Source organism: Kiloniellales bacterium (assembly GCA_030066685.1).
Lineage (GTDB): Bacteria > Pseudomonadota > Alphaproteobacteria > Kiloniellales > JAKSBE01 > JAKSBE01.
In genome coordinates, this window is record JASJBF010000032.1 from 1 (window position 1) to 55,130 (window position 55,130).

Annotated in this window: 55 protein-coding genes and 2 tRNA genes (1 of these 57 running past the window's edge); 26 read left to right on the plus strand and 31 right to left on the minus strand. The window is 68.1% G+C overall.

Translation table 11 applies throughout. The features are described 5' to 3' along the window. Window positions 1–230: 230 nt before the first annotated feature. Window positions 231–806: a hypothetical protein gene (locus tag QNJ30_18215; GenBank protein ID MDJ0945408.1), complete on the minus strand. Its 576-nt coding sequence runs from the start codon at window positions 804–806 to the stop codon at window positions 231–233. Window positions 807–1,055: 249 nt separating this feature from the next. Between QNJ30_18215 and QNJ30_18220 the strand changes: the two genes are divergently transcribed. After that, complete coding sequence (locus tag QNJ30_18220; protein ID MDJ0945409.1) at window positions 1,056–1,490, plus strand: CBS domain-containing protein; 435 nt, start codon at window positions 1,056–1,058, stop codon at window positions 1,488–1,490. Window positions 1,491–2,013: 523 nt separating this feature from the next. On the opposite strand, the gene QNJ30_18225 is transcribed toward QNJ30_18220, so the two are convergent. After that, window positions 2,014–2,955: a HEAT repeat domain-containing protein gene (locus QNJ30_18225; protein ID MDJ0945410.1), complete on the minus strand. Its 942-nt coding sequence runs from the start codon at window positions 2,953–2,955 to the stop codon at window positions 2,014–2,016. A gap of 233 nt (window positions 2,956–3,188) precedes the next feature. Between QNJ30_18225 and QNJ30_18230 the strand changes: the two genes are divergently transcribed. Continuing rightward, a complete protein-coding gene (locus tag QNJ30_18230; GenBank protein MDJ0945411.1) occupies window positions 3,189–4,394 on the plus strand; it encodes an integrase arm-type DNA-binding domain-containing protein in 1,206 nt (401 codons plus the stop codon). A 336-nt stretch (window positions 4,395–4,730) separates the two neighbouring features. Here the strand turns inward: QNJ30_18230 and QNJ30_18235 are convergent. The 8 genes from QNJ30_18235 to infA form a co-directional block, all read right to left on the minus strand. Further along, window positions 4,731–4,806, minus strand: a tRNA-Phe gene (locus QNJ30_18235). A gap of 27 nt (window positions 4,807–4,833) precedes the next feature. Next, window positions 4,834–5,205, minus strand: coding sequence for a hypothetical protein (locus tag QNJ30_18240; protein MDJ0945412.1), 372 nt, complete (start codon window positions 5,203–5,205; stop codon window positions 4,834–4,836). A 147-nt stretch (window positions 5,206–5,352) separates the two neighbouring features. Then, complete coding sequence (locus tag QNJ30_18245) at window positions 5,353–6,480, minus strand: trypsin-like peptidase domain-containing protein (protein MDJ0945413.1); 1,128 nt, start codon at window positions 6,478–6,480, stop codon at window positions 5,353–5,355. A gap of 7 nt (window positions 6,481–6,487) precedes the next feature. Then, a complete protein-coding gene (locus QNJ30_18250) occupies window positions 6,488–7,420 on the minus strand; it encodes a trypsin-like peptidase domain-containing protein (GenBank protein MDJ0945414.1) in 933 nt (310 codons plus the stop codon). Continuing rightward, window positions 7,420–7,638, minus strand: a complete 219-nt coding sequence (gene yacG, locus QNJ30_18255; protein ID MDJ0945415.1) for a DNA gyrase inhibitor YacG — start codon at window positions 7,636–7,638, stop codon at window positions 7,420–7,422. The genes QNJ30_18250 and yacG overlap by 1 nt, the downstream gene beginning before the upstream one ends. Before the next feature lie 6 nt (window positions 7,639–7,644). After that, entirely contained in the window at window positions 7,645–8,850 is a 1,206-nt protein-coding gene (locus QNJ30_18260) for a ribonuclease E/G (protein ID MDJ0945416.1), read from the minus strand. Then, a complete protein-coding gene (locus QNJ30_18265; GenBank protein MDJ0945417.1) occupies window positions 8,838–9,443 on the minus strand; it encodes a nucleoside triphosphate pyrophosphatase in 606 nt (201 codons plus the stop codon). The genes QNJ30_18260 and QNJ30_18265 overlap by 13 nt, the downstream gene beginning before the upstream one ends. A 14-nt stretch (window positions 9,444–9,457) precedes the next feature. Then, window positions 9,458–9,676 (minus strand): translation initiation factor IF-1, encoded by a 219-nt coding sequence (gene infA / locus QNJ30_18270; GenBank protein ID MDJ0945418.1) that lies wholly within the window; start codon window positions 9,674–9,676, stop codon window positions 9,458–9,460. A 353-nt stretch (window positions 9,677–10,029) separates the two neighbouring features. Here infA and QNJ30_18275 point away from each other — a divergent pair, with 353 nt between their 5' ends. The 3 genes from QNJ30_18275 to QNJ30_18285 all read left to right on the plus strand — a co-directional run bounded on the left by QNJ30_18275 (window position 10,030) and on the right by QNJ30_18285 (window position 11,563). Then, complete coding sequence (locus tag QNJ30_18275) at window positions 10,030–10,347, plus strand: hypothetical protein (protein MDJ0945419.1); 318 nt, start codon at window positions 10,030–10,032, stop codon at window positions 10,345–10,347. Window positions 10,348–10,409: 62 nt separating this feature from the next. Next, on the plus strand, window positions 10,410–11,114 hold the full coding sequence (locus tag QNJ30_18280) for a hypothetical protein (GenBank protein ID MDJ0945420.1): 705 nt from the start codon (window positions 10,410–10,412) through the stop codon (window positions 11,112–11,114). A gap of 62 nt (window positions 11,115–11,176) precedes the next feature. Then, window positions 11,177–11,563 carry a VOC family protein gene (locus QNJ30_18285; protein MDJ0945421.1) on the plus strand — a complete coding sequence of 129 codons (387 nt, stop codon included), beginning with the start codon at window positions 11,177–11,179 and terminating at the stop codon, window positions 11,561–11,563. Between the two features lie 255 nt (window positions 11,564–11,818). On the opposite strand, the gene QNJ30_18290 is transcribed toward QNJ30_18285, so the two are convergent. Both QNJ30_18290 and QNJ30_18295 read right to left on the minus strand, forming a co-directional pair. After that, window positions 11,819–12,109: a hypothetical protein gene (locus tag QNJ30_18290; GenBank protein ID MDJ0945422.1), complete on the minus strand. Its 291-nt coding sequence runs from the start codon at window positions 12,107–12,109 to the stop codon at window positions 11,819–11,821. An 89-nt stretch (window positions 12,110–12,198) separates the two neighbouring features. Then, on the minus strand, window positions 12,199–14,088 hold the full coding sequence (locus QNJ30_18295; GenBank protein MDJ0945423.1) for a sialidase family protein: 1,890 nt from the start codon (window positions 14,086–14,088) through the stop codon (window positions 12,199–12,201). Window positions 14,089–14,867: 779 nt separating this feature from the next. Between QNJ30_18295 and QNJ30_18300 the strand changes: the two genes are divergently transcribed. Both QNJ30_18300 and QNJ30_18305 read left to right on the plus strand, forming a co-directional pair. Next, entirely contained in the window at window positions 14,868–15,461 is a 594-nt protein-coding gene (locus QNJ30_18300) for a GNAT family N-acetyltransferase (protein ID MDJ0945424.1), read from the plus strand. A 96-nt stretch (window positions 15,462–15,557) separates the two neighbouring features. Continuing rightward, window positions 15,558–16,712, plus strand: a complete 1,155-nt coding sequence (locus QNJ30_18305) for a YbfB/YjiJ family MFS transporter (protein ID MDJ0945425.1) — start codon at window positions 15,558–15,560, stop codon at window positions 16,710–16,712. A 19-nt stretch (window positions 16,713–16,731) separates the two neighbouring features. On the opposite strand, the gene QNJ30_18310 is transcribed toward QNJ30_18305, so the two are convergent. The 5 genes from QNJ30_18310 to QNJ30_18330 all read right to left on the minus strand — a co-directional run bounded on the left by QNJ30_18310 (window position 16,732) and on the right by QNJ30_18330 (window position 21,687). After that, window positions 16,732–17,484, minus strand: coding sequence for an Asp/Glu racemase (locus tag QNJ30_18310; protein MDJ0945426.1), 753 nt, complete (start codon window positions 17,482–17,484; stop codon window positions 16,732–16,734). Between the two features lie 18 nt (window positions 17,485–17,502). Then, the gene (locus QNJ30_18315) at window positions 17,503–18,687 is read right to left on the minus strand and encodes a Xaa-Pro peptidase family protein (GenBank protein ID MDJ0945427.1); all 1,185 of its coding nucleotides are present in this window, start codon (window positions 18,685–18,687) and stop codon (window positions 17,503–17,505) included. A 122-nt stretch (window positions 18,688–18,809) separates the two neighbouring features. Then, window positions 18,810–19,679, minus strand: a complete 870-nt coding sequence (locus tag QNJ30_18320; protein MDJ0945428.1) for a CmcJ/NvfI family oxidoreductase — start codon at window positions 19,677–19,679, stop codon at window positions 18,810–18,812. A gap of 121 nt (window positions 19,680–19,800) precedes the next feature. Next, window positions 19,801–20,736, minus strand: coding sequence for a LysR substrate-binding domain-containing protein (locus QNJ30_18325; protein MDJ0945429.1), 936 nt, complete (start codon window positions 20,734–20,736; stop codon window positions 19,801–19,803). Window positions 20,737–21,261: 525 nt separating this feature from the next. Next, window positions 21,262–21,687: a tetratricopeptide repeat protein gene (locus QNJ30_18330; GenBank protein ID MDJ0945430.1), complete on the minus strand. Its 426-nt coding sequence runs from the start codon at window positions 21,685–21,687 to the stop codon at window positions 21,262–21,264. A 276-nt stretch (window positions 21,688–21,963) separates the two neighbouring features. Between QNJ30_18330 and QNJ30_18335 the strand changes: the two genes are divergently transcribed. From QNJ30_18335 to QNJ30_18350, 4 genes are all read left to right on the plus strand, one after another. Continuing rightward, window positions 21,964–22,104 (plus strand): hypothetical protein, encoded by a 141-nt coding sequence (locus QNJ30_18335; protein ID MDJ0945431.1) that lies wholly within the window; start codon window positions 21,964–21,966, stop codon window positions 22,102–22,104. 391 nt (window positions 22,105–22,495) lie between these two features. Next, a complete protein-coding gene (locus QNJ30_18340) occupies window positions 22,496–24,103 on the plus strand; it encodes a hypothetical protein (GenBank protein MDJ0945432.1) in 1,608 nt (535 codons plus the stop codon). Further along, entirely contained in the window at window positions 24,066–25,835 is a 1,770-nt protein-coding gene (locus tag QNJ30_18345) for a hypothetical protein (GenBank protein MDJ0945433.1), read from the plus strand. Before QNJ30_18340 ends, QNJ30_18345 begins: the two co-directional genes overlap by 38 nt. 456 nt (window positions 25,836–26,291) lie before the next feature. Further along, entirely contained in the window at window positions 26,292–27,743 is a 1,452-nt protein-coding gene (locus tag QNJ30_18350) for a hypothetical protein (protein MDJ0945434.1), read from the plus strand. 141 nt (window positions 27,744–27,884) lie between these two features. Here QNJ30_18350 and QNJ30_18355 read toward each other — a convergent pair whose 3' ends face one another. The 7 genes from QNJ30_18355 to QNJ30_18385 all read right to left on the minus strand — a co-directional run bounded on the left by QNJ30_18355 (window position 27,885) and on the right by QNJ30_18385 (window position 35,880). After that, window positions 27,885–28,343: a universal stress protein gene (locus tag QNJ30_18355; GenBank protein MDJ0945435.1), complete on the minus strand. Its 459-nt coding sequence runs from the start codon at window positions 28,341–28,343 to the stop codon at window positions 27,885–27,887. Between the two features lie 32 nt (window positions 28,344–28,375). Continuing rightward, on the minus strand, window positions 28,376–30,316 hold the full coding sequence (locus QNJ30_18360) for a glycine betaine ABC transporter substrate-binding protein (GenBank protein ID MDJ0945436.1): 1,941 nt from the start codon (window positions 30,314–30,316) through the stop codon (window positions 28,376–28,378). Window positions 30,317–30,335: 19 nt separating this feature from the next. Further along, window positions 30,336–31,907: a BCCT family transporter gene (locus QNJ30_18365; GenBank protein ID MDJ0945437.1), complete on the minus strand. Its 1,572-nt coding sequence runs from the start codon at window positions 31,905–31,907 to the stop codon at window positions 30,336–30,338. A 401-nt stretch (window positions 31,908–32,308) separates the two neighbouring features. After that, complete coding sequence (locus QNJ30_18370) at window positions 32,309–32,767, minus strand: YHS domain-containing (seleno)protein (protein ID MDJ0945438.1); 459 nt, start codon at window positions 32,765–32,767, stop codon at window positions 32,309–32,311. Between the two features lie 378 nt (window positions 32,768–33,145). Beyond that, a complete protein-coding gene (locus QNJ30_18375; GenBank protein ID MDJ0945439.1) occupies window positions 33,146–34,177 on the minus strand; it encodes a universal stress protein in 1,032 nt (343 codons plus the stop codon). A gap of 76 nt (window positions 34,178–34,253) precedes the next feature. Continuing rightward, entirely contained in the window at window positions 34,254–35,249 is a 996-nt protein-coding gene (locus QNJ30_18380; protein MDJ0945440.1) for a nickel/cobalt transporter, read from the minus strand. Further along, window positions 35,239–35,880 carry a DUF1007 family protein gene (locus QNJ30_18385; protein MDJ0945441.1) on the minus strand — a complete coding sequence of 214 codons (642 nt, stop codon included), beginning with the start codon at window positions 35,878–35,880 and terminating at the stop codon, window positions 35,239–35,241. Before QNJ30_18385 ends, QNJ30_18380 begins: the two co-directional genes overlap by 11 nt. A 188-nt stretch (window positions 35,881–36,068) precedes the next feature. Here QNJ30_18385 and QNJ30_18390 point away from each other — a divergent pair, with 188 nt between their 5' ends. Continuing rightward, window positions 36,069–36,473, plus strand: coding sequence for a hypothetical protein (locus QNJ30_18390; GenBank protein ID MDJ0945442.1), 405 nt, complete (start codon window positions 36,069–36,071; stop codon window positions 36,471–36,473). Between the two features lie 65 nt (window positions 36,474–36,538). Continuing rightward, on the plus strand, window positions 36,539–37,036 hold the full coding sequence (locus tag QNJ30_18395) for a copper chaperone PCu(A)C (GenBank protein ID MDJ0945443.1): 498 nt from the start codon (window positions 36,539–36,541) through the stop codon (window positions 37,034–37,036). Between the two features lie 60 nt (window positions 37,037–37,096). Here the strand turns inward: QNJ30_18395 and QNJ30_18400 are convergent, their stop codons facing one another. From QNJ30_18400 to hisG, 4 genes are all read right to left on the minus strand, one after another. Next, a complete protein-coding gene (locus QNJ30_18400) occupies window positions 37,097–37,540 on the minus strand; it encodes an arsenate reductase ArsC (protein MDJ0945444.1) in 444 nt (147 codons plus the stop codon). Window positions 37,541–37,546: 6 nt separating this feature from the next. Then, entirely contained in the window at window positions 37,547–38,035 is a 489-nt protein-coding gene (locus tag QNJ30_18405) for a UPF0262 family protein (GenBank protein MDJ0945445.1), read from the minus strand. 123 nt (window positions 38,036–38,158) lie between these two features. Beyond that, window positions 38,159–39,463 carry a histidinol dehydrogenase gene (gene hisD, locus QNJ30_18410; protein ID MDJ0945446.1) on the minus strand — a complete coding sequence of 435 codons (1,305 nt, stop codon included), beginning with the start codon at window positions 39,461–39,463 and terminating at the stop codon, window positions 38,159–38,161. Then, window positions 39,453–40,115 carry an ATP phosphoribosyltransferase gene (hisG, locus tag QNJ30_18415; protein MDJ0945447.1) on the minus strand — a complete coding sequence of 221 codons (663 nt, stop codon included), beginning with the start codon at window positions 40,113–40,115 and terminating at the stop codon, window positions 39,453–39,455. The genes hisD and hisG overlap by 11 nt, the downstream gene beginning before the upstream one ends. A gap of 316 nt (window positions 40,116–40,431) precedes the next feature. Between hisG and napE the strand changes: the two genes are divergently transcribed. The 7 genes from napE (at window position 40,432) to QNJ30_18450 (ending at window position 46,217) form a co-directional block, all read left to right on the plus strand. Further along, on the plus strand, window positions 40,432–40,626 hold the full coding sequence (gene napE / locus QNJ30_18420; protein MDJ0945448.1) for a periplasmic nitrate reductase, NapE protein: 195 nt from the start codon (window positions 40,432–40,434) through the stop codon (window positions 40,624–40,626). Window positions 40,627–40,656: 30 nt separating this feature from the next. Beyond that, window positions 40,657–40,977, plus strand: a complete 321-nt coding sequence (locus tag QNJ30_18425) for a chaperone NapD (GenBank protein MDJ0945449.1) — start codon at window positions 40,657–40,659, stop codon at window positions 40,975–40,977. Beyond that, window positions 40,967–43,483, plus strand: a complete 2,517-nt coding sequence (gene napA, locus QNJ30_18430; GenBank protein MDJ0945450.1) for a periplasmic nitrate reductase subunit alpha — start codon at window positions 40,967–40,969, stop codon at window positions 43,481–43,483. The genes QNJ30_18425 and napA overlap by 11 nt, the downstream gene beginning before the upstream one ends. Beyond that, complete coding sequence (locus QNJ30_18435; GenBank protein ID MDJ0945451.1) at window positions 43,450–43,941, plus strand: nitrate reductase cytochrome c-type subunit; 492 nt, start codon at window positions 43,450–43,452, stop codon at window positions 43,939–43,941. Before napA ends, QNJ30_18435 begins: the two co-directional genes overlap by 34 nt. A gap of 24 nt (window positions 43,942–43,965) precedes the next feature. Further along, on the plus strand, window positions 43,966–44,553 hold the full coding sequence (locus QNJ30_18440; protein MDJ0945452.1) for a cytochrome c3 family protein: 588 nt from the start codon (window positions 43,966–43,968) through the stop codon (window positions 44,551–44,553). Window positions 44,554–44,675: 122 nt separating this feature from the next. Beyond that, the gene (locus tag QNJ30_18445; GenBank protein MDJ0945453.1) at window positions 44,676–45,116 is read left to right on the plus strand and encodes a VOC family protein; all 441 of its coding nucleotides are present in this window, start codon (window positions 44,676–44,678) and stop codon (window positions 45,114–45,116) included. 72 nt (window positions 45,117–45,188) lie between these two features. Then, a complete protein-coding gene (locus QNJ30_18450; GenBank protein ID MDJ0945454.1) occupies window positions 45,189–46,217 on the plus strand; it encodes a DUF4240 domain-containing protein in 1,029 nt (342 codons plus the stop codon). Window positions 46,218–46,809: 592 nt separating this feature from the next. Here QNJ30_18450 and QNJ30_18455 read toward each other — a convergent pair. The 3 genes from QNJ30_18455 to QNJ30_18465 form a co-directional block, all read right to left on the minus strand. Further along, window positions 46,810–47,364 (minus strand): DUF2948 family protein, encoded by a 555-nt coding sequence (locus tag QNJ30_18455; GenBank protein ID MDJ0945455.1) that lies wholly within the window; start codon window positions 47,362–47,364, stop codon window positions 46,810–46,812. 32 nt (window positions 47,365–47,396) lie between these two features. After that, window positions 47,397–48,683, minus strand: a complete 1,287-nt coding sequence (murA, locus tag QNJ30_18460; GenBank protein MDJ0945456.1) for a UDP-N-acetylglucosamine 1-carboxyvinyltransferase — start codon at window positions 48,681–48,683, stop codon at window positions 47,397–47,399. A gap of 141 nt (window positions 48,684–48,824) precedes the next feature. Next, on the minus strand, window positions 48,825–49,046 hold the full coding sequence (locus QNJ30_18465; GenBank protein ID MDJ0945457.1) for a hypothetical protein: 222 nt from the start codon (window positions 49,044–49,046) through the stop codon (window positions 48,825–48,827). Window positions 49,047–49,427: 381 nt separating this feature from the next. Between QNJ30_18465 and QNJ30_18470 the strand changes: the two genes are divergently transcribed. The 6 genes from QNJ30_18470 to QNJ30_18495 all read left to right on the plus strand — a co-directional run. After that, window positions 49,428–50,129 (plus strand): ankyrin repeat domain-containing protein, encoded by a 702-nt coding sequence (locus tag QNJ30_18470; protein MDJ0945458.1) that lies wholly within the window; start codon window positions 49,428–49,430, stop codon window positions 50,127–50,129. 173 nt (window positions 50,130–50,302) lie between these two features. Further along, window positions 50,303–50,377 (plus strand) — tRNA-Thr (locus tag QNJ30_18475). Between the two features lie 345 nt (window positions 50,378–50,722). Next, entirely contained in the window at window positions 50,723–51,418 is a 696-nt protein-coding gene (locus QNJ30_18480; protein ID MDJ0945459.1) for a methyltransferase domain-containing protein, read from the plus strand. 234 nt (window positions 51,419–51,652) lie between these two features. Further along, entirely contained in the window at window positions 51,653–51,898 is a 246-nt protein-coding gene (locus QNJ30_18485; GenBank protein ID MDJ0945460.1) for a hypothetical protein, read from the plus strand. 388 nt (window positions 51,899–52,286) lie between these two features. Next, entirely contained in the window at window positions 52,287–54,134 is a 1,848-nt protein-coding gene (locus QNJ30_18490; GenBank protein ID MDJ0945461.1) for an ABC transporter ATP-binding protein, read from the plus strand. Window positions 54,135–54,472: 338 nt separating this feature from the next. Then, window positions 54,473–55,130 carry the 5' portion of a hypothetical protein gene (locus QNJ30_18495; protein ID MDJ0945462.1) on the plus strand. It continues 191 nt past the right edge of the window, so the window shows 658 of its 849 coding nt (coding positions 1–658); the start codon lies at window positions 54,473–54,475; its stop codon lies beyond the right edge, outside the window.

The window sequence follows — 55,130 nt, forward strand, 5'->3', positions numbered from 1 at the left end:
GCTCGGTGAAGCGGGGCATCCTGGAGTGGATCGCCCAGGCAAAGCGACCGGAGACGCGGGCCAGACGCGTCGAAGAGACTGCGCGCCGAGCCGCGCGGAACGAGCGGGCCAATCAGTGGAAGCCCCGGCGATGAGGGGCGCCGCCGCCTTCGGCGGCCGATCGTGCGCTGAGCTGTTCCTGTGGGTCGGGTTTCACGGCGCGGATTGCCGCGGGCCGCGCCGATACCGATCTAGGCACCGCCGCCGGTCGACTCGGCCGTGCCGTCAGGCTCCACACCGTAGAGCCGGGCCATCAGCCGGTCCGCCCCCGCCAGGCGACGCTCGAGGCGGGCGCGGGTCCGCTCCTGGTCCGGGCTCTCGTCGCGGACCCAGTCCCGGAGAGTCGCCAGGAAGAGGGCGGTGAGGCCGACCTCCTCGAGCTGGCGGCGTCGGCCGCCGGCGTCCAGGCCGGCCGAGTCCCGAAGCCAGTGGATGGTCCGAGACAGGTTGAAGATCATCGGCACCCAGTGGTGCGGATGCGAGGGATAGAGCTTGCCGGAGAGCATCTCGCCGGTGACCCGGCGGTGCGGCTCCAGGGCGTCGAACCAGCGCAGCATCATGAGGCGCAGCCGCTCGCGGGCCGGCAACTCGAAAAAGCCCTCCGGCGGCGGCGCCAGCATCGCGGCCAAGGCCTGGCGGAACCAGGCATCGGCGATGGCGTCGGCGTCCCGGTAGTGGACCAGGACCTCCGACAAGGGCACGCCGAGGTCGGCCGCAAGATCGCGCAACCTCAAGTTGTCCCAACCCTGGTCCTCTGCACGATTCAACGCGGCCTCCAGCATCCGGGACGCGGAGGGCGATTCGGCCTTCGATTTTCGTCGAGACGAGCCCGTAGTCATCTTCAGCCTCCGATTCGACCGGCGACCAGCCTAGCACAGCGCCGGGCCCGCCGACGGCACCGGAACACCGGTACCGTAGCGCCGTTTTGAAAATTCGCTCAAAGAGTGCAATAATCGTTGAAAAACGGGCGCCGGGCGAAGTGCCCGAGATCGGGCGAAGGAAAGTGAGGCAAAGCCATGCTAGTCCGACACATCGTCTCCGTAAGTGGGGCGGGCGTCGCCACCGCACGTCCCGACGCCACCATCGCCGACGCGGCGAAGCTCCTAAAGGAGCGCAATATCGGCGCCCTCGTCGTCACCACCGAAGACGGCCGGCTGGCCGGGATCCTGTCCGAACGGGATCTGGTGCGCGGCCTGCCGGACCACGGCGCCGACCTGCTGGCCTTGAAGGTCAAGGACCGGATGACCGCCGAGGTCACGACCTGCAGCCCGGACGATCGAGTCGACGGCATCATGAAGCTAATGACCGACGGCCGCTTCCGCCACCTGCCGGTGGTGGAGGACGGCAAGCTGGTCGGGATCGTCAGCATCGGCGACGTGGTCAAGAGCCGCCTCGAAGAGCTCGAGTCCGAGACCACGACGCTGCGCCAGTACATCGCGGGCAGCGCCTGAAGGGACCCGGGCCAGGAAGCCCTGCCCGAGCCCGTCGCCCATCGCGGGGCCGGGCTCGTCCCGAATGACCGCATCCGCCCCGGGGCGGTGGAGAAGTCTGTGGACCAAGCCCCGGACTTGCCGGCTAAAGACTTGAAATCACGACTTTGTGTAGATGTTAATAGATTTGGCTTGTCATTTTACAAGCTTTACGACAGGGTATCGGCAACGGGTTGTCGATCGGGGGGATAAAGGGACGCCCTATGATCGATACATTTTTAAATTCCACCATCGTGCTTCTGATGGTCTTCCTCGTGGCCTATCCGTCCGGCATGGCGATTCGCCAGCGCCTCCAGGAAAGGGCCCGGCGTCGGCGCTGAGAGGACGCAGCAGCGCCGCGCCTTGCGGGAGCAGGGAGCCATAGGTCGGATCTCCGAGCGGCGTGGCCTGAGGCCACGCTTCGGGGATGGACTGGGAGTATCGAGCCACTGCCGCCACCGTTGAGTTCGGCCGGCGGGTTTCAGGCAGGTATTGGCGGTCCGGCCTAGCGGTTCGGCGCGATCTGGTCCAGGGCCTTGCCCGCGACCCTTGCGACCTGGGTGCGCTCGTCCTTCTCCAGACGCATGAGCTTGGGAATCGCGGCCTCGGCCGCCGGACCGATCTCGCCCAGGGCGAGCACCGTGGCGACGCCGATCTTCTGATCGTCCTCCTCCAGCAAGCCAAGGAGCGTCGGCACCGCCGACTTGGCGGCACCGCCGAGCTGCCCGATCGCCGTGATGACCTCGGCGCGCCGCGGGCCCATCTTCGGATCGTCGAGAAGCTCCAGAAGGCCGGGAACGGCGGCCGCACCCATCTTGCCGAGTGCGACCACGGCCTGGCCGGAGGCGGAGCCGTGGCGACCGCGAGCGACCTCCATCAGCGCCGGGACGGACTCCGCGGCCCCCTCGCCGATACCGGCGAGCGAGGTGGCCGCCAGGTCGCGGACCTGATCGTTCTGCCCGCCCAGGGCGTCGATCAGTGGCTGCACGGCAGGCTTGCCAATCCAGCTGAGCGCGGTCATGGCCGCCCAGGCGGAGCGCTGCCCCGGCCGCTCCAAGCCCTTGATCAACCCGGGGACCCCGGCCCCGCCGGTCCGCGAGAGCGCCTTGACGATCGAGTCGTAAAGCTCGGCGTCGTTGACGACTTTCGGCGCCTCGGCCTGATCCTGCCCCTTCGCCTTCTTCGCTGGCTTGGCCTGCTGCTCGCTCGGCTTGACCGTCCGGTCGGCGGCATCCAGCAAGGCGCCGACCGCGCTGGCGGCGCGCGGCCCGTGCCGGCCCAGGAGGACCGCAGCTTGTTTCCTGGCCGCCGGGTTGTCGCTCTGCAGCTGCGCGATCAGCTGGCCGACCTCTGGCAGCTTCTCACCCTCGCCACAGCCGCTGAGGCCCAGACCGGCGAGGCAAAGGCAAAGCAGGATCGGCTTCAAGGTAAGCCTGGCAGCACGCATCACACACCCCTTAAGTCTCTGTTCTCCATCCCTCTTGGCCCGGATAGAACTAGCCAATCCTGGTTGCTGAACCGTAAAGACGGAGGGCCTGGCCGAGGCTCCGCCGCCGGCTCCGAGCTTGGCGGGACGGCTGGACAGCCCTTCCCGGCCGGCCCTAGAGTCCTCCCCGACATGCCGATTCGGCCAGCGGGCCGACCTCGGCCATCCAAGGGAAGCGAGGCGCAGCGGCCGTCATGGCGGTCACCCGACTGAGCGAACGCATCGTCGCCGGCCTGACGCCGCCCGAGGCCGGCCGGGCCGACTACTGGGACGACGAGATGCCCGGCTTCGGCCTGCGGGTCTCCGAGAACGGCCGCAAGACCTGGCAGGTCATGTACCGGATCGCTGGCCGCAAGCGCCGGCTGTCCTTGGGCACCTATCCGACGCTCTCCCTGGAACTGGCCCGCGATGCCGCCTTCGACGCCCTGCAGGAGGTCGCCCGCGGCCGGGACCCCTCGCGCAACCGGGCCGCCGTCACCGGCAGCGGCTTCAGCTTCGAGGCCCTGGCCCAGGCCTACCTGGAGCGCTACGCCAAGCGCAGCAAGAAGTCGTGGAAGCTCGACCGGCAGATGATCGAGGCCGACCTGATCCCGGCCTGGGGCCGGCGTACGGCCGAGTCGGTCACCCGCGCCGACATCATTGCCCTCATCGAGGACGTACAGCAGCGCGGGCACCCCTACGCCGCCAACCGGCGCCTCGCCCTGATCCGCAAGATCTACCTCTGGGGCATCGAGGCGGGCCTGGTCGAGAGCTCGCCGGTGGTCAACATCCGGCCGCCTTCCAAGGAGGCGCCGCGCCAGCGCATCCTGACCGACAACGAGATCGCCGCCCTTTGGCAAGCCTGGGAACAGATGGGCTGGCCCTACGGCGCGCTCTTCAAGCTCACCCTTCTGACCGGGCAGCGACGCGGCGACGTCGCCGCCCTTCGGCTGATGGACATCGGTCTGGCCGATCAGGTCTGGTCGCTGCGCCGCGACGACGGCCAGCGCCACGAGCTGCCCCTGCCCGGTGCCGCCGTCGAGGTGCTGGCCTCGCTGCCCCGCCCCGACAGCCCCTATGCCTTCCCGGCCGGGCCGCGCGGCGACCGCCCGGTCAGCGGATTCTCCAACGCGGTGCGGCGCGCCACCGAACTCTCCGGAGTCCAGGGCTGGCGGATCGGCGACCTGCGCCGCACCACCGCCGCCGGCATGGCGCGCCTGGGCGCCTCGGCCGAGATCCTGAACCGGCTCCTGGAACGACGCAGCCAGGTGCCGGCCGGACTCGGCGAGATGGTCCGCACCGGAATCTCCAACGACGATCTGCGCCGGGCCCTCGACGCCTGGGCCGAGCACGTCCTGCGGCTGGCCGAGTCGAGCCGGACCCTCTGGCACGGCGGCGGGGCTCCCGCCGAGGGGCGCTGACGCGCTATTCCCACGACCGAAAAGGCAGGCCCCTGGGAAGCCCCAGGAGCGCCGAATCCGCCCCCGGACGGGGGTCGCTGCCCCCGAGCTTCACTGCGATCCGCACCGAGACCCTCGGTACCCACGCTGGTACCCGTGTCGAATCGATCCTTACAAAACTAGGCGAACACAATGGTTTTTATGGATAAACCCTTAAGCCATCCTTTTCTGCCTATGATTATTCGTCTTGCGCCACAAAATGCGCCACGCGCCTCCCCGCCCGCGGCGCAAGACGACACGACGGCCCCGGCCTGCGCCGGACGCGGTTTCAGACGATCAGGAAGCTGGAAAGGAGGATGGTGCCCAGGGGAGGAATCGAACCACCGACACCGTGATTTTCAGTCACGTGCTCTACCAACTGAGCTACCTGGGCAGGAGGCTCATCGATCGGGACGCAGGCTTATAGGAAATCTTGAACGCGCTGTCCAGCCGACAGGGCAAGCTTTTCGCCGCGCCAGCCTCCCCGTCTCGAGACCATCGTCTGCAGCGTCTTCTCGCTGACCAGACCGGTCCGCCGGATCAGGGGCACGACGATCAAATAGATGCTGGCCGCCCCCAGGATCGACATCCCGAGAACCACGCCGACGGCATGGGCCGGGTGCTCGAAGCGGTAGCCGTCCCAGCCCTCGATCAGGGCCGCGAAACGGTTGCTCCCGGAGACCGCGGTCTCGGCGAGGCCCAGGCCGAGGGCGCTACCGAGGCAGGTTGCCGCCAAGGTCAAAACCCCGCCCAGCAGTCCGGCAAGCCAACGTCGCCAAAGGGCGTCTTCCATCTTCCCTGCCCTTCCGATGCCACCTCGCGGAACGCTTCGGAGCGAGTCTTGCCGGGCAAACCTTGGGAAGCGGTTAAGGAGATGGCCCTAACCTCTTGAGAGAGATCAATCTAGGCTCGGGCCGACCCGACAGGCGGCGGCCTCGCGTTAGGGCGGCGGCGGGTTGCGCTCCAGGAAGCGCCGGGCGGCCGGCGCCAGGTTCGGATGGTGGGTCTCCGTCAGGGCCAGGGCCCTCTCAGCGAGCGCCCGATCGCCCCCCCAAGTGCCGGCCTGAACCGCGAGGCGCAGGATCTGCGGGTCCGCCGGGATCACCTCCAGCAGCCAGCGCAGGTGCGGCAGTTCCTCCTCGTAGCGCCGGGCCAGGTGCAGCGTGATCGCCACGCCGATCCGGGCGTTGGGCGCATGGGGATCCTGCTCGAGCGCCTGACGGTACATCTCCAGGGCCTCGTCGATCCGGCCCAGCGATCCGAAGAGCTTGCCCGCCAGGTCGAAGAACTGCCGGTTCTTGCTGGCGCCGCAGGCCTGGAGGATGACCGCCGCGGTGCCGTCGGCCATCCGCCGCTCGCGCCGCCTCACGGCGGTGATCCGCTCGTCGCAGAGCCGGTAGGCGCTGCCCAGGGCCCGGCTCGCTTCGCTGTGCTCTGGGCCGCTCAGGCGCTCCAACGTGGCGATCGCGCCCGCTGGCACCGCCTCGTTGCGGCCGCCGCCGCCGGAGGCGATGATCCCGACCAGCCGGCCCTCGGCGTCGACCAGGGCGCCGCCGCTGTTGGCGTGCTCCGCTTCGGCGTCGGTGTGCAGGCGGGCCAGGGGCTTGCCCGCCGCGATCGGGACCAGGGTGCGGCCGGGGGCATAGGTACGTATGCGCCGCGTACGCGGCGCTGCCCCGACGGCGAAGAGGCTTGCCTCGGCCGGGGGCGCCGCGGCCTCGGGTACGAGGCTCGGCCCTGGCGGCAGCCCCGCAACCCGCAGCAGCACGAGGTCCGCCTCGTAGCTGCTCGGAACCACCGCCGCGACCAGGCGCCGGCCGTCCGCAAGGTGGAGTCCGACCTCCTCCAGCTCGGCCACCAGGTGCCGGCTGGTGACCAGGCGCCCGGGGCCGATCCGCACCGCGCTGCCGTTGTCCGCGCCCTCGACGGCGAAGACGGCCTCCCGGACGGCGCAGACCGGCTCCGGCGCGGGACAGGGCTCCGCCGCCGCCAGCTCGGCGCCGCGTCCCGCCAGCAGTCCCAGAAGCAGGAGACCGGAGACCGACAGGCTGGCGGTCGGGCGGGTCACGCCGGACCTATTCCGGCAGCGTGAGGGTGGCCTGGCGGGCTTCGCCGGCGCGCAGGAAGTCGATGACGACCGCGTCGCCCGGCCGATGAAGCTGGATCGCGGTCGCCACGTCGCTGGGCTTGGCGACGGCGCGTTCGCCGATGGCGGTGACCACGTCGCCGGGCGCGAGGCCGGCGGCGGCCGCCGCGCCCTCTGCGCCGACCGCGACGATCCGGACCCCGCGCCAGCGGAGCTGGTCCGCGCGGCTCAGGCCGGCGACCCGGAAGCCCGGCGCGCTGCGCCGGACCGTCGGGCCGGCCATGAGGTCTTCTACGACCCGTTCGACCAGCTGCCGGGAGGCGGCGAAGTTCAGACCGATGTCGCCGTCCGCCTCGCGGGTGAAGATCGCCAGCAGCACGCCGAGCAGCCGGCCCTGGCCATCGACCAGCGCCCCGCCCGACATGCCTGGGTTGACCGCGGCATCGGTCTGGATGAAGTCCTCGATCGGATTGAAGCCCATCCCGGTGCGGTCGCGGGCGGAGACCACGCCGCAGCTGACTGACAGGCCGCTGCCGAAGGGGTTGCCCAGTGCGCAGACCGGCGCGCCCAGCGCCGGCGGCGGTGCCGGCTCGAGCACCGGCAGCTCCGCCTCGACCTTGAGCAGCGCCAGGTCGGTCGCCGGATCGCTGCCGAGCAGGCGGGCCTCCAGCTGCGGGCCGCTGCGGGGCACGACCCGGATCTCCTCCGCGCCGCGAACGACGTGCAGGGCCGTAACCAGGAAGCCGCCGGGCGCGATCGCAACGGCCGATCCCTGGGGCTCCTTCCGGGCGGCGGCAGCCCCGGGATCGGGCCAGACCGGCCAGAGCGTGACCACGGACTCCAGGGCGCGTTCCTCGAAGGCCCCGAGCGCCGCCGCGGGAGCCAAGGCGGCCAGGAGGACGAGGGCGAAGACCCGGCGCATCAAAGACCGTCGTCCCCGCCGCTGGCGCCGCCCTCCGGCGCGTCGTCGGTCGGGATCCTATAAACCCCGTGGAGCCAGCGGCTCAGGTCGAGGTCGGCGCAGCGCTTCGAACAGAAGGGCCGGTAGCGCGTATCGCTCGGCTTTTCGCAGAGCGGGCAGCGGCCGTTCTCCTTCTGCAGCTTGTTGATCGGCACGACGCGGTCGTTCGGCTTGGTCATGGCCCCCTATAGCACAATCCGGATCTCGTCGTCCGCCAGTGTCGGGTCCCGATGAATCTCGATCTCGCGCCCCAGGGCGGCGGCGACTGCGTGCCGCGCCGCTGCGGCCGGGCCCTCCAGAGCCGCGGCAACCCCCGGCCCGCAGGTCAGCCGCGGCGTGCCCCCGGGCCGGCCCAGCGCCTGGTGGCGCAGGCGCCACAGGGCCTGCCAGGCCAGGATCGCCGGGTCCCAGGCACGGCCCGAGCCGTGCAGGCCACAGGGCCGGGTCATGAGTTCGTAGAGTGGCGGGCCGGCGCGGCGCCGGGTCACCTCGACCAGGCCCGAGACCGACATCGGCAGCACCCGCCCGGCCTCGGGATCGCGCTTCATCGCCTGGCGCAGGCGGCGCACCACCTCCTGCCGTTGCGCGCGCTGGGAGAGCTCGAGGAAGTCGATCACGACCAGGCCCGAGAGCCGGCGCAGCCGCAGCTCCCGCGCGGCGGCGGCGGCCGCCTCCAGGTTCACCTCCAGGGCCAGGCGCTGGGGATCGCCGGCTCGGGCGCCGCCGCTGTCGACGTCGACCGCGGTCAGGGTCCGGGTCGGCTCGATCAGCAGCGCGCCCCCGCCCGGCAGGGCGACCCGAGGGGCGAGCAGGGACTCGATCCGCTCGGCCAGGCCCGCCGCCTCGAGGAGCGGCAGGCCACCCTGGTGCAGCTCCAGACCTTCGGTCGGATGGCCGGCAGCCTCCAGGCGCCGGCGCAGCTCGGCCAGGAGGCCGGCGTCGTCGGCCACGACGCGGGCCGGCGGCGCGGCGGCGCTCAGCCAGAGGTCGAGCGGGTCGTCCGCCCGATGGAGCAGGGCCGGCGCCCTGGCCGCCCTGGCCGCGGACTCGAGGCGCCGGCGCAGCTCCGCCGGAACCTTGGCGCTCAGCTTGGCGCCCTTGCCCGGGGCGGGCGGGCGCTGCACCCGGACGATCAGGGCTTCGCCCTCCGCCGGCCGGGCCTCCACCCGGTCGAGGGGCAGCAGGCCGGGCTCGGCCAGGCCGATGTCGACGAAGGCCGCGCCCAGTCCGCGGTCGAGCCGGGCCACCCGGCCCAGGTAGAGGTTGCCCCGAACCTCGGGCCGGTCGTCGCGGCGCAGCCTGAGGTCGACCAGAGCGCCGCCCTCGACCCGCGCGGCCCAGAGGATGCCCGGCAGGGCGGAGATCAGCAGGGCGTCGTCTAGCGACGCCATCCCAGGCCCCGCAGGAGCGCGAGGGTCTCGACGAGGGGCAGACCGACGACGTTGGGATAGGAGCCCTGGACCTCCGGCACGAAGGCCGCGGCCAGGCCCTGGATCGCATAACCGCCGGCCTTGCCCTGCCACTCGCCGCTCTCCAGGTAGGCGGCCAGCTCCTCGGGGTGCAGGCGCCGGAAGCGGACCCGGGTCGCCACCAGGCGCCGGGCCCTCCGCCCGTCGGGCGCCTGCACCGCCACTGCGCCCAGCACCCTGTGGCTGCGACCGGAGAGACGTTCCAGACAGGCCCGGGCCTCGGCGGCGTCGGCCGGCTTGGGCAGGATGCGGCGGCCGACCGCGACCACGGTGTCGGCGGCGAGCACGAAGGCGCCGGCGTGCCGCGCGGCGACCGCGTCCAGCTTCTCCAAGGCAATGCGCCGGGCGTAGGCAGCGGGCAGCTCGCCGCGCCGCGGCGTCTCGTCGATCTCCGCGGCGTCGACCGCCGCCGGCTCGACCCCGACCTGGCGCAGTAACTCGCGGCGGCGCGGCGAGGCCGAGCCCAGCACCAAAGGCGGCAGCTTGGTCTGCGGGCTGGCGCTTCCTTTGGGCATGAAAGCCGGAGGGTCTACTTGAAGCGGAAGGTGATGCGGCCCTTGGTGAGATCGTAAGGCGTCATTTCGACGGTCACGCGGTCACCCGCAAGGACGCGGATGCGATGCTTGCGCATCTTTCCGGCCGTGACGGCCAGGATTTCGTGGTCGTTCTCCAGCCGCACCCGAAACATCGCGTTGGGCAGCAGTTCGATCACCGTGCCCTGGAACTCCAGAAGGTCCTCTTTCGCCATGTTCCCATCTTCGGACGATGAGAGCCAAGCCGGCCCGAAGCGGCGGGATGATAACGGAATTCGCTTTGCAGGACAAACCTCCTCGGCGACCCCGGCCGTCGCGGCGCCGATCGCCGGCGGACCTGCCCCTCGCCGATTTCACTGCCCTGTCCGCGGGTTGCAACTTCAGTGACACAAAGCCCTGTCATCTTAAGGCGCGTTGATATCCCCACGCTATCCCCACACTCCGGCCCCCGGCCCGCTCGACCAGGGGGCCATTTCTTTATCCGGACGGCGGTGGCGCGGCGCTGGCGCGAAGGCCCCGGAGATGTCAGCATCTCCCTCGTCAGGAGCCGCAGGAGGAAGGGGCCGGCATGACCCAGGCAAGCGACGAGATACTGCTGACCATCCATCTGAAACACCAGAAGGACAAGAACCTGGCGGAGATCAACGCCAAGCTGGACGCCGCCGGCTTCTGGCAACGCTTCCCGCCCGAGGGGACCGAGGTCGTTTCCTGGTACGTGATGATGGGCATTGGCCAGGTGGTGACCCTCAAGGTCCCGGCCGCGAAGCTGCGCGACGTCAACCTGGCCATCGAGCAGTGCGCTTGGGGCGCCTTCGACACCGAGTTCTACCCGACCTACGACTTCCGCCCGGTCTGGCAGAAGATCCGCCAGGAGAAGGCGGGATGACGGCGCCTTGCGGCGGAGCGATCGAGAGGTACCGCCCCGGCTTCGGAGGCTAAGCCGAAGCGATGAAGATCGTCTTCCGTTGCCTGCCCGAGCTCGAGGGGATCCTGCCGGCGCCGGTCCCGGCCAAGCGCGGCCTGCCCGACTGGCTGAAGCGCATGCCGATGCGCGCCCGGACCGAGGACTTCGACGCCGAGGTCAAGACGGTCAAGCAGTGCCCGCCCTTCGTCGACGCCATGGGCTTCGGCTTCCTCATGCCGCTGGCCTGCGACCTGCGTTTCGAGGACGGCGCCTTCGCCTGGGACTGGGAGGACCTGCCGGCCGGCTTGCCGGGCCACGCCCCGCGAGGGCCTCTGAGCTTTCACCTCAACGCCCAGGTCGTCGATTCGCCGCTCTACGAGCCGGACAGCCTGCTGATCAAGTTCATGAACTTCTGGACCATCGAGCTGGAGCCCGGCTACGCGCTGCTGGTCAGCCATCCGGTCAACCGGCCGGACCTGCCCTTCCGTTCGGTCACGGGTCTGGTCGATGCCGACCGCTACGTCGACAACTACGTGCACTTCCCGGCGGCCTGGACCGACCGCGGCTTTTCCGGTGTCCTGCCCAAGGGCACCCCGGTGGCGCAATGCGTCCCGGTGCCGCGCCAGGGTCTCGAGCTCGCCCTCGAAACCCTGGACGCCGCGGCCCAGGACCGCCTGGGCGAGACCCAGGACGAGCTCTTCCAGCCCGGCGGCAGCTACAGAGCGCGCTTCCGGCAGAAAAAGTTGTGATAGGATTGGCGGCAACAGGGCGCCGAAGCCCGGCCTCCCCCCACGACCCCAGGAGGTTCGCAATGGCGAAGCCAGCCGAGATTGCCGATGCCGTCGCGATCGTGCCGGTGCGAAACGTCTCCGCCACGGTCGCCTTCTATAAGGACTTCCTGGGCTTCGAGGCGCGCTTCATCGCAGCGGACGAGAGCTTCGCCACGGTGACCCGGGGCCAGGCGGCCCTGCATTTCCTGCGCAGCGACGACCCCCGGGCCCTGGCCGCAACGGCCAACAACATCTCGCTCCACGTCTGGGTGCACGGGCTCGACCAGCTCTACGAGGAACTGGCGCCGCAGCTCTCGGAGCTGCCGGACGGCCGCGTCCGCCCGCCCTTCGACCAGCCCTATGGCCTGCGCGAGTTCCACGTGAAGGACCCGGACGGCTGCCTGCTGATGTTTGCGGAGAGCGACTAGGCGGCCGCCTGAGGTCAAAGACGGCGTTCGTCGCGGCGATCCGTCTCGCCCGCGTCATCCGCCCCGGGCCGCAACTCGGCGCAGAGAGCGAAATACCTTGAGCGCACTGCCGCCGGAAAGGCTCCAGCGCGAGTGCCATCTTGATCTTGGCTCATCCGGGCTGCTGACGCTGCGCCCCGCCCGTCGAAGACGACGAACCGAGCGAGGCGCAGGTCAGCCTCCACATAGTGCCTCAGAGTTGGGTCACCAGCCGATCTATTGCTGCTGGCCCCCGTTGGGATCGGACGTCTCGGTCTCTTGCTGCTGCTCTTGCTGTTGCAGCTGGGACTTCTCCCTCATCTGGGCCTTCAGCTCCTCCACCTTCTCTTCGGTTTCCTGGAGCCGTGAGTTCGGGATCTGAGAGCCTTCCGGCACATCCCGGTCGTCTTCCGGCACGAATTTCAACGCCTGCTGAGCATGGGACGCGGGGACGACCGAGACCGCCGCGAAGACCAATGCCAAGACGGCAAGCGCAGCTGGAACGAAGCTACGGCGTTTCATCGACATCTTATTCCTCCCAGGTGTTTCCTGGCGCGATCGAGGGCCTGAGGGAAATCTAGGCCCTGTCACGCGCGGCTGAACTGATCTTCGTCACATCAATCGTCTTCGTCGTCGTCATCCCGGTCTGCGACCAGGCAGCCTTTCTTGAACCTGTCCTTGAGGAAGACCAGGCGCTCGAACTGCACTCTCGCCGGGATCTCGATTTCAGCGGCATCCAGCTGGGCCTTGTAGCGGCGCAGCGTGTGTCCAAAGTCGCAGACCGACGTGCCCGGGATGCGGGTGAAGACCATGTCCTGGCGGTTGTCTTCTTCGAAGCCCAAGACGTTGCCCGGCGGGTTGCTCCCGACGGGCAGGCCGTTGTTGTTGGTGCGGGTGAAGGCGCAGACGAAGTCGTTGTCGGTCGAGGTGCAATTGACGTAATCGCCTGGGAAGTAGCCCCTTGCGATCGGCGCCTGCCGTAGGTCGAAGGACTCCTGCGTGACGCGCTTCTCTTCGATGAAGTTGAGGTCCTCATCGTAGGTTTTGAAAAACCAGTCGTGGTCGAAGGGCCCCGCCTTGAACTTGCCGCCGCCCACGTCCGTGAAGCACTCCGGATTCTCTTCGTTGCTAATGTTGGCCGGATCCGGACAAGCTATGTCGTTGCGGTCATCAAAGAAAATCACGCCGACCTTTCCGTCGTCCGCGACATGGACCGCCGGCAGTTGCGCCAAACTCAAAGATCCGTCGGGTTTCAGGTCGCCGCCGCCAACCGTGATCGGATCGCTCCAGGTGTCCCCGCCGTCCTTGGACATCGACATGAAGACACCGAGGAAGGTAAAGCCGGGATCGACATTCTGCCAGGCCACGTACATGAAGCCGTTGGTCCGGTTGACGGCGATATCGGGGATGCTGCCCGCAGCGCGGGTTGTGTTCTGGATGGCCCCCAAGGACGCGACGGCAAGCTCGGCGTCAAACTGCACGAAGCCGCCGAGCGTGTTGGAGGGGATGATCTTTGCTTCCTGCTCCCAGGTATCCCCGTTGTCGAAGGAGCGGATGATGACGCGTTCCAGGAAGTCCGGTCCCGGTATGCTGAACCGCGCCTGCGACACGTTCACCAGGCGACCGTCGGGCAAGACGACGATCTGATGTCCGATGTTCTGGGCGCCGAAGATGGGTGTCACGTCGGGATCGATGCCGGCCTCTGCCAAGAGGGCCACATCGTCCCGAATCTTGTAGACGGCGCGCGCCTCTTCCCAGCTCTTCCCCGTGTCGTTCGAGCGGATGAAGAAGGTGTCGCTGTAGAAGAACTGAAGAGGAATGGCGCTGTCGTCGTCGGGCAGGACGTCCTTAAGCAGCTGCCAAGTCCCGTAGACGAAGCGTTTCTTGTAGGGATCTGCCGTCATGGTGTTCTTGTCGTTGAAGGGCGCGCCGGGCTCCTCTTCCGTGCGGTTGCTGACGACGATAGGCAGAGACCACGTCTTGCCGCCGTTGGTGGAGCGCAGCATGGAATAGGCACTCCGCAGCAGACTTCCATCCGGTGGCAGCCGGTCCGTCATCAGGCTCATCTGATGGAAGACCGCGCCCTTGCCGTTGTCGTCGTCATCATCGTCGTCGTCGTGCCAGCCGGCCTTCCCTGGGGTCACCGTCAGCCAAGGATCCGAGGCCCGATCGAAGGACTCCGGGCCCTCCTGTAGACCGCCGGAACAGCGGGTGATGGGCGTAAAGGCCAGATTCCACGTCTCTCCTCCATCATCGGAATAGAAGGTCGCCGTGCTCTGGGCCGATCCATTGCTCCAACGGTCCTGGTGGACGATGGCCGCCATCTCGTTCGGCCGGCCGAAGTCCACGTCCATATAGGGTTCCGTCTCGTTGTTGCGCCAAAGAGTTCCCGTCTGAGGGGACACGTTGCATTCGACGCCCGGTGGATAGGGGCTGAGACCGGATATCGGAACGATCTCGTCAGCGGAGACTGCGCTCTGTCCTATGCCGAGCGTGCCAAGAGCCATGACCGGAAGCAGAAGGCCTGTCAGAGGTGACCTGCCAAGCTTCTGCGTTCCCGTTATAAAACTACACATTTGTATGACCTCCCTCTCGTTGGCTCGACCGGATCGAGATCGGATCCGATCGGTGGCGGCGCCGTCATCGGTCAGTCAGCTGGCTCGCGGAAGTACCTCGCTGTCGCCGGTCCACTGACCGACAAGGCATTCGGGTGTCGCCGGGTCTTGCCGCTTCGTGGAAAGCGACCTTTCACGACTTCCGAATCACTTGCTTGAGAGCCGTTCATTCGTCTCCGGCTCCTCTTCCTTAACGTCATCGCGCAATGTGGCAATTGCCGGGAAAGCGCCGTGCAGCGGCCTCCGAACGCGGCGGCGCGGCGCCGCCCGGGGCAGAAGCCCAGTGCTGGGCACAGAGGACCCAGGTCCTTTGGATTGCTTGTGAGAACCGAGCCGATCGTCATCGCTGTCCCACGTCGTACAGCGGCGCCCATCGGGAGATGCGGCTCAAGACCGTGAGCTAAATGCCCATGAAGCCACGACTTCGTCCCTTCGGATCGTGACGCTGCGCATCCTGCGCAAGATCCAAGCGGCAGTCTTGACCGGAATTTCCCGAATGTCCCTTCCAATATACAAGGTAGCACGGTCGCGTTTTGAATGCGAGTCTCGGTTGCAGAAGAAGCTCAACCAGCAATAGTCTTCGGCCCTGCGGCCGTGCCCGCCGCGGCGGCCCTCGGCTTCCGCCCCTGCCAGCCGCCACCCGACTTGACCGCGAATGCTGAGGTCTCCGGATGAACCAAGCCCTGGACGTGCCCGCGGAACTCACGACCCCGCGTCTATTGCTGAGGATGCCCAGGCTCGAAGACGCGGGCGCGTTGTTTCGCGCCTACGCGAGCGACGAGCGGGTCACCCCCTTCATGACCTGGCGAAGGCATCGATCCGAAGCGGAGACACTTGCCTTCCTGCGGTCTTGTCTCGACGCCTGGTCGAGCGGGACCCGCCACAGCTATGTCATCGAGGTCGGGGATGGACTGTCGGGTCCGGTCGGGGTGATCGACCTTTGCAACCGCGGCCACAGGGTCGATTTCGGCTACGTCATCGCCCGCTCCGTCTGGGGCCGGGGCTACATGACCGAAGCCTTGTCCAAACTCCTCGACTGGTCGCTCGACCAGCCACAGGTCTGGCGGGCTTCGGCCTTCTGCGATGTCGACAACGGCGCCTCGGCCCGGGTGATGGAGAAAGCGGGCATGGTCTTCGAGGGCATCCTGCGTCGCTACAGCATCCATCCGAACCTTTCCGACGAGCCCCGCGACTGCCGATTGTTCGCGAAGGTGCGGTCGGTGTCCAAGACCGGCACCGGATCGGGGCCGCCGCCCCAAGAGTGAGGGCGCAAAGCCCGCTTGCTCGAATCGGACGAATGTCGTGAGCTTGAAACCGCCGCTCTCGGCGGCCAGACCACAGCCTTCGGAGCGGCCCTTTCGATGGACGGAGCTCGCAGCCAAAGCATGGCGCTCGCCTTCGGCGGCCTGATCGCGCTGGCCGCGGCCATGGGCATCGGGCGCTTCGTCTACACGCCGATCCTGCCCTTCATGGAGCAGGCCCTGGGCCTCAGCAAAGCCGAGGCCGGGATCGTCGCCTCGGCGAATTTCCTGGGCTACCTGCTGGGCGCCCTGGGCGCGGCGGCGGGGCGCCTGCCAGGAGGGCGGCGGCTCTGGTTCCTGGCCGCCTTGGGCGTCAGCGCCGCCACCACTGCCGCCATGGGCCTGGCCGGCGCGGTGCCTGCCTTTCTCGCCCTGCGCTTCCTCGGCGGGGTGGCCAGCGCCTTCGTGCTGGTCTTCGGCTCCGCCCTGGTCCTCGACCGCTTGGCCCGGGCCGGGCGGCCCGGCCTGTCGTCCCTGCACTTCGCCGGGGTCGGCAGCGGCATCGCCGTCTCGGCCGGCCTGGTCTGGGGCCTTGGTGCCGCCGGCGCCGACTGGCGAGCGCTCTGGCTGGCCAGCGGCGCGCTATCGCTGCTCGCGCTGCTGGCCGCGCGGGCGCTGGTGCCGAGCGAGACAGAGCCGGCCGCAGCGCCGGCGGGCGACGGCGCGACCGCGGGCCGCGATCGCCGCCTGCTCGCCCTGACCCTGGCCTACGGGCTTTTCGGCTTCGGCTACGTGATCACCGCGACCTTCATCTCGACCCTGGTGCGGGGCACCCCGGAGATTGCCGCCCTGGAGGGCCTGGTCTGGCTGGTCGTCGGCCTGGCGGCGGTGCCCTCTGTGGCCTTCTGGGCCTGGCTCGGACGCCGCTGGGGCAACGACCGCAGCTTCGCCATCGCCTGCCTGGTCGAAGGCTTCGGGGTCGCGCTCTCCGTGCTGGTAAGCGGCGCGGTCGCCATCGTCGTTGCGGCCGCCCTGCTGGGCGGCACCTTCATGGGCATCACCGCCCTCGGCCTGATCAACGCCCGGGCGCTGTCCCGGGGCGACCCGCGCCGCAGCATCGCGATGATGACCGCCGCCTTCGGCCTCGGCCAGATGATCGGCCCCAGCTTCGCCGGCTACGCCTACCGCTTCGGCGAGAGCTTCCTGCTGCCCTCTTTGGTCGCCGCCGGCGCCCTGGTCGCCGCCGCCGCGCTGACCCCCAGGTTGCGGACCTAGCCCGCATTTCTCATCGTGGTCAGGGCAAAGCGCAACGGAACAGCGATCCGCCGGCGGGCGAAGCGTCCGGCAGGCCGGCGAGGCGCAGCATGTGCCAGGCCAGGGCCTGGTTGCTGGTGACCACCGGCTTGTCCAGGCGCGCCTCGGCCTCGGCGATCACCCCGGCCGTGCGAAGGTTGGTACAGGCGGCGAAGACCGCCTCGCAATCCGGCGCCGCGCCGACCTTGACGATGGCGTCGAGCACCGAGGCCGGCGCGATGCGCGCGACGACGGCTTCCTCGCTCTCCTCGAAGGAGCCGAAGGCGGCGATCTCCAGGCCGGTGTCTTCCAGGTTTCGGCGCATGGCCGCCGAGACCTCGGCGATATAGGGCGTGACGAAGCCGAGCCGCCGGATGCCGAGGGCGCGGCAGGCCGCCTTGACCGCGGTCAGGGGGTCGCTGGTCGCAACGCCGGGGCGGACCGAGCGGATCGCCTCTGCAACCGTGGCTTCCCCGATGACGGTCGCCCCCGACGTGCAGGCATAGCCGATCACGTCGAGGGCCGCGGTCGGCGGCAGCAGACGGGCGGCGGTCGGGATCTCGGCCCGCATTGCGGCCAGGCTCTCCGGGGTCACCTCGGCTCCGCTCGGCACCCGGCTGTGATAGAGCACGACTCCTTCGAGATCGACGAGGCCGCGGAACTCCGGCTCGACCGTCTCGTCCGCCTGCAGGACGATCAGGCCCAGCACCGCTCTCCGGCCGAAGCCCTCGTCGGAGTGGAATGCGAGCTTCAAACTCCGCTCCCCCATCGCCTATCCGATGACGGGCAGCTCGGGCGGCGCCCGCCGGGTCAGGAGCTCCGGCCCCGACTCCCGGATCACGATGTTCTCCTCGTGCACCATGACGCGCCCGGGCGCGAAGTTCATCCCGGGCTCCAGGGTCAGCACCATCCCTGGCTCCAGCCGCGTGTCATCCCAGGCCGTGTGCGAGGGCCACTCGGTGAGCTGGCTGCCCAGGCCATGGCCCAGGCGGCCGACGTCGTTGCCCAGCGCGCCGCCCGCCTCGAGGACCGCCTGCATGGCATGGAAGAGGTCGGCGCAGGTCGCGCCCGGCCGCGCCGCCGCCAGGCCCGCCTCGGTGGCGCGATGGGCGACGTCGTAGGCGCGACGCGCTTCGTCATCGACCTGTCCGAAGGCGAAGTTGCGATCGAAGTCACAGAAGTAGCCGTCGTAGACCGAGCCGGTGTCGAGGATAAGCACGTCGCCGCCGGCCAGCGCGCGTTCCGAGGGCGGCGAGATGATGTCGCCGTAGCCCCCGGGCCCGGCGCCGCCGACCAGATAGGGCACGTCGTCGACGCCGCGGCGCAGGCATTCGATCTTGAAGGCGCGGAAGGCCTCGATCTCGCTCTGGCCTTCGGAGACCAGCCGCGGCGCGGCGGCAAAGGCCTCGGAGACCCGGGCACAGACGTAGGCGATCTTGGCGATCTCCCGCTCCGACTTGACCCGGCGCAGGCGCCGCAGGATCGCCGTCGCGTCGGCGAACTCGGCCGCCGGCAGCGCCTGGCGCAGGCGCTCGAAGTCGGCCAGCGGCATGCGCAGGTGGGTTTCCTGCGCCATGGCCACGCCGATGCGCCCGCCGGCCCCGGCGAGTTCCGTGAGCGTGGCCGCGAGCAAGGTGACGCCGTCGTCCATGGGGTGCGGCGCCGACCAGGTGCGGATGTCCTCGACCCAGGTCCGCGCCATGGCCTCCGCGCCGATCTCGGGAATCACCGCGACCGGCTTGCCCCGCAAGGGCACGACCAGGAACCAGGGCCGGGTCGGACTCTGCCAGAACTGGGTCAGGAAGCCGGAGAAGTAGCGGAGCTCGACCTCGGTGGTCAGGAGCAGCGCCGCCAGGCCGTCCCGCGCCATCAATGCCCGGGCGCGCTCGAGTCGGCTTTCGAACTCGCTGTCGGGAAAGCCGCGCGGCGGCGGCGTCCCAGCTCTCTCCCCCGGCACGGCGCGCCTCCTGCCTTCGGATTACGGGGGGCGGGCGCCCGCCCTCCGGCATTGCGTGGTTCAGAGTGGCACGTCCGGACCCGCGTGCAAACGCTCCAAAGGCGGCACGCGCCCGGCGAGCGTCAGTCGATCACGACCAGGGTTCGGACCTCGATGCTCTCGCGCGGTGCCGCAGCCTCCGGCGTGGTCGGGTCCTCGAAGGCGGAGTGCGGGGTGAAGCGCGCGCGACCGTCGTCGAGGCTGTCCCAGCCCTTGATCAGCAGCACCTCGTCACGGGTCATCTGCGGCGCGTAGTACCAGCGCTGAGCGGGATGATGGGCCAGGTGATAGATCTCGCCGACCCGGTCCGGGAAGACCTGGTCGGTGGCGATCAGGTCGTCGGGACGCACGCTGTCGGCGTCGGCCAGGGCCAAGGGGGACCGCTCGACCGGGCCACGGATCGGCCGCCAGACGTTGACCTGGACGATCCGGGCGCCGGCGGCGGCGAGGCGGTCCGCCTCGGCCTCGCCGAGCAGGTCCTGGACCCGCTGCGGGCCGCTCTTGACCGTGTAGTCGACATGGACCTTGGTCGCCGGGCCGCGCAACCCGTCCGGATTGGGCGCGCCGGCGCCGCCGTCGGAGCGCCGGGTCACGTCGAAGACCACCACGCGGCTGGCGCCGAGCTCCCGGCGCAGCAGCGCCTCGATCTCCGGGATGTATGACTTTTCGACCGCTTCGTCGTCATAGAGGTCCGCGACTCCGGTCTCGTGGCGGCGCAGCACGAAGCCCTCGTGGTCGAGCGACAGGCTTTCGGCGAGGCCGCGCAGGTCATGGATGGCGACCTGGTGCGCCTCGGTCTCGAAGAAGACCTTCGGCGCGCCGCCGGTCAGCGCGGAGCTGTGGAAGGACGGCTTCTCGGCCTGGCGGCGAATGAACGTCAGCGCTGCGCGGATCGGCGCGACGGACAGCGGTGCGCTCTTCGACGTCTGCGCGAGGGAGACGGTCTGGTTCATGGCGGGGTCCTCGTTCAGCCCGGCCGCACGGCGGCCAGCGGTTTGCCTGCCGTCAGAATTGGGCCCGGCGACGGCCGGACGCCACCGACTTCGGCTCAGGGCAACTTGAACGAGATTCAAGCTATGACGGGGCCGCAGGCGCGACCTTGGCGCCCTCGGTCTCCGCCGCCGCCACCTCGGCCAGCCAGCGCGCCAGGCGCCGGGCCGCGGCGGTCGGCGGCTGCTCCGCCGGCCGGCAGAGATAGTAGCCGGCGCCGGTCGGGTCCGGGCCGCCGAAGGGTGCGATCAGGGTGCCGCGGGCCAACCGGTCGTCGACCAGGGGGCGCCGGCCCATGGCCAGGCCGTGCCCGCCCTCGGCGACTTGCAGCGCCTGCTCTGCGGCATCGAAGGTGACCGAGCCGGCGAGCGACGGCGGCTCGAGCCCGTGGGCCCTTGCCCACTCCTCCCACTCGTCCGGGAAGTGGGCGCTGACGATCAGCCGCAGGCCGCGCAGCAGCTCCGCCCTGAGCCTGCCTTCGACCGGTTCCAGGTAGCCCGGCGCGCAGACCGGCAGGGCCGCCTCCTCGAGCAGGAAGCTGGCCTCGACGCCCGGCCAGCGGCCCCCACCGTGGCGGATCGCCAGGTCCACCTGGTCGCGCAGGAGGTCGACCACGCGCGTCGTGGGGACCAGCTGCAGGTCGATCTCCGGCTGCTTGCGCTCGAAGTCGCCAAGCCGCGGGATCAGCCAGGTCGCGGCCAGGGAAGGCGGCAGAGTCAGGCGCACCACGCTGCGGCCGCTGGCCGGCAGGATGGCCTCGGTCGCCGCCTGTATCTGGCGGATCGCGGGATCGATCTGCTCGAGGTAGCGGCGGCCGACCTCGGTCAGCTCCGCCCGGGCGCCGGAGCGGTCGAAGAGCGAGGTCCGCAGGTAGTCCTCCAGCTTGCGGACCTGATGGCTGATCGCCGATTCCGTTATCCCCAGGCTTTCCGCCGCGTCGCGGTAGCGCTCGTGGGTCGCCGCCGCGTGAAAGGCCCGCAGCGCGGCGAAGGGCGGCAGGGACAGCCTCGGCCTGGACATCCGACAAGCTTGATCGAGACGCGAACGGGATTCAAGAGGGTCCGATGACCCCCGCCGAGCCCTCGGCGGTCGTCGCGCCGGAGCCGGGCAGGACGCGCGCGCCCGGGCGTCTCGCAAAAGGTGCCCCGGCGCGGGCCAGAGGGAACGGCAGCCCGCGCCGGGAAGTCCCGGTGCGGGTGGCTGGCGGGGACCCGCACCGAGGGAGTACAGGGAAGGCTGCACGCCTACTTGGCGTGAGGCACCGGCATCCGCCGCAGGGCTCGGCCGATCCTGCGGTCCGCCCCGGTGCATGGCGGGACGTTCTTTGCGGCCGCGCTCGCTTCGCCAAAGGTCGGCCGGAGCTCCGCTCTATGCCGAGCCGGCTGCGGCGTGGGGCGCCAGCGATCCGCGGCACCCTGCGAATCTGACGCCGAATGAAACACAAAACTTGCCAGGAGATGCCGTCTGGCGCGTCGGGCTGCGGCGCCGTCGCGCCCTTCTCCGGGCCCAACGCCCCAAGCCGCCGCGTCCGGGCGGGCAGACGACCTACCGGCCGCCGCCGTCCCCGGTCAGCAGGGCCTTGAACTTCGAGGGCTGGAGCCAGAGCCGGCCGTGGGCGGCCTTGGGGAACTTGATCATGATCGGCTTCAGCAGCCGACGGTCGAGGGCGACGGCCTTGCGGTAGGCGGCCAGGGCCTCCTCCAGGCGGCCCAGCTCCTGCAGGCAGTAGCCCAGGTCGCTGTGGCCTTGGGGATAGTCCGGCGCCAGCTCGACCGCGCGGCGACAGTGGGACAGCGCCTCCTCGAGGCGGCCCTGGGCGCGCAGCACGTTGCCCAGGCCGCTCTCGGCGATCCCGAACGCCGGATCCAGGGCGATGGCCGCGCGGTAGGCCGCCGCCGCAGCCTCGAGGTCGCCCTGCCCCTGGAGGACGTCGCCAAGGGCGTTCTGCCAGGGCGCCGATGCGGGGCGCAGCTCAAGCGCCCGGCGGTACTGCGCCGCCGCTTCGTCCCAGCGCGCGAGGTGCCGATAAAGGCCGGCCAGGGCGGCCCGGGCCTCGGCGTCGTCGGGAGTCAGGGCGAGCAGGGACGCGTAGGACTCGGCGGCCTCTTCGAGGCGACCCAGGCTCGCCAGGATCGAGGCCTGGTTGCGCCGGTAGACCGCGGTGTCCGGGCGCGCAGTCAGGGCCTGTGCGATCAGCGGCAGCGCGGCCGCCGACTCGCCCTTCTGGTGCTGGAGAAGCCCTAGGAGATGCAGGACATCGGGCTCCCCCGGCCAACGCAGCAGCAGCTCGCGGTAGAGCCGCTCGGCACCGGCGAGATCGCCCGCCTGCTGCAGCCGCAGCGCCTGCGCCAGCTCCGGCGGCGCGGCGCCGGCGCCGCCTCGTGGTGACCGATGTCCCGGCCTGGCGATGGTTTGGCCTCCCCGACTCGATGCCCTCAGAAAATCGCCGCCCTGCGCGCAGCGGTCAAGGCGTGGCCCGTTTGCTGGGACTCCTGCACCTTCACTCTATCCTTGCATCAATGACTTGCCGTACCGGGCGGGGCCAAGCGCGCTTCGGCGACTCCCCAGGCCGATGCTTCCGGACGATTCCAGGTCCTTTGGCCTCAACCGGATCGAAGGCTGCCCGGGCCGGCTCGGTCACTTTCGCTTAGGACATCGCTTGTACAACCGCAACGATAACGCGTTCGGCTGCCCTGATCCTGCACAGCGCCGCGACGTCGGCGCGATTGAACCAGCCCGGGCCTTCGTCGACGGCCGATGAACCGAATTTGAGGAAAAGATGCCGGGATATCGTCGCACCTTCCGACCCTTCGTCCCGCTCGGCGTTGCCATCGTGGCATTGCTGACGGCTTCCCCTGGCATGGAGGCGGCGGCGCAGGCCACGCCCAGCGCCGCGGTCGCAGAGACCTGCAGCTTCCCGAAGCCCTCGGCAAAGGCGACGATCGTGTTCGGCAGAACCGCCCCGACAAGGGCGCTTTCGAGCGTGGCGCTCGGTTCTCAAGATGACTTGACCTATGTCGCAGACGTGAGAGTCGACAGGGGAACCGGTCCCTTCTACGCGGTCTTGGTCGCCTCGGTGCCCGTGATTTGGGACGTCGAAGTCGAGGAGGGCGATATCGAACGTCTGGTCGTCATTGGCCCGGGCAAGCGCGGGCCGGTGCGCGCCGGAGTGCGGGGCGTGTCACCGAAAATGGTGAGCTTCGTTCCCTTGGAGGCCTGCCAGATCAGCGATGCCGTTCTCTATCGCAGCGAGCGGGACCACGTTCATCGCTTCCTAGAGAGCCACCTGGGAAAGCCGCCCGACGACATCGTAAGCTTCGGACGCGATACCAAGGTTATTGTCCTTGGACGTGCCGATTCTTCGACAGCCGGCCGCGCAGCCAGGATCGAAGCCTTCGATCCGCAGAAAGAGACAGGACAGCGCGAAGCCGGGAAACCGGGTCACGACATCGTCGAACAGCTGAAGGCCGAGATCCGACGATACTATCCAGGTGGCATTCGTGAGTTCTCACCCGAAGTCGTCATCGCGCCGGCAGAGGTCGAGCGCTATAGGCCTCTTCCCCACCTGGCAGGCCTCATCCAGCTCGTGGAAGATGGCGCAATCCGCGCGATATCCCCGGCCGAGGCCCAGGCTTGGCAGGACGGCGCAAGCAGGCCCTATCGGTTCCGGCTCTCCCCCGGTTTCCGGTACCGCCCTCGCGTTTGGCCACCGAGGTTTGTCGTAACGCGACAGATCCATCTCCCGGCGTACTTGGCCGGCCCCTTTTCGTCGAGCTTTCTGATCCCCGAGGGGGTTCCGGCGCCGAGTGGCAACCCCAGACACAGCTGCCTCTTCTTCATGGAAGGGTATCGCGTCTTGCCCATGTACTGCGTAGGCGAAGAACCGTCCGCCAGGTCTGCCGCTCTGGACCTGAAGCCCGACGAAGCGAAGGCTTGCCGGGTCTTCGAGCTCGACGACGACGAAGAGGTCGCAGCTCTGTCGATCTACGGCGGGAAGGACTCGGCGAGCTTCTCCAAGCGAAACAAGAAGGCAGGCGTGGACGTCCTTGTGAAACGGCCGGGCAGGACCGTCCTCGTCGTCAGCGGCCGTCTGCCGGTCGTCTGGAACATCCGATCCGCGGAAGGCGCTGAGGTCTCGGGAGTCTTGGCGATTGGATACGAGGGCAAGCAGGAGCTGATCGGCTTGCCGAAGAGCGTCCCCGTCCGTCACCTCTCGAAGAAAGACGTCATTGACGGGCGGCTTTGTTCGCCTGGAGAGTGGCTTCTCAACGCATACGTCGGCGGGCCCTTCGCGCTGGCCCTGGACGTCTACGTCCAGCGACTGACCGGGCGGCGGATCGACTGGCTCGATGGCACCGAGCGTGCCGAAGCCTTCGTGGTTCCATGATGACCGGCCTTGGGTTCCCGCTCACGGCGCCAGCGGACTCATCTTCTCGAAGGCCAACTTGGTCCCCTTCGGTTTAGGACAGGCTTTGTACAACCGGAGCCGCCAGACCCTGTGGCGCTTCGTCGAAGTGGAGAAGAACGTGCCGGTAAATCGTCCAGTCTTCCCAGGGTTCGCGCTGCTTGGCGCGGCTGCGACCCTTCTATTGACGGGCTACACGGCACCGCAGGCTGCAACCCCGGTCGAATGCAAGCTGCCGCAGCCCGCCGAGGGAGCGGAGTTCGTTCTCGCCAGCAGCCACCCCTCGAGTCCACTGTCGAGCGTAGCGCTGGGCTCACAGAACGTTGTCACCTACGTGCGCGAGGTCAGGATCGACAGGGAGGCCGGGCCGCTTTATGTCGTCGTCCTCGCGCCCGTGCCCACCGTTTGGAAGGTCGACGCGCAGGACCACGACCTCGACCGACTCATCGTCGCCGGCCCGGCCGCTCAGGGTGCCACCCTGGCCGGGGTAAGCGGGTTGCCGCCGGAAAAGGTGACCTTCGTTCCCTTGGAGGCCTGCGGGCTGGGTCTCGCCAGCCGGGACCGTCGCAGCCTGGATGACGCGCGCCGGGCCTTGACGTCGCAGCTGGGCCGGCCTCCCGATCACACGTTCACCATCGGCAGTGGAGGCGACAGGTTCGTACTCGGCCGCTCCGATCGCAAGGCCGACGAAGGCTCAGACCTGGAGAGCTGGTACGAATCCGACCCCCGGGCGGCGGCATGGCGCCAGCGCCAAGCCACCAAGCAGAGCTACGACTTCGCCGACGAGCTGCAGGCGGAGTTCAGGTTCCGCTTTCCCGGCGGAGTCCGCGAGCTCAGGCCCGAGGAGATCCTCTCGCCCGTCGCGGTCGAGCGCTATGAGCTTCTCCCCAAAGCGCCTGGACTGCTGCAGCTCGTTGAAGCCGGCGCGCTCCGCCGGATGTCCCCGGCAGAAGCGCGGGCCTGGCAGGAGGGCGCCAGCAGGCGCTATCGGTTCCGGCTCTCGCCGGACTTCCGGTATCGCCCCCGCAATTGGCCGCCGAGGTTCGTCGTAACGCGCGAGATACGGCTGCCGTTAGGCTTCGTCGGTAGCCTCAGGTCGAGCTTCTTGGTCCCGGAGGGCGTTCCGCAACCTGAAGGGAACCTCGGCCACGACTGCCTCTTCTTGATGGAGGGATTCCGCGTATGGCCGAACTCTTGCGCAGGAGAGGCATTCATGGCCCGGCAGGCGATACTGTCCTTGCCACCCGACATCGCCGGAAACTGCCGGGCCCTGGAACCCGGCAGCGACGTTCACATCGCCGCGCTGTCGGTCCACTCTGCCAGGACCCGACCAAGCGGATCGGGGCGGGGCAGGAAGGCGCGCTTCGACATCCAGGTCAACCGTCTTGGCCGAACTCTGCTCGTGATCAGCGGCTACAACTCCGCCGAATGGCGGGTCCGGTTCGGGTACGGTACGGTCATCGCCGGCGTCATCGCGTTGGCGCACGACGAGGAGCAGGTGATCACCGGACTGCCGAGGACCGTGCCAATCCTTCACATCCTCAAGGACCAGATGCACGACCGCCGGCGTTGCTCTCCGGGATCGGCGCCGCTCTCGGCACACCGGGGCGGGCCCTTCGCGCTGGCGCTGAACGTCTACGTCGAGCGTCTGACGGGGCGAGAGATCGACTGGCTCGGTGGTCCCGATAGCACGGGCCGTTTCCTGGTTCCCTAGTGTGGTGGTTCTCAATGGCGCGCCTTCGCGTCTTGCCGGGAGGCTGGCGCCAACGCCCAGGGACAGCCTGCTCCTGGCGCCTTGCCAAGGGTCGACAAGGCGGCGGGCCCAGAACCCATCATTGGCACGCCGATCTTGGTTCTGAAGCCTGCTTCGGTCACTTTCGCTTAAGGACACAGCCTGTAGAACCTGAGCCAGCAGGCCGCGCGCCCTCCGACTCCGGCTTCTTCGACAAGACCTGAAGTGCCGAACGCCTTCGCGCGGGGCCGAAGGAATGAATTCGAGGATAGAATGCCGATAGTTCGTGCCGCGCACCAACCTTCGAGACGGCTCGCTGCTGCCGTTCTTGCCATCTTGATGGCCGGCTGTGGGACTGAGGCGGTGACGCAAACAGGCGCCAGGGCCACGGTTGAGAAGGGCTGCCGCCTGCCGCGACCCTCGGAGACGGCGGCGGTCGTGTTCAGCAGCACCGTCCCGACCGGCGCGCTGTCGACCGTAAGGCTGGGCTCTCAGGACATCACTACCTACGTCGCAGACGTGAGGGTCGAGAAGGGATCCGGGCCTTTCTATGGAGTCCTCGTTTCTCCAAGGCCTGTGATCTGGAACGTCGAAGCCAAGGGGGATGACCTTGATCGGCTGGTCATCATCGGCCCGGCCAAGCACAACTCGCTGAAGGCCGGTGTCCGCGGCGTGGTGGCGAACAAAGTGACCTTCGTTCCGTTGGACGCCTGCCAAATCAAAGAGGGCATTATCTACCGGAGCGAAAAGGACAAAGTCCGTCGGTTCCTGGAGGGCCGTCTGGGCCGGCCGCCCGACCACATCGTCGGCCAGGATCGCAGGGCCAAGACCATCGTACTTGGCCGCAGCGCCTCGAGAGACGCGGACGGCGCGAGCCTCGGGGCCTGGACGGAATCCTATAGCGAGGAGGCGCGGAGACGGGCCCACCAAGCCCCAAATCCCAAAGATCCCATCGCCGACCAGCTGAAATCGGAGATCCTCCGCTTCTACCCCGGCGGCATCCGGGAGCTCGCACCCGCAGAGGTCCTCTCACCCGTGAAGGTCACGCGCTATAGGATCCTTCCCAACCAGGCGGGGCTGCTCCAGCTCCTGGAAGACGGCGCGATCCGAGAGACCTCCCTTGACGAAGCCCGGGCCTGGCAGGACAGCGCCAGCAAGCCCTACCAGTTCCGCCTGTCGCCCGACTTCCGCTACCGCCCCCGCAAATGGCCGCCGAGGTTCGTCGTGACACGGCAGATCCAGCTGCCGCCGGTGATGGGCGGCGCCCATTCGTCGAGCTTCCTGATACCGGTGGGCGTTCCGGAGCCCAGAGGCGATCGCGGCCACAACTGCTTCTTCTACATGGAGGGGTCTCGCGTCGGTCCCGAGACCTGCGCGGGCGTGGAGCCAAAGGCCAGGTTGGCAGCCCTTGCATTGCCGCCCGACCACGCGAAGACCTGCCGCGCCCTGGATGTCGGCGATGATGTGCATATTGCCGCTCTCTCCGTGCATGGCGCCGAGAAACAATCAAGCTCATCTCGGCGGGGGAGGAAGGAAGAAGTCGACGTCCTGGTAAAGCGGCGCGGAAGAGTCCTGCTCGTGGTCAGCGGCCATCGGTCGGTCGCCTGGACGGTTCGTCCCGCCCAGGGCGCAGACATCGTCGGGGTTCTGGCCATCGGACTAGAGCGGCCGCAGGAGGTGACCGGACTGCCGAAGAACGTCCCGATACGGCACTTCCTGAAGGACGAGGTCGAGGACGGCCGCCTTTGCTCACCCGGGGCAGGGTTGGTCGTAGCCTACAAGGGCGGGCCTTTTGCGCAGGCCCTGAACGTCTACGTCCAGCGTCTGACAGGTCGAGAAATCGACTGGATTGACGGTGCCGCCGCCGCTGACGAGTTCGTGGTACCATGAGGTACGCCGGCCGTCATCACGCAGGTCTCGGATAGAGGCCGCCCGACCGCACCGGGTGAGCGATTCGACCGAGCTTCTTGGCGAGCCGCCAATCGTAGATGACGGTCGTAGGTTCGCTTGGGCCCGGCCGCGGCGGCCCGCTCAGTCGCGGACGATCTGAACCGAGCAGCGGGCGTGGCGGGCGACGCGGGCGGTGTTGGGGCCGAGCAGGTAGTCCTTGAGCGAGGGCCGGTGGGCGGCCATGACGATGATCTCGGCATCGACCTCGTTGGCCGCGTCGACGATCTTCTCGTAGATCGTGCCGTGCGCGGCGATGATCCCGCCGAAGAACTCCTTCGGAACGTGCTCCTTCGCCAGCTCCTGCATGCGGTCCTCGGCCTGCTTGACCAGGTCCTTGATGTCGAACTCGATGGAGCCGTGCTCCTCGCCGCGGATCGCGTAGCGCCAGTCGATGCCGGAAACGATGTGCGGCACCACGGTCATCAGCCAGACCTCGCCCTTCAGGATCTTGGCCTGGTCGACGCCGGCCGGCAGCGCCTTCGCCCAGGTGCTCTTGTGCTCGAGGTCGATGGGAACGAGCACCTTCTTCTTCTCAGCCATGGCGGGTCTCCTCGATCCCTAGTCGTTGGGCCCTAGTCGGTGGGCTTGGCGGGCGTGATGTGCAGATCGGCCGGCGGCTCCTTGAGCCGCGCCTTGGGGGCCCGCGCGAAGAGCAGGTAGATCATCCAGGCGAGGAAGGCCGTCGCCAGGATATTGATCAGCGAGGTCGGCAGGTCCGCCACGAGGGGCTGCGGCCCTTCCTCCAAGGCCGGCCGCAAGGCGGCGGCCACGGGCGCGGCGGGATCGACGACCTCGGTGCTGCCCAGCGCGGCGGCCAGCTTGCGTATGGTCTCCGCCGGGATCGGCTGGGTCGCGGCCGTGCCCGTGGTCCCAGGGCCCTGGGCGCCGAAGGCCTCGCGCAGGCTGGACGGCCCGGCCAGGACCATCTGGGTGCTGAGGGTCTCGACCGCTCCGGCCTGTCCGGGATAGGTCCCGGCCGGCACCTTGGCAGGCCGCAGGAAGGAGAAGCGGATCGGCGCGTTGCCCTGGCTCCAGCCCTCGACCGCCAGGAGGCGGTAGCGGCCCGTCTCCATGATGTCGAGCACTGCGCCGTCGCCCAGCGGCGCCATCACGAAAACCGCGTCGACCAGACCCTTCGACATCGCCTCGACCTGGGCCTTGAGGTCGCCGGACTCCCCGGAGATCAGCTCCACGCCGCCGATGTCGAGGCCGGCGAGCACGTTGCGGGCGATCCGGTCGGAGGCCGATCCGGCCTCGCCGACGCCGAGGCGCTTGACCTCGGCCAGGGCGGCGGCACCGCTGCCCGGAACCATGACGTGGGCCAGGCGATAGCCGACCACGCCCAGCGCCTCGGCCGAGCTGGACAGCACGGCCGCCCCGTCGTCCAGGGAATAGAAGGACTCGGTGCCGACCACGGCAAGGCGCGCCGCGCCCGAAGTCACGAGATCGAGCGGGTTGGCCGCCCGCGCGACCTCGATGCTGCGTTTCGGGAAGACCGCCTTGGAGGCCCGCACCGCCCGGCCCGCGGGACCGGAGAGGGAATCCAGGCCGCCGAGGGCCACGGTCAGACTTTCGGCGCCGCCCGCAGCCTCCGCGGTCTCGTCGACCAGGCCGGCATCGGCCAGGAAGGCCAAGGCGACCGCCGGGACGCTGCGGCCTTCGAGCTCGACCTGGGCGATCAGGCCGCGCATGGCATCGGCGGTGACCTGATCCTTCAGCAGGGTCATGGCACCGGAGAGCTTCGGGAAGCGGGCCAGCGCGTCCTCACGGACCAAAGGCGAGGGCTCGTAGACCGGGAAGAAACTCAGGTCGTCCTCCAGCACCGCCAGGTCGAAGGCGGCGATCTGGGAATCGGTGCGGAAGAGCTCGGCCACCTTGACCTCGCCGTCGAGCAGGGCCTGGACGATCTTGTCCTTGCCGCCGTCGTCTAGGGAATAGGACTGGACCTTGCCCTCGGTCAGACCGTAGCGGCGGATCATCGCCCCGAGGCCGTCCAGCGGACGCTCGAGGAAGTCCGTGTCCGTCGCGATCTCCAGCGGCCCCAGGCCGGCCAGGTCGGAGATTTTCGCGACTCCGAGCGACTGCGCCTCCTCGGGCCGCATGACCAGGACGTAGTCGTTGGAGAACCCCAAGGATTCGCCCCAGGTCAACTCCAAGGGGCCGTAGAGCTCGCGCACCCGGGCCAGGGCCGCCTTGCCGTCGGCCATGGCCGGCTGGCCGAGATAGACCAGGCCGGTGCCGTTGTATTCCGGATAGAGGTCGATCTTGCCCTGCTTCAGAGCCTCGAAGACCTCCGCCGAGCGGCCGTAGGGAATCGCGCGCTGAACCGTGATGCCTTCGCGCTCGGCCAGCTGGGCCAGCATTTCGGCCATCAGCATGTTCTCGGTGAAGTTCTTGCCAGCGACGCGCAGGACCGGCGGCTCCTCCTCGCAGGCCGCGAGCCCGAAGGCCGCGGCGGCCAGCAGCAGACCCGCCAGCGAACGACGAAGGGACGGCACAGAAAGGCGTTTCATGTCCATGATCCTCCTCCCCTCATTCCGCCGGCGTCTTGGCATCGGACGCTTCCTGGGCCCGGGCCATGCGTTGCGCCAGGCGCAGGTCGCGCACCTCCGCGCTCTCGTCTTCGCGCAGCGCCCGGAAGAAGCCGACCAGCTGGACGAAGACGATGAAGGTGAAGGGCACCGCCCCGGTGATCGCCATGGCCTTGGCGACCGAGACGCTGCCGGAGACCAGCACGCCGAAGGTGATGGCCGACATCAGGATGCCCCAGATCAGCTTGGTCCTGACGTCCGGGTTGAGATTGCCGTTGGTGGTCATCATCGAGACCACGAAGGTGCCGGAGTCGGCGCTGGTCACCAGGAAGATGAACACCAGGATGACGGCGAGGATGTTAAGCACGGCCGTTCCCGGCAGGTATCCGAAAAAGGCATAGAGTGCGGCGCTCACGTCCTCGAAGACGATCTCCGCCAGACCACCGCTCCCGAACATCTCGATGTAGATCGCCGCGCCGCCGAAGACCGCGAACCACAGCATGGAGAACACGGTCGGCGCCACGACGACGCCAAGGACGAACTCGCGAATGGTTCGGCCACGGCTGATCCGGGCGATGAAGATGCCGACGAAGGGCCCCCAGGCGATCCACCAGATCAGGTAGGTCAGGGTCCAGCCGTGGGTCCAGCCGCGCAGGCTGTCGTCGTAGGAGAAGATCCGGAACGACATATAGACGAACTGGCTGAGGTAGTCGCCGAAGCTGTTGACGAAGGCATTGAAGATGAAGGTCGTCGGCCCGGCGAAGAGCACCACCAGCATGATCACGATCGCGATCACCATGTTGATGTTCGAGAGGATCTTGATGCCCTTGTCGACGCCGGTGCAGGCCGAGAGCAGGAAGGCGATGGTCATGACGATCAGGATGCCGATCGCCACCGCCAGCGAGTTGGGGTCGGTGCCGAAGACCTCGGCTAGGCCGGAGCGCACCATGATGGTGCCCATGCCCAGCGAGCCCGCCAGCCCGAAGACCACGGCCATGACCGCGACCACGTCGGCGACCATCGAGACCCAGCGGGTCACCTGGTCGCCCAGCAAGGGCCGCAGGGAATACTCGATCGGCGTGGAGACCATTGAGGGCGCGTCCTTGCGGAACACGAAGTAGGCGATGACCAGGGCGCAGACCCCGTAGATCGCCCAGGCGTGGAAGCCCCAGTGCAGATTCGTGATGGCGAAGGCCGTGCGCGCCGCCTGGGTGGTCAGGCCCTCTTCCCCGGGCGGCGAGTAGAAGTGGTACATCGGCTCGGCCACGCCCCAGAACAGCAGGCCGGAGCCCATACCGCCGGCGAAGAGCATGGCGATCCAGGAGCCGGTGGAGAACTCCGGCTCGTCGTCGTCGTGGCCGAGCTTGATGTCGCCGTAGGGACCGAGCGCGAGGTAGACGCTGAGCAGCACGAACATCGTGCAGGCCAGCATGAACATCCAGTCGAGATAGTTGAGGGCGCCGCTGGTGAGGGCGACGGCGGCCCCGGTGACCTGATCCGGCGCGACCACGCTCCAGATCCCGATGATCGCGCTCAGCGCCACGGAGACGATGAGTACGGCGTTCTTCGCCATCGCGCTTCCCCCTCCCCAAGACCGCTTGTTATTGATTATCAGTTTTATTGAAGCACAGGTTTTGAAGCTTGTCATATCGGGCGGGGGCGGCGACGCCCGGCCGCTATGCGAAGGGCCGCGAAATCGGCAAGGCCCGCCGAAGAAGAGGTGCAACGCCGTGCCGCGCCTATAAGACGCTTAGGGGGCGCCGAGAGCGGGCTGATTTGAAGTCCATGCGGCTTCAAATCATCCCGCTCTACTTCAGCAGTCTAGAGAACGATTCAGACATGAGATCGACTCGACCTCATGTCGTTGTGCCCTAGATCAAACTGCGCTCAACTGGACTCAATTGAGCGCAGATAATTTGATCTATTCCATATTGATAGAGCAGCCTATCTGCGTTCGAATGAACGCAGGCTGCGTTAGTCGAGCACGGCGGGCCAGTTCTGGTCGCCTTTGGCGATGTTGCCGGGGATGTCCTCTTCCCAGGTCTTCTGGACCGACCGGCTGTAGTTCAGATAGAGCTTGCCGTCGACAATCCGCCAGGCCTCCGGGTCGGTCGAGGCGGTGTAGCCCTGGGCCACGGCCCAGGCGCAGTAACCGCCGTACTGCGGCGCATAGGCCTCCGGATCGGCCTTGAAGGCGGTCAGGTTGGCCGCGTCGGCGAAACGCCAGGTGGCGCCCCGCCACTCGTATTCCAGGTCGCGACGGCCCTCTACCGGTTTGCCTTGGGTGAAGTAGGCCACCGGGTCGTAGCCGCTGACTGCCAAGCTGCTGAAGGTGCCGGTGTAGATCGGATCCTTGGCGAGAGCCGGGGTGACGGCGGCCGGCAAGGCCACGGCGACGGCGAGCCACAGAGCGGCGAGTAAGGCACGAAACATATGGTTGGGTCCTCTTTCGGCTGTGATGCGACGTGTCCGCAACAGAACTTGGCCCCCGAGCCCAGCCGAACAAGTCAACCGCTGATCAATAAAACGTCAGCGCCGCGGACAAGAATCGGGATGCGGCAAGCCCGCGGCCGCCTGACGCTGGGTCGATACCGGCCGCCGACCCGGAAGGATGCCACATGGCACGGCTAGACGGCTTGAACTTGTTCGAAGGCAGCGACGGCGGAGACATGGAGCGGATCGAGACGATCGCCCGGTCGTGACCCTGCGCAGGACCTTCGCCGACAGTGCCGAAGCCCATCCGCAGGGCTCGAGGCCCCAGGGCCGAAGACCCGCCCCTGGGACCCGGTAAGCAAGACCCGAGCGCCGAGATCAGCGAACCACAAGGCAGGTGCAGGGCGCGGCGTGGTTGACCTTGTAGGAGACGCTGCCGGCCAGAAGGCCTTGGACCTCGCCCAGACCGCGGCTGCCCAAGGCAATAAGGTCGGCCTTCTCGCTTTTCGCGGTGGCGAGGACCGCACGCGCCGGGTCGTCGTCGACGAGCCGCGTCTCGAGCTTGTCGACGGACTTTGCCCTGGCCAGCTCCGCACCCTGTTCCAGAATCCCCTCCCCGATCGCCTTCAAAGCGGCTTCGGAAATCGCCGCCGCGAGCAAGCCCGCGCCCGACCCCATGGCGACCAGGCGCTCCGCCATTTCCAGCTCCTCGCGCACCTCCGCGCCGAGGCGCTCCGGATCGACGGCGGCCCGGAGCTGTGCCGCGGTCGCCTCGCGGCGCAAGGCGTGCAGCAGCACAAGCTTTGCGCCGTACCTGGCGGCAATGTCGCTGGCCAGCTCGACCGACTTGGTCGCATGGGCGGAGCCGTCGGTGGCCGCGAGGATGGTCCCGAGGCCCCGGAAGCCGGCCTCGCCCTCCGCGCGGTGCACGGTCACGCAGGCGCAAGGCGCGAGGTGGAAGACCTTGTGCGACACGCTGCCGAGGAAAAGGCCCTCGAGCTCGCCGTAGCCGCGGCTGCCCATCACGATGAGGTCGGCCGACTTGTGTTTCGCATGATGGAGGATGCGCTCGCCGGCATCGCCGAAATCGATGACGCTGTCGCCGGTCTCGACTCCGACCTTCGCCGCGGCGGCCTGGGCCTCGCGCAGGATCTTATGGCCCAGGTACTCCAAGACGCGCAGATGTTCCGAGAGGTGCGGATGGATGCCGGTCTCGTCTCCCCGGTCCTCGGCCTGGGCGAGCTCGCGGGCAGCGGAGTCGTAAAGATCTTGAGGCACGTCCCCGTCGCGCAGGCCGACGTGCAGCAGGATCAGCCGGGCATTGTAGACCTTGGCGAGGTCGACGCTGAGGTCGAGCGCCGCCCCCGCATGGCGGGAGCCGTCGAGCGGGGTCAGGATGGTTCGAATCATGCAGCCATGGAGCACCCCTCACCGGGCGGGCGCATTGATCCTCGTCAAGGGCGCGGCGATGCCCCTGAGGCGCGGCTTAGATCGTCGCGACCGGCTGGTTGAGGGCAAGGTAGAGAAAGAAAGCCCCGAAGACGCAGATCGCCAGGGAGCCGAGGACGGCCAGGCCGCGGCCGATACGGTCCTCCCAGACCGAATCCTGGCCGGCGAGGCGGACCGCGAGCCTGCGCGAGGTCACGGCCAGGATGCCCAGCGCCGCAACGGTCAGGGCCGTCCCCAGGGCCATGGCGAAGGTGGCGCCGACCCCGGCCAGGAAGATGCCCTGGGCCAGGGTGAAGAGCAGGATGATCACCGCCCCACTGCAGGGCCGGATGCCGACCGAGAGCACCATCGGGACGAAGCCGCCCAGAATGCCACGCGCCTGCCGTGGCTGCGTCTCCGCCAAGGCCGGCGAGCGCCCATGGTCGTCATCGTGATCGTGGCCTGGGTGACCGTGATCGTGGCCGCAGCCGATCTTGCCGCGCAGGGCGGCGACCAGCATCCAGAGGCCGAGCAGGATGATCAGCCCGTAGCTGGCGATCTCCAGCAGCTGCACCTTGGCGGCGGCCTCGCGGCGGGTCAGGTCGAGCGCGAGGGCCAGCAGGCCGACCAGAGCGATGGCCGAGAAGGCCTGCACCAGGGCCGTCAGGAAGGAGAGCTGGATGCCGCGCCGGATCCGGCTTTCCTGGGCCAGCAGGTAGGAGGAGATCACCACCTTGCCGTGACCCGGGCCGGCCGCGTGCACGACTCCGTAGAGGAAGGAGAAGAACAGCAAGGTCGCCAGCGGCACCAGGGACTCGCCGCTCTTGAGCTCGCGCACCAGCCCGGCGAGGTCGCGCTGCAGCTCCTGTTGCAGGCGGGCGATCTCGAAGCGGGTCCGATGCCAGAACCCGACCTCCGGCGCGGCGGATTCGGCCTCGGCCGGCGGCAGGCCGGGCAGGCTCTGCGCGGCCACCGGCGCCAATGAAGCCGGCGCCAGACCCAGCAGGAGGCTCAAGAGGATCAGGCCGGCGAACCGACGCCCGCTATGAGACATCGCAGCCGATCTGGACGTAAAGAGGATTGACCATGCCGAAATAGATCGGGTTGAGCTTGTCTTCGACCAGGGCCGGCCGGCAGCCGCCCGGCAGGTTGCCGGTGACCCGCAGCTTGCGGGGAGAGCCCACGTTGAGGTCGATGTAATAGGTCTCGTCGTAGAAGCCGACCCCGAAGGTCGTCTCCCGGGGATCGAGGTTCTCCGGCAAGGGGACGTCGAAGGCGTATTGCAACCGGTCGCCGTTCATCTCGGCGACGAAGTTCTCCACCGCCTCGACCTTGAGGTTATCCGGCAGCAGGGCGCCGATCTTGAGATGCGTGAAGTAGCTGTACTCCTTCAGCCCCTCGTGGCCGTTTTCGAGAATCGCCAGCTCCTCCCGGTCGAGCCGCTTGTTGCCGTTGACGTCGAAGTCCTGGACCGCAAAGGCGCTGTAGTACTCGTCAAAGAGCCAGACCACCCGCAGGCCCTTCAAGACGTTGCCCTGGAAGCTGAGTTCGAGCGACACGTCGATCCAGACGTGAGGATGCGCCCGCGGGCTGCCGAGCGGCGACAGCAGGGCCGTCAGCCCGAGCAATACGGCGAGGACCAAGCCCTTCGGCAGTGCCGTCCTGCGGTCCGAACGCTTTGGCATCGATATCACCTGCCTCCAGCTTTGATGCGGGCAAGACTTGAAGGGAAAATAGGCCGGAAACCGTAAATGTCGAGTGACTTATGAGAGCCAAGGGCCGCGGCTCGGCGGCCATTGCGGCAGGTCAAGGCGGGCACGATGGCGATCTGGCCATTCTCCACACGACCTGTCATCTTGCCGGGATGAAGCGGATGCCCAGCGCGAAAGGCGGACGACGTCGGACGGGAACCGCGGTGCTGGCCGCCTTCGCCCTGATGCTGCAGGCGCTTGGCGGTCTGCCGGCCGGCGCGGAGGGTGCGGAGGCGGCGCCCCTTCCCATCGACGCCCTCGTGATCTGCACGCCCGAGGGCATCCGGATCCTGGGTTCGGACGGCGCACCGCGACAGGTGCCGGAGGGTGGTGCGCCGGCCGCAACGACCGATCCCTGTCAGATCTCCTGCCCGGCCGAGAGCTGTTGCTCCGCCCTGAGCGTCGCCGTGGCCACGCCGGCTTTCGCGCCCGCGAAGGCCCTCGCCGTCCCGGGCATAGCCCCGGCCCCGCGCCACCGGCTTTTTCCGCTGGCGAAGCCCGGCCGCGGGCCGCCGGTCCGAGCCTAGCCGCAGACCTTCCAGTCCGCCGCCCGCCGGGGCGGCCGAACCAAGACATACCGACGAGGAACACCATGCTTCGATACCTTTCGCTGCCGGCGATCCTGCTGGCGACCGCCTTGCTCTCCAACCCGGCCGCCGCGGGCGACTACACCCTCGGCGACCTGACCGTCCACAAGCCCTGGGCGCGCGCCTCCATCGGCCAGGCCCAGGCCGGCGCCGCCTATCTCACCGTCATGAACAAGGGCTCCCTGCCCGACCGGCTGATCGCCGCCGAGGGTACGGTGGCCAACCGCATCGAACTGCACACCCACATGATGGACGGTGGGGTCATGAAGATGCGACCGGTTCAGGCGATCGAGGTCGCGCCCGGCGAGCCGGCGGTGCTCAAGCCTGGCGGCCTGCACGTCATGCTGATGGGCCTGAAGGCACCCCTGGTCAAAGGCGAGAGCTTCCCGCTGACCCTGGTCTTCGAGAAGGCCGGCCGGATCGAGATCGAGGTCCCGATCGGCGAGGGCACGGCCATGGAGCACCAGATGGACCACGGCAAGACCCACAAGAAGGGCTCCTGACCCCGCGGCCCCGGAGCGCACCGCCGCGCGGCGTTGCGCTCCGCCGGGCGCTCCTTGGTCTTACACCACCGGCTTGATGTCGCTGCCGAAGCGTTCCTGGATCCGGCGCAGGAGCTGATCACGGACCTCGCGGTAGGCGTGCAGGCGGGTCTCGCGGCTGCCCTCGATCAGGCTGGGGTCCAGCACCCGCCAGAACTCGACCTCACAGGCCATGGTCCGGGTCAGCTCGACCGCGCGGTGCTGGGCCTCGGGCGAGAGCGAGACGATGAGGTCGTAGGAGGTGTCCTCCAGCTGGTCGAAGGACTTGGAGCGGTGCCGGGAGACGTCGATGCCGATCTCCTCCATCACCGCGACCGCGAAGGGGTCGACCTCGCCGGCGCGCACGCCGACGGAATCGACGTAGATCCGATGGCCCAGGAGGTGCTTCAGCAGGCCCTCGGCCATGGGCGAGCGGATCGCGTTCTGGCTGCAGGCGAAGAGAACGCTGTCGGGAAAGTCGCCCAAGTCCGGCTAGCCCCGTATGTGCAGCACGCAGATCAGGGTGAAGAGCCGCCGGGCGGTGTCGAAGTCGATCTCGATCTTGCCGTCCAGGCGCTCGCGCAGAAGCTCGGAGCCCTCGTTGTGGAGGCCGCGCCGGCCCATGTCGATGGCCTCGATCTTCGAGGGGCTGGCGGTCTTGATCGCCTCGAAATAGCTCTCGCAGATGGCGAAGTAGTCCTTGACGATCCGCCGGAAGGGCGAAAGCGGCAGTGTCACCGTGCCCAGCGCGCTGTCGGCCTCGTTACGGATGTCGAAGAGCAGGCGGTTCTCCTGCAAGGCCAGGTGCAGGTGATAGGGGCCGTGGTAGTCGCCGACCGGGGCGAAGCGGTTCTCCTCGAGCAGGTCGTATATGGCGACCGCGCGCTCGTGCTCGACGTCCGGGCTGCGCCGGACGACGCTCGCCTCGTCCAGCGTGATATTGGCGATGAATTGCTTTTCCGCACGCCGGTCGCTGCTCATCCCGCCTCCGGGCCAGCTCCTAAGGGGTAGAAGTTCGCGCCGGAACGGCACCCGCGGGCGAACCGCTCGAAGTATGCGGCGCGGAGGGAAGGACTCAAGCCTTTCCGTGGCCTGGGCAGGCGCCTAGCCCTCGGCCTCTGGGTCCAGGCGGATCGCCACCGAACGGGCATGGGCGCGCAGGCCCTCGGCCTCGGCCAGGCGGACCGCGGCCGGCCCCAGGCGCCGCAGGCCGTCGATGTCGCAGGCGATGATCGAGGAGCGCTTCATGAAGTCCAGGGCCGAGAGGCCGGAGGAGAAGCGCGCCGAGCGGTCGGTCGGCAGGACGTGGTTGGGCCCGGCCAGGTAGTCGCCTAGGGCCTCGGGCGTGAAGCGGCCGAGGAAGATGGCCCCGGCGTTGCGGATTCCTGCGGCCAGGGCCTCCGGCTCGGCGACGGCGAGCTCAAGGTGCTCCGGTGCCACCCGATCGACCAGCGGCGGGGCCTCTTCGAGGCTGTCCAGCAGGATGACGGCGCCGTGATTCTCCCAGGCGGCACCGGCGATGTTCGCCTTGGGCAGCGAGCGAAGCTGCTCGAGCAGCGCGGCCTCTACGGCCCCGGCGAAGGCCGCATCGTCGGTCATGAGGATCGACTGGGCCACGGCATCGTGCTCGGCCTGAGCCAGGAGATCGGCAGCAATCCAATCCGGCCGGCTGGATCCGTCGGCGACCACCAGAACCTCGGAGGGCCCGGCGATGGAATCGATGCCGACCGTGCCGAAGACCTGGCGCTTCGCCTCGGCGACGTAGGCGTTGCCCGGCCCGACGATCTTGTCGACCCGCGGGATCGCGGCGGTGCCGTAAGCCAGCGCCCCGACCGCCTGGGCCCCGCCGACCCGGTAGATCTCCTCGATGCCGGCAATGCGCGCCGCGGCCAGGACCAAGGGATTCACCTCGCCGCCCGGCGTCGGCACGGTCATGACGATGCGCGGCACCCCGGCCACGACCGCCGGCACGGCGTTCATCAGCACCGATGAGGGATAGGCCGCCAGGCCGCCGGGCACGTAGAGCCCGGCGGCGCCGACTGCGGTCCAGCGGTGGCCCAGACGCAGCCCGGCGGAGTCCTTGTAGTCCAGGTTCTCGGGCAGCTGGCGCCGGTGGAAGTCGCGGATCCGCTCGGCGGCGAGGCTCAGGGCCTCCAGATCGGCCGGATCGCAGGCCGCCGTCGCGGCCGCGATATCCTCCGCGCCGAAGCGCAGGGTCTCGGGCGTCAGGCTCAGGCCGTCAAGCTGCTCGGTCAGGGCGATGACGGCGGCGTCGCGCTCGTCCCGGACCCGTGCCAGGATCTTTGAAACGACCTCGCCGACATCGTCCTGCGGCGCCCGCAGCGCGCTCAGGAAGGCGTCGAAGGCGGTCTCGAAGCCGGGATCGCGGGTATCCAGCCTATGCGGCATCGACCGCCTCCTGGAAGCGCCCGATCCAGCGGTTGATCTCCTCCGGGCGGGTCTTCATGGCGGCGCGGTTGACCACCAGGCGCGAGGAGACCTCGGCAATCTGCTCGACCTCGACCAGATCATTGGCGGCCAGGGTCGCGCCCGAGGAGACCAGGTCGACGATGCGCCGGCAAAGCCCCAGGGTGGGCGCCAGCTCCATGGCGCCGTTGAGCTTGATGCATTCGGCCTGAACCCCGCGCCGGGCGAAGTGGCTGCGGGTGATCTCGGGGTACTTGGTGGCGATGCGGATGTGGCTCCAGCGCGCCGGGTCGTCCTCGGCGACCATGTCGCGCGGCTCCGCCACCGCCAGGCGGCAGCGGCCGATCCTGAGGTCGACGGGGGCATAGATCTCCGGGTAGTCGAACTCCATCAGGACGTCGGAGCCGGCGACCCCGAGCTGGGCCGCACCGAAGGCCACGAAGGTCGCGACGTCGAAGGAGCGCACCGAGATGATCTCGACCCCCGTGAGGTTGGTGGCGTAGCGCAGCCGCCGGTCGGCCTCGTCGGCGAAGCCGGGCTCCGGCTCGATGCCGACCCGGGCCAGAAGCGGCTTCAGCTCCGCCAGGATCCGGCCCTTGGGCACGGCAAAGACGATGCCTTCGTTGGCGGCCATGGGCCGGGGTCCCTTTCGCTGCAAAAGCGGATCTTGCTAAGGCAGGTTCTAGAACGCGGCCCCAAGGTGCGACAAGCCCCGTGAGCTGCGCACTCCAAGGTTGTGGAGATGCTCGGCCACAGCCGATTGACCGAAATCAAGGCTGCCGGGCGGCAAAAAACTACCTTGCGGTGCAAGGCCTATGGGCAGGCTCGCTTCGCCTGCGATACCGCGCGGTCAATCAGAACGGGAGATTTCAATTCATGACCGTTGTGATCTCTTGCTATCTTCCTTTAACCTGCCGCCCGGAGCATCAGTATCCGCGGGGAGCGGTGCTGTGACCGAGGCTCAAGCTGGCATGAAGACTCTGGACGGCAAAACGGCGGACCCGAAGTCGCGAACCCGCGAGCTTCGCGCCTTCCTGTTTCTGACCGTGGTCCTGGCGCCCGCCCTCACGGTGGCGTTGGTTGGCGGCTACGGCTTCACCGTCTGGATCCTTCAGCTCATCGCCGGGCCCCCTGGTCCGGCCTGACACCTGGACGATGTCCCAGGAGAGATATGCATGCGCAACGAGAGAAAGATGACAACCCCGCCGAGCCGCCGCGACGTCCTGCGCGGCCGTGCCCGAGGGCCCGAGGTGCACATCGCCAGCATCCTGGTTCAAGCCTGGCCGGACAGATTGCCCGCGGTCGAGGCCGAGCTGAGCGCCCTGACCGGCGTGGAGAGCCACGGCTCGAACGGCGCCGGGAAGCTGATCCTGACGTTGGAGACACGGGGCGACGCCGAGCTCATGGAGCGGGTCCGACAGATCGAAACGGCGGAGGGCGTCATCGCCGCCTCGCTGGTCTATCACCACGCCGAGGAGATGGACGATGACAGCTGACAAGCCCCGGATAAGCCGGCGCGACTACATCAAGGCGCAGGCCGTGGCGGCCGCCACGGCGGCGGCGGGCATGCCGCTCGCAGCCAAGGCGACCGAGATCCGCATCACAAGGCAAGCGGCCGAACTGCAGTGGTCGAAGGCGGCCTGCCGCTTCTGCGGCACCGGCTGCAGCGTCATGGTCGGTGTCAAGGACGGCCGGGTCGTCGCGACCCACGGCGATGCCGAGGCGGAGGTCAACCGCGGCCTCAACTGCGTCAAGGGCTACTTCCTCTCCAAGATCATGTACGGCGAGGACCGGCTGACGCAGCCGCTACTGCGCATGAGGGACGGCAAGTACGCCAAAGACGGCGAGTTCACGCCGGTCACCTGGGACCAGGCCTTCAACGTCATGGCCGAGAAGTTCAAGGCCGCCATCAAGGCCAAGGGGCCCGAGGCGGTCGGCATGTTCGGCTCAGGCCAGTGGACGGTCTGGGAGGGCTATGCCGCCGCCAAGCTGATGAAGGCCGGCTTCCGCTCCAACAACATCGACCCCAATGCGCGGCACTGCATGGCTTCGGCGGTCGGCGGCTTCATGCGCGCCTTCGGCATCGACGAGCCGATGGGCTGTTACGACGACTTCGAGGAAGCCGACGCCTTCGTGCTCTGGGGCTCGAACATGGCCGAGATGCATCCGATCCTCTGGACCCGGATCGCAGACCGGCGCTTCAGCGCCCCGCACGTCAAGGTCGCCGTGCTCTCGACCTTCGAGAACCGTTCCTTCGGCCTCGCCGACGTGCCGATCGTCTTCCACCCGCAGACCGACCTGGCGATCCTCAACTTCATCGCCAAGCACATCATCGAGACCGGCCGGGTCAACGAGAGCTTCGTCGCCAAGCACGTCAACTTCCGGCGCGGCAACGCCGACATCGGCTATGGCCTGCGCCCCGAGCATCCGCTGCAGCAGAAGGCCGCCAACGCGACGGACGCCAACGGCTCGCAGCCGATGACCTTCGAGGAATACGCCGAGTTCGTCGCCGACTACGACATCGACACGGTGTCGGAGTTGTCGGGCGTGCCGGGCTCGCGCCTGGAGGCGCTGGCCGAGCTCTACGCCGATCCGAACACCAAGGTGATGTCGCTCTGGACCATGGGCTTCAACCAGCACACCCGTGGCGTCTGGTGCAACAACCTCGTCTACAACATCCATCTCCTGACCGGGAAGATCTCCGAGCCGGGCAACAGCCCCTTCTCGCTGACCGGACAGCCCTCGGCCTGCGGCACGGCACGCGAGGTCGGGACCTTCTCGCACCGCCTGCCGGCCGACATGGTGGTCGCCAAGAAGGAGCATCGCGACATCGCCGAGAAGATCTGGAAGCTGCCCGCCGGCACCATCCCGGCCAAGCCGGGCTTCCACGCGGTGCAGCACAACAGGATGCTGAAGGATGGCGTCATCAACGCCTACTGGGTCCAGGTCAACAATAACATGCAGGCGGCCGCCAACCTCAACGAGGAAGGCTACCCGGGCTACCGCAACCCGGAGAACTTCATCGTCGTCTCCGACGCATACCCGACGGTGACGGCCCAGGCCGCCGACCTGGTGCTGCCGACCGCCATGTGGGTGGAGAAGGAGGGCGCCTACGGCAACGCCGAGCGGCGGACCCAGTTCTGGCATCAGCTGGTCGACGCGCCGGGCGAGGCCCGCTCCGACGTCTGGCAGGTGGTGGAGTTCTCCAAGCGCTTCACGACGGAAGAGGTCTGGCCGCAGGAGATCCTGGACGCCAACCCGGAGTACAAGGGCAAGACGCTTTACGACGTGCTCTTCGCCAACGGCCAGGTGGACCGCTATCCCCTCTCGGAGCTCAGCCTGGAGTACGAAAACCAGGAGGCCAAGCACTTCGGCTTCTACCTGCAGAAGGGCCTGTTCGAGGAGTACGCGCAGTTCGGTCGCGGCCACGGCCACGACCTGGCACCCTTCGACACCTATCACCAGGTCCGCGGCCTGCGCTGGCCGGTGGTCGACGGCGAGGAGACACGCTGGCGCTTCCGCGAGGGCTCGGATCCCTACGTCGAGCGCGGGACGGGGCTGCAGTTCTACGGCAACGCCGACAAGAAAGCGAAGATCTTCGCCCTGCCCTACGAGCCGCCGGCCGAATCGCCGGACGAGGACTACGATCTCTGGCTCGCCACCGGCCGGGTCCTGGAGCATTGGCACTCCGGCTCCATGACCCAGCGGGTGCCGGAGCTCTATCAGGCCTTCCCCGATGCGGTGGTCTTCATGCATCCCGACGATGCCAGGGACCGGGGCCTGCGCCGCGGCAGCGAGGTCCGGGTGGTCTCCCGGCGCGGCGAGATCAGGACCCGAGTCGAGACCCGGGGCCGCAACAAGCCGCCGCGGGGACTGGTCTTCGTTCCCTGGTTCGACGCCAGCCAGCTGATCAACAAGGTGACGCTGGATGCCACCGACCCGATCTCCAAGCAAACGGATTTCAAGAAATGCGCCGTCAAAGTCATTTCGGTCCAGAGCTGATGGGCCGCCTGGCCCTGCTGCTGGTCGCCCTCACCCTGGTCACGGGGACCTTTCCCTGGTCGGTCGCGGAGGCCGAGCCGCTGGCCACGCTGCGCGGCGCGGAGCTCGACGAGGAGCCGGAGCCGCCGACCTTGGGCGAGGTGGAGAACAAGGACCTGCGTCGCGCGCGGAACTATCCCGAGCAACCGCCCACCGTGCCGCACAAGGTGCGCAACTACCAGATCGACCTCAGGGCCAACAAGTGCATGACCTGTCACAGCCGCACCGCGGTCGAGGACTCCCAGGCGCCGATGGTCAGCGTCACGCATTTCACCGACCGCGAGGGCCAGGTGCGCGCCTTCATGTCGCCGCGCCGCTACTTCTGTGATCAATGCCATGTCACCCAGCACGAGGTGCGCGCCGCGACCGGCAACACCTTCGTCGACGTCGAAAAGCTGATCACCGGCCTCGGCGAGTAAAGAAGGTAGGGACGCGTGAAATCACTGATTGACCTCTTGAAGCGGTACTGGGCGCTGCTGAACAGCCCCAGCAGGCATTTCAGCCTCGCCTTCCTGACCGTCGGCGGCTTCGTCGCCGGGATCATCTTCTGGGGCGGCTTCAACACGGCCCTCGAGCTGACCAACACCGAGACCTTCTGTACCGGCTGTCACGAGATGCGCGACAACGTGTTCCAGGAGATCAAGCCGACCATCCACTACACCAACCGGTCCGGCGTCCGCGCCACCTGTCCCGACTGTCACGTGCCGCACAACTGGACCGACAAGATCGCCCGCAAGATGCAGGCCTCAAAGGAGGTCTGGGGTACGATTTTCGGGACCATCAACACGCGCGAGAAGTTCCTCGAGAAGCGCATCGAGCTGGCGCGGCATGAATGGATCCGCATGAAGGCGAACGATTCGCTGGAATGCCGCAACTGCCACGATCTCGAATCGATGGACTTCACCGTGCAGAGCAAGCGCGCGGCCGAGCAGCACGAGCGCTTCCTGGCCTCCGGGGAGAAGACCTGCATCGACTGCCACAAGGGCATCGCCCACCAGCTGCCGGACATGGCCGAGACGGCCGCACGCTAGAGTTCGCCCGCCGCAAGCGCTCGCTTGCAGCGCCCGCCATCCGGGCCTATCTCTGGGATCGTGATTGGTTGCCAGGCGCCGGGTCTCGGCCGAAGCCCGGCGTCGCACAGGAGATAGCTTCGATGCAATACCTGCACACCATGGTGAGGGTCGCCGACCTGGACGCCTCGCTGGACTTCTACTGCAACAAGCTGGGGCTGGTGGAAACCCGGCGCTACGACAGCGAAAAGGGCCGCTTCACCCTGGTCTTTCTCGCCGCCCCGGACGACGTGGAGCGGGCCAAGGAGAGCAAGGCGCCGCTGGTCGAGCTGACCTACAACTGGGATCCGGAGGACTACACCGGCGGGCGTAACTTCGGCCACCTGGCCTATCGGGTCGAGAACATCTACGAGACCTGCCAGAAGCTCATGGACGGCGGCGTGACCATCAACCGGCCGCCGCGGGACGGCCACATGGCCTTCGTGCGCTCGCCCGACGGCATTTCGATCGAGCTGCTTCAGGCCGGCGAGTCCCTGCCGCCCGCGGAACCCTGGGCTTCGATGGAGAACACCGGCAGCTGGTAGAGGGCGGCATCCTGGGCTCGGGGGCCTGCGGCGTTAAGGCTTCCTTAGAGGGCCGCGCCTAGACCCAGGGGCATGGCCGAGAACTTCCAGCCGAGCTTCGCCGACCTCGAGCGTGACCTGGAGCGCTACGCCGCTCTCCACTGTGAGCGGGACGACTCCGGGCCGACCCCGATCGCCTACGGCTACTACGAGGCCGAGCGCCAGGTTTTCGGCCTCTACGTCGAGGCCAGGGCCTACGACCAGCTGGTGCACTACCTTCTGACCCAGCGGACCTACGTGCAGGGCCTCAACGACTACTTCCTCGAGGTCAGCCGGCTCCTGCTGGAGAAGCGCCAGACGGCCCGCCTCACGCGGCTCTGGCGTAACGCCGCCGCGCAACAGAAGCAGCATTTCTGGGAGCTGGTCGCACTGCGCGACCGCTTGGACGTCGAGGACTCCCTGGTCCGGGCGAAGGCGCTGGCGCTGAACACTCTCCGCAGCTTCCGCGACGCCCTGGCGACCCTCGGCGAGGTCGAAGCCTGCCACCGGCTCGACGGCGAGATCCTTCAGCTCGAGGAGGAGCGCCGGCCGAAGCCGCCAGGCAAGCCGGACCCCAGGGCCATGACCGAGGATCTCTTCTGGGAGCTGATCGAGACCGCCCGCAAGGCCGGCGGATCCCCGGACGAACAAGTTGCCGTACTGACCGAGAGCCTGGCCGGTTTCAAGGCATCGCAGATCAAGGCCTTCGAGAAGCTGCTCTTCGACGTCCTGGCCCGGGCCTATCACTTCGACCTCTGGGCCCTCGCCTTTCTGGTGCAGGACGGCTGCTCGGACGACGCCTTCGAGGCCTTCCGGGCCTGGCTGGTCCTGCGGGGGCGGCAGGCCTTCGAGCTGGCCCTGGCGGAACCGGCGCGCTTCCTGATCGAGCATCCCACGACTTCGCACAACGCGGCCGAGGCCCTGCTGCAGGCGCCTGCCGTCGCCTACGAATGGCGCAGCGGCAAGGCCCTGAAGCCCGCGAAACGGCGGCCGATCCGCATCCAGGGCGAGGCTTGGTTGGAGGAGGATCTGCCGGCGCGCTACCCGGAGGTGATCGCACAGCTCCAGGCCATGCGGTCGTAGGGAACGCCCGGGCGCCCTCGTCACCCGGTCCCCGAAAAAGGAAAGAGCCGCCCCTTCGGGCGGCTCTCCACGGAGTTGGCGATTTCCTAATCCGTGATCAAGCGATCGTGGCGCCTAGGCCGTCCAAAGAGGCTGCTCAATGACCGGCGAAAGACACCCGAAACAGGACATCGCACCCAACTCGCTAGACATTGGATCACCTCCTTTCTGCTGTTGATGACGAAAGCGCCGATCGCTGCTTGGCAACTCGATCTGCGCATCTTCAGCCTTCAATGAAAGGCGTCGTCTGTCAACAATAAGCGCGGTTTCTATTGCAAGCCTTAACAAAAAGGGTGGAATCCGCGGGCCCTGACCTTGCCTCTGGGCCTAGCGCCGATGGCCGAGTCGCTGCGCGCCCCGGTTGCGCTCGGCCCGCTCCCGCCTCATCTCCAGCCGTTCCGCTCCTCACGGAATCCGCTTTTTTGGCTGTCATGCCCGGACTTGATCCGGGCATCCTTGGTGCCGCCTGCCCGATGGATCCCCGGGTCGAGCCCGGGGATGACACCAAGGGAAAGTCTACGGCGGAGCGAGGCCGACAAGATCAGGTCGCCGTCTAGTCTTCCCCGGCCTCGCTCGCGGCGGCCTCGTCCTGGTGGTGGGGACGCCAGCGGGTCGGCCAGGGTTGGCCGAGGTCTTCCAGGTGGCAGAGGATCTCTGCGACCTCGAGGCGGATCGCGCCGCCGCCGGAGAAGCTCAGGGTCACGGACTGGGGATCGGCCTCGATGCTGAGCAGGTTGAGGATCTCGTCGCGCTTGCGGGCGTCGAAGCCGCGGAAGCGCACCGCGCGGACCCGGTCGAAGGTCAAGCCGGCATTGACCCGCTGGTAGGGCGGCATCGCCCCTTCGGCGTCCTCGAAGCGCGCATCGCCGTCCTCGGCTCCCGGGGCCGCCGCCTCGGCTTCGGCCTTGGCCCCGACCTCGGCCGAGAGCTCGCTCTCCTCCGGCGCGCTCTCCCACATGAAGCGGTTGACCACCAGGACGAAACGCCGCTCGGGCTTCAGGAAGGCGATGTCGGCCAGCGGGACCAGGGCGTCCTGCAGGCAAGCAGACAAAACCCGCAGATCCTCGGGATCGCGGGCCCGGAGTTTCAGCCGCCCTTGCCGTGCCATGGTGTCGTCCGCCCACTCCCCCGGCGGTCAGGTCAAGTCTTGAGGCGCTCGATGTCCGCGCCGCAATCCGCCAGCTTGCGTTCCACGTGCTCGTAACCGCGGTCGAGATGATAGACTCGATTGACCAAAGTCTCACCCTCCGCGACCAGGCCGGCGAGAATCATGCTGACGCTGGCGCGCAGGTCGGTCGCCATGACCTCGGCACCGTTGAGGCGCGGACGGCCGTGGATCGTGGCCTTGGAGCCTTTGACCTCGATGTGTGCGCCCATGCGGCAAAGCTCCGAGACGTGCATGAAGCGGTTCTCGAAGATCGATTCGGTGACCTCGGAGGTCCCTTCCGCGGTCGACATTAAGGCCATGAGCTGGGCCTGCAGGTCGGTCGGGAAGCCCGGGAAGGGCGCGGTCTCGACCGTGGCCGGGGAAAGCCGGCCGTTGGCGCGCTTGACCGAGAGCCCCCGGTTGCTCTCGCGCACGCTGACGCCGGAGGCCTCCAGCACCTCGATCACGGCGCCAAGGTGCTCGGCCCGCGCGCCCAAAAGGTCGAGCTCGCCGTCGGTGATGGCTGCGGCCATGGCGAAGGTGCCGGCCTCGATCCGGTCGGCGACGACGGCGTGCTCGGCGCCCTGCAGGCGCGCCACGCCCTCGACGGTCAGCGTGTCGCTGCCGATGCCGGTGATCCGGCCGCCCATCTTGTTCAGGCAGTCGGCGAGATCCGAGATCTCCGGCTCCCGGGCGGCGTTGACGATGCGGGTCGTGCCCTGGGCCAGGCTGGCGGCCATCAGCAGGTTCTCGGTGGCGCCGACAGAGACCTGGGGGAAGACCACCTCGGCGCCCTTGAGCCCCTTGGGCGCCTTGGCGACGATGTAGCCCTCGAGCAGCTCGATCTCGGCGCCCAGGGCCTCCAGGGCCGAGAGGTGCAGGTCGACCGGGCGCTGGCCGATCGCACAGCCGCCCGGCAGCGAGACCTCGGCGTGGCCCTCGCGGGCCAGGATCGGGCCCAGCACCAGGACGCTGGCGCGCATCTTGCGCACCAGGTCGTAGGGCGCCCGGGTCGAGGTGATGCGCCCGGCGGTCAGCTCGACCAGGCGGTTGGAATAGCCGCTGCCCCGGGCGTTGCCGTTCATATAGACGCCGACGCCGTGCTCCGAGAGGATATGCGCCATGAAGGAGATGTCGGCCAGGTCCGGCAGGTTGGTCAGCCGCAGGGTCTCCTCGGTGAGCAGGCTCGCGGCCATCAGCGGCAGGGCCGCGTTCTTGGCCCCGCTGATCACGATTTCGCCCTTGAGCGGCTGGCCGCCGCGAATTCTTATCTGATCCATGAAACTCCGCCTGGATTGGCTGCTATTGCTTAGCGCGCCGGAGGGAGAGCCGAATCGCCTTGGGATCGGCCCCGGGGACGGAGCCTTCTAGGCCAAAGCCCGCCGGCGCGAAAGCCCCGCCGGAGGAGAGTCGCCAGCGCCTCAAGGCGCCCCGCCCTCTTCGCCCTCGCCCTTCGGCCCGGCGGCGGCGTCCTCGCGGCGCACCGCCCCGGCCACCCGGGCACGCGTCTGGTCCTTGCGCTTCCTCAAATTCTGCCTGAGGGCCTCGGCCTGACGGGCCTTGCGGTCCGCCAGCGCGGCTTCGCCTCGCTGCGAAAGACGCGGTCCGCCCGCGGCCGAGTCCCGCGGATCGTGCTTGGTCATGAAGGCCAAAAGTGGGCGGGAATTGGGGCAAGGTCAAGGCGCGGCCCAGAGAAATCACAGACCTTACCGGGAAGTGAAGGCCAGCCGCCACACGCTGAAGTCGTAGGGGGACGGTGCGGAACCGCGAGTTGTGTGAAAGGATTGTAGCCCCATGTTGCCAGGCGTCGACGGCGCCGTTCCTATCTCTGTTATGCCCGGACGTGATACGGGCATCCATCGAGCCGCTGGCACCATGTATCACCGGGTCGCGCGCAGCGGTGCGAAGCACTGGGCTACGCCCCGTACGCGCCCCGGTAATGACAACCGAGTCGGTGGTCGGGCATCAAAACCTACGTGGCCTCGTTGGTCCTTGGCTCAAAGAGAAAGACCGAGAAACAGGGCATGAACAAGAAGGACTTCTTCGCCGCCGCAGCCGGCTGGGACTTGGCGGCTCTGGAGGATGCCCTCGCCCGGCGGCCGGAGCTGGCGGCGGCGCAGGACCGGCAGGGTCGTCGCGCGGTCCATCTGGTCGCGCGCAGCAAGGCCGAGGCCCTGTCCCGGCCGCCGAAGGACGCCATTGCCGCGATGAAGGTGCTCGAGGCCGCCGGGGCCGACCTCCGGGCCGTGCAGGAGATCCCCGACGGCGGCGCGGTCTTCCCGGCCAACGCCCTGTGGTACGCCGTCGGTCACGGCCGCAACCGGCCCCTCGCCGTCTACCTGCTGGACCGGGGCCTGCCGCCCGACCACTGCCTCTGGACCGTGGTCTGGACCGCGGACGAAGAGCTCTGCGCCCTCCTGCTGGCGCAGGACCCGTCGCTGGAGCTCGCCTTCGACGGCGAGACGCCGCTGTTCTACGCGGTCCGCCTGCGCCGCTTCGCCGTCATGGCCCGGCTCCTGGCCGCCGGCGCCGACCCCAACACCGCCGACACGAGCGGCCGCACGCCCCTCCACCTGGCCGCCGCCCGCCGATACCCGACCGAGGTCGTCAACGCCCTTCTGGCCGCCGGCGCCGACCCCGCCCGGCCCGATGCCCGGGGCCGCAGCCCCCGCGACCTCGCCCGCGAGAAGGCCAGCCGTAAGCTCCAAGCCCTTTTGGGGGTTTAGCCCCCGGCCGACCCGCCACCTACATTGTCATCACCGGGCTCGACCCGGTGATCCATGGCGGCAGCCAAGCCAGAACGGACCTAAGGGGCGCGCGCCATCATCGCGCCTCTTCACCCCTTGCCATCGCAAGCCCTCGGTGGCATCTTCCGGCCCGGTCACCTGCCTTTCAGCGTGCCGCGGTAGCTCAGGGGTAGAGCACACCCTTGGTAAGGGTGGGGTCGGTGGTTCAATTCCACTCCGCGGCACCACCTATCTTACTGAAATAAATTGGTAGTCATTCGGACGCTGATTCCGGTCCGGTCCGGAAGATTCCGGGAAGATCCGGCCGCGAACGGGGAATCGCCGGGGAAGACGTTCGCGCAGCTTTCACGCCAGACACGGTTGCTGCCGTGGCAACCTCCGCCGGCGCGACCTCCGCCTCGGGCGGCGTCTAGCAGCCGGCCACGAAGTAGGCCGCCATTGGGGTGGCCCGGGTGAAAGGGGTCATGCTCGGCTCTCTAGGATGCGGCTCCGATAGGTCGAATTTTAGATTTCGACAGTGTCACCTGGACATGTAATCTGGCCCCACGGCGGCTAATCGGGAAATCAATACCGTGTCCAGCACAAGCATCTATACCTCTGGCGAGTATCTGGCCAAGCACCCGGATTGGCACGCTGGCGATTCTGCTTTTAAGGCAGCGCATATTCTGAAGATTGTTGAGGACAACGGCATCCGGCCGCGGTTCGTCTGCGATGTCGGCTGCGGCGCCGGCGGCATCGTGAAAGCGATGGCAGCCAAGATGCCGGGTGTGGAATTTAGAGGCTACGACCTGAGTCCAGACGCCGTGAGGCTGGCGGGTGATGAACGGATACTTTGCGGAGACTTTTTTCGGGAAGACACCGCCTATGATTTGGTCCTCGCGATCGATGTCTTCGAACATGTCCCGGACTACATGGGCTTCCTCGAAGCGCTGGTATCACGTGGACGCTGGTTTGTCTTTCATGTTCCTCTCGACATCAGCATTCTCGGGCTTCTTCGAGGCAAGCCGATGACGTTTCGGGCCGATCTGGGACACCTGCACTATTTCTGGAAGGCCACAGCTCTCGCCACCTTGAGAGACACCGGCTACGAGGTCGTCGACTCGTTCTACACCTTCAGTGCCGGGTTGAATAGACCGCACAGGCTACGCCGGCATGCACTCAATCTTGTACGCCAAACACTCTTTGCGGCTGATAAGGATACTGCAGCGTTGCTTCTGGGCGGCTATAGCCTGATGGTTTTGGCCAAACCAGTAAACGCTACGTCTTGAATTTGATTGCATCTCACTTCGTGGTGCTGACCGCAAAGTTGCCATTGTCGGCGCCCACTGAGATCCTCATTAAGTGGCCTGAATAATTGCGTTGTCATTGCCGAATATGGATGACGTAAAGAATCCTTCGCACATTTGAAGGAAGGGTTGGTGGCCCGTGAACCTGGTTAGGTTGGTTTTGCCGGAATCAGCTGCCCCAGAGGAGAGGGGGCGCGAAGCGCAGGGCCACGCCCCATGGAAGAGGACAAAACCAAGCTTCTATTGAACGTCTTCAAGATCGACGACGAGCGGATCCAGGACTGCGCAGGCACGGCGCTAAGCGCCCTGAAGCACATTCTGCGCGGCAGCGCCGAGAACACGCTGAACGCAGTGTTCGACGCGGAGGCAGAACTGTTTGCGGGTCCTGACCGTTGCGAGCGCAGCGAAGCCCGACGAGATACCCGGGCCAGATCGCCAGGTAGGCATCATAGAGCCGGGTAATCTTTGCGTGGTTCTCGACCTTGTCGCCGCGAGTCCGGGGCGCCGCCGACCAGCTCGCCCGCTTCGGTCAGCAGATCCTTCGCTGTCCTTGTGCTTTCACCTCCTCCATACAGGCCTTTAATCTCAGGACCTGGACCGACGGTCTCGGGTCGCGGACGTCCCGGCATGCCGCATCGACGCCGGGGGATCACAGGTCCGAAGAATCGGGCTATAAGACTTTCCGGGCGCGTTTCGCACCATTCGCTTAAGCGGTAGAGGCGGATCGGCCGGCGCTGATCCGCCGCCAGTCGTCCGCGCAGGACGCGCCGGCGTAGCAAGACCAACAGAGACAGTCTGAAACGGCGCGGGGCGCGGCCCTGCGCGGAAGCCGGAGCGGCGGCAGAGGGCGATGTATCGGTTTTTCGAGGACCTGCTGGATCCGCTGGCGCCGGCGCCGGTGGAGGCGCCGCCCCAGGGCACGGCGGCCTTCTTCGGCTACTTCCTGGGGCCGATCAAGGGACTGCTGATCGCGACCCTGGTGGTCTCGGCGCTCTATTCGCTCTGCGAGCTGGCGCTGTTCTGGTTCGTCGGCGTGGTCATCGACTGGATGCAGGCGACCGGGCCCGAGCGCTTTCTGGAAGAGCACGGCCCGGCGCTGATCGGCATGGCCGTCGTGGTCGGGATCGTCCGGCCGGCGATGATGCTGCTGGCCCGGGCGCTGGTCACCTTCTCGATCACGCCCAGCCTGGGCAACCGGGTGCGCTGGCGCAACCACCGCTACGTCCTGCGCCAGAGCCTGTCCTTCTTCCAGAACGACTTCGCCGGCCGGGTCGCCCAGAAGGTCATGCAGACCGGCCCGGCGGTGCGCGAGGCGACCCTCAGCGTGGTCGACGCCGTTTGGTACCTGGTGATCCTGGTCGCCGGCACGGCGGCGCTCTTCGGCGGCCTGGACTGGCGGCTGTTCGCGGTGATCGCAGTCTGGACCCTGGGCTATGCCGCGGTGATCGTCTTTCTGGTGCCGCCGGTCAAGACCCGCTCGGCGACTCTGTCGGAGGCGCAGTCGGCCCTGACCGGGCGGATCGTCGACAGCTACACCAACATCCAGGCGGTCAAGCTCTTCGCCCACGCGGCGCGGGAGGACCACTTCGCACGCGACGGCGTGGCCCGGCACACCCGCTCCTTCCAGGAGCTGATGCGCACGGTCTTCACCCTGACCTGGACCCTGACCGCCCTGAACACCGCGCTGATCGTCTCGGTCGGCGCGCTGTCGATCCTGCTCTGGCTCGAGGGCCTGGCGTCTCCCGGCTCGGTGGCGGTGGCCATGGGCCTAGCCCTCAGGATCAACCAGATGTCGGGCTGGATCCTGCGCATGATCGCCAGCCTCTTCGAGCAGGTCGGCACGGTGCAGAACGGCGTCGAGACCATCGCCCAGCCCTACAGCGTGGTCGACCACGCCCAGGCGCGGCCGCTGGAGGTGCGCCGGGGCGCGGTCGCCTTCGAGGGCGTGCGCTTCCGCTACGGTGCGGAGGAGCGTCAGGTGATCGAGGACCTGAGCCTGTCGATCGCGCCGGGCGAGAAGGTCGGCTTCGTCGGGCCCTCGGGGGCCGGCAAGACCACCCTGGTCAACCTGCTGCTGCGCTTCCACGACCTGGAGGCCGGGCGGATCCTGATCGACGGCCAGGACGTCGCCGGCGTCACCCAGGAAAGCCTGCGCGCGGCCATCGGCATGGTCACCCAGGACACCTCCCTGCTGCACCGCTCGATCCGCGACAACATCCGCTACGGCCGCCCGGAGGCCAGCGAAGAGGAGATCCTGCGCGCCGCCGCCCTGGCCGAGGCCGACCGCTTCATCCCGGAGCTGACCGACCCCAAGGGCCGCAGCGGCTTCGACGCCTACGTCGGCGAGCGCGGGGTCAAGCTTTCCGGCGGCCAGCGCCAGCGCATCGCGATCGCCCGGGTGATCCTGAAGGACGCGCCGATCCTGGTCCTGGACGAGGCGACCTCGGCCCTGGACTCCGAGGTCGAGGCGGCGATCCAGAGCCAGCTGGGGCACCTGATGCAGGGCAAGACGGTGATCGCGATTGCCCACCGGCTCTCGACCATCGCGGCGCTGGACCGGCTGATCGTGCTCGACCAGGGCCGCATCGTCGAGGAGGGCAGCCACGCCGAGCTGCTCGAGCGCGGCGGCCTCTACGCCCGCCTCTGGGCCCGCCAGTCCGGCGGCTTCCTCGGCGTCGACCAGAAGATCAGCGCATGAAGCCGGTCCAAGACCGGACGGCCGCCGTGTCCGAAGCTGTCAAGGCCGGCGACGCGAAGGACAGAAGCTCGAGCAAGGAACAAAGCGCCCTGTCACCCTGGGCTCTGTCACGGCTTTGCCACAGGCTCTGGTGACGGTTTTCACTGGTGGTGCGTAGGCCGCGGGGCCAGACTGCGGCCCGAGGAAGAGGCCAGCGCCGAGACGTCGCCCCGCGACCGCCGGCGCCCTGCGGCAGGCAGGCCGCATTCCCCAAGGCTTCATCCGGCGGGCGGGACCGCGCCACGGCACTCAGGTCCCTCAGCCTCACAGCACAACAGCCAAGAGAGGTCATCCAGACCATGAAACGTGGACTTGCCATCGGTGGCGGCATCGTCGTGGTGCTGATCCTGGTCGTCGGGATCGGCGGCTATTACCTGCTGAGCAACCTCGGATCTCTCGTCGTCGCCGCGGTCGAGCGCTACGGCTCGGAGGTCACGCAGACCCCGGTCTCCCTGGCCGACGCAAAGGTCGACATCACCTCGGGCGAGGGTGCGCTGAGCGGCCTCAAGGTCGGCAACCCCTCGGGCTTCAAGTCGGACAGCGCGATCTCCCTGGGCGAGATCGCGGTCAAGCTGGACACCGGTTCGGTCACCGAGAAGACCATCGTGGTCAAGGAGATCGCGGTCTCCCAGCCGGAAGTGACCTACGAGATCAGTGAGGCCGGCTCCAACATCGACGCGATCCGCCGGAACGTCGAGGCCTTCGCGGCCGCCCAGGGCGGCAGCGGCGGCGCCCCGGGCGGGTCCGACCAGCCGGCCGCCGAGGGCGGCGACGGCGAGCGCAAGCTGGTGATCGACGACCTCTACATTCGCGGCGGTACGGTCAAGGTCAGCGCCACCTTCATGGAGGGCGAGACCCTGAGCGCCGTCCTGCCGGACATCCATCTGACCGGCATCGGCAAGGGGACAGGCGGCGCGACGCCCCAGCAGGTGGTCGAGCAGATCGTCGCCGCCCTCG

Excerpts from the sequence above, each read along its gene's own strand:
- QNJ30_18220 (MDJ0945409.1), top strand. The coding sequence starts at position 1,056 with ATGCTAGTCCGACACATCGTCTCCGTAAGTGGGGCGGGCGTCGCCACC.
- QNJ30_18225 (MDJ0945410.1), bottom strand. The coding sequence starts at position 2,955 with ATGCGTGCTGCCAGGCTTACCTTGAAGCCGATCCTGCTTTGCCTTTGC.
- QNJ30_18230 (MDJ0945411.1), top strand. The coding sequence starts at position 3,189 with ATGGCGGTCACCCGACTGAGCGAACGCATCGTCGCCGGCCTGACGCCG.
- QNJ30_18240 (MDJ0945412.1), bottom strand. The coding sequence starts at position 5,205 with ATGGAAGACGCCCTTTGGCGACGTTGGCTTGCCGGACTGCTGGGCGGG.
- QNJ30_18250 (MDJ0945414.1), bottom strand. The coding sequence starts at position 7,420 with ATGCGCCGGGTCTTCGCCCTCGTCCTCCTGGCCGCCTTGGCTCCCGCG.
- yacG (MDJ0945415.1), bottom strand. The coding sequence starts at position 7,638 with ATGACCAAGCCGAACGACCGCGTCGTGCCGATCAACAAGCTGCAGAAG.
- QNJ30_18260 (MDJ0945416.1), bottom strand. The coding sequence starts at position 8,850 with ATGGCGTCGCTAGACGACGCCCTGCTGATCTCCGCCCTGCCGGGCATC.
- QNJ30_18265 (MDJ0945417.1), bottom strand. The coding sequence starts at position 9,443 with ATGCCCAAAGGAAGCGCCAGCCCGCAGACCAAGCTGCCGCCTTTGGTG.
- infA (MDJ0945418.1), bottom strand. The coding sequence starts at position 9,676 with ATGGCGAAAGAGGACCTTCTGGAGTTCCAGGGCACGGTGATCGAACTG.
- QNJ30_18275 (MDJ0945419.1), top strand. The coding sequence starts at position 10,030 with ATGACCCAGGCAAGCGACGAGATACTGCTGACCATCCATCTGAAACAC.
- QNJ30_18280 (MDJ0945420.1), top strand. The coding sequence starts at position 10,410 with ATGAAGATCGTCTTCCGTTGCCTGCCCGAGCTCGAGGGGATCCTGCCG.
- QNJ30_18285 (MDJ0945421.1), top strand. The coding sequence starts at position 11,177 with ATGGCGAAGCCAGCCGAGATTGCCGATGCCGTCGCGATCGTGCCGGTG.
- QNJ30_18290 (MDJ0945422.1), bottom strand. The coding sequence starts at position 12,109 with ATGTCGATGAAACGCCGTAGCTTCGTTCCAGCTGCGCTTGCCGTCTTG.
- QNJ30_18295 (MDJ0945423.1), bottom strand. The coding sequence starts at position 14,088 with ATGGCTCTTGGCACGCTCGGCATAGGACAGAGCGCAGTCTCCGCTGAC.
- QNJ30_18300 (MDJ0945424.1), top strand. The coding sequence starts at position 14,868 with ATGAACCAAGCCCTGGACGTGCCCGCGGAACTCACGACCCCGCGTCTA.
- QNJ30_18305 (MDJ0945425.1), top strand. The coding sequence starts at position 15,558 with ATGGACGGAGCTCGCAGCCAAAGCATGGCGCTCGCCTTCGGCGGCCTG.
- QNJ30_18320 (MDJ0945428.1), bottom strand. The coding sequence starts at position 19,679 with ATGAACCAGACCGTCTCCCTCGCGCAGACGTCGAAGAGCGCACCGCTG.
- QNJ30_18325 (MDJ0945429.1), bottom strand. The coding sequence starts at position 20,736 with ATGTCCAGGCCGAGGCTGTCCCTGCCGCCCTTCGCCGCGCTGCGGGCC.
- QNJ30_18335 (MDJ0945431.1), top strand. The coding sequence starts at position 21,964 with ATGCAGGACATCGGGCTCCCCCGGCCAACGCAGCAGCAGCTCGCGGTA.
- QNJ30_18340 (MDJ0945432.1), top strand. The coding sequence starts at position 22,496 with ATGCCGGGATATCGTCGCACCTTCCGACCCTTCGTCCCGCTCGGCGTT.
- QNJ30_18345 (MDJ0945433.1), top strand. The coding sequence starts at position 24,066 with ATGGCACCGAGCGTGCCGAAGCCTTCGTGGTTCCATGATGACCGGCCT.
- QNJ30_18355 (MDJ0945435.1), bottom strand. The coding sequence starts at position 28,343 with ATGGCTGAGAAGAAGAAGGTGCTCGTTCCCATCGACCTCGAGCACAAG.
- QNJ30_18360 (MDJ0945436.1), bottom strand. The coding sequence starts at position 30,316 with ATGAAACGCCTTTCTGTGCCGTCCCTTCGTCGTTCGCTGGCGGGTCTG.
- QNJ30_18365 (MDJ0945437.1), bottom strand. The coding sequence starts at position 31,907 with ATGGCGAAGAACGCCGTACTCATCGTCTCCGTGGCGCTGAGCGCGATC.
- QNJ30_18370 (MDJ0945438.1), bottom strand. The coding sequence starts at position 32,767 with ATGTTTCGTGCCTTACTCGCCGCTCTGTGGCTCGCCGTCGCCGTGGCC.
- QNJ30_18375 (MDJ0945439.1), bottom strand. The coding sequence starts at position 34,177 with ATGATTCGAACCATCCTGACCCCGCTCGACGGCTCCCGCCATGCGGGG.
- QNJ30_18380 (MDJ0945440.1), bottom strand. The coding sequence starts at position 35,249 with ATGTCTCATAGCGGGCGTCGGTTCGCCGGCCTGATCCTCTTGAGCCTC.
- QNJ30_18385 (MDJ0945441.1), bottom strand. The coding sequence starts at position 35,880 with ATGCCAAAGCGTTCGGACCGCAGGACGGCACTGCCGAAGGGCTTGGTC.
- QNJ30_18390 (MDJ0945442.1), top strand. The coding sequence starts at position 36,069 with ATGCCCAGCGCGAAAGGCGGACGACGTCGGACGGGAACCGCGGTGCTG.
- QNJ30_18395 (MDJ0945443.1), top strand. The coding sequence starts at position 36,539 with ATGCTTCGATACCTTTCGCTGCCGGCGATCCTGCTGGCGACCGCCTTG.
- QNJ30_18405 (MDJ0945445.1), bottom strand. The coding sequence starts at position 38,035 with ATGAGCAGCGACCGGCGTGCGGAAAAGCAATTCATCGCCAATATCACG.
- hisD (MDJ0945446.1), bottom strand. The coding sequence starts at position 39,463 with ATGCCGCATAGGCTGGATACCCGCGATCCCGGCTTCGAGACCGCCTTC.
- hisG (MDJ0945447.1), bottom strand. The coding sequence starts at position 40,115 with ATGGCCGCCAACGAAGGCATCGTCTTTGCCGTGCCCAAGGGCCGGATC.
- QNJ30_18425 (MDJ0945449.1), top strand. The coding sequence starts at position 40,657 with ATGCGCAACGAGAGAAAGATGACAACCCCGCCGAGCCGCCGCGACGTC.
- napA (MDJ0945450.1), top strand. The coding sequence starts at position 40,967 with ATGACAGCTGACAAGCCCCGGATAAGCCGGCGCGACTACATCAAGGCG.
- QNJ30_18435 (MDJ0945451.1), top strand. The coding sequence starts at position 43,450 with ATGCGCCGTCAAAGTCATTTCGGTCCAGAGCTGATGGGCCGCCTGGCC.
- QNJ30_18445 (MDJ0945453.1), top strand. The coding sequence starts at position 44,676 with ATGCAATACCTGCACACCATGGTGAGGGTCGCCGACCTGGACGCCTCG.
- QNJ30_18450 (MDJ0945454.1), top strand. The coding sequence starts at position 45,189 with ATGGCCGAGAACTTCCAGCCGAGCTTCGCCGACCTCGAGCGTGACCTG.
- QNJ30_18455 (MDJ0945455.1), bottom strand. The coding sequence starts at position 47,364 with ATGGCACGGCAAGGGCGGCTGAAACTCCGGGCCCGCGATCCCGAGGAT.
- murA (MDJ0945456.1), bottom strand. The coding sequence starts at position 48,683 with ATGGATCAGATAAGAATTCGCGGCGGCCAGCCGCTCAAGGGCGAAATC.
- QNJ30_18465 (MDJ0945457.1), bottom strand. The coding sequence starts at position 49,046 with ATGACCAAGCACGATCCGCGGGACTCGGCCGCGGGCGGACCGCGTCTT.
- QNJ30_18470 (MDJ0945458.1), top strand. The coding sequence starts at position 49,428 with ATGAACAAGAAGGACTTCTTCGCCGCCGCAGCCGGCTGGGACTTGGCG.
- QNJ30_18485 (MDJ0945460.1), top strand. The coding sequence starts at position 51,653 with ATGGAAGAGGACAAAACCAAGCTTCTATTGAACGTCTTCAAGATCGAC.
- QNJ30_18490 (MDJ0945461.1), top strand. The coding sequence starts at position 52,287 with ATGTATCGGTTTTTCGAGGACCTGCTGGATCCGCTGGCGCCGGCGCCG.